This window comes from Rhizobium sp. BK456, from assembly GCF_014194045.1.
Classification (GTDB): Bacteria; Pseudomonadota; Alphaproteobacteria; order Rhizobiales; family Rhizobiaceae; genus Rhizobium; species Rhizobium redzepovicii.
Window position 1 is genome coordinate 1 of sequence record NZ_JACIAO010000003.1, and the last position, 54,704, is coordinate 54,704.

At 62.8% G+C, this 54,704-nt stretch carries 54 protein-coding genes, 1 tRNA gene and 3 pseudogenes (1 of these 58 running past the window's edge); 27 read left to right on the top strand and 31 right to left on the bottom strand.

The genetic code is table 11. The annotated features are described in order from the left end of the window. The 5 genes and pseudogenes from FHX03_RS34200 to FHX03_RS09630 all read right to left on the bottom strand — a co-directional run. Positions 1-95 (bottom strand): annotated as a pseudogene (locus tag FHX03_RS34200) (GNAT family N-acetyltransferase); the annotation flags it as partial. 92 nt (positions 96-187) lie between these two features. Beyond that, on the bottom strand, positions 188-2,197 hold the full coding sequence (locus tag FHX03_RS09615) for an acetyl/propionyl/methylcrotonyl-CoA carboxylase subunit alpha (protein ID WP_183853451.1): 2,010 nt from the start codon (positions 2,195-2,197) through the stop codon (positions 188-190). Positions 2,198-2,288: 91 nt separating this feature from the next. Beyond that, positions 2,289-2,993 carry a hypothetical protein gene (locus FHX03_RS09620; protein ID WP_097628806.1) on the bottom strand — a complete coding sequence of 235 codons (705 nt, stop codon included), beginning with the start codon at positions 2,991-2,993 and terminating at the stop codon, positions 2,289-2,291. A gap of 97 nt (positions 2,994-3,090) precedes the next feature. Then, positions 3,091-4,017: a DMT family transporter gene (locus FHX03_RS09625; protein WP_097628807.1), complete on the bottom strand. Its 927-nt coding sequence runs from the start codon at positions 4,015-4,017 to the stop codon at positions 3,091-3,093. A gap of 126 nt (positions 4,018-4,143) precedes the next feature. Continuing rightward, positions 4,144-4,228, bottom strand: a tRNA-Leu gene (locus tag FHX03_RS09630). Positions 4,229-4,409: 181 nt separating this feature from the next. Here FHX03_RS09630 and lipB point away from each other — a divergent pair. Beyond that, positions 4,410-5,129, top strand: a complete 720-nt coding sequence (lipB, locus tag FHX03_RS09635; protein ID WP_097628808.1) for a lipoyl(octanoyl) transferase LipB — start codon at positions 4,410-4,412, stop codon at positions 5,127-5,129. Positions 5,130-5,299: 170 nt separating this feature from the next. Further along, on the top strand, positions 5,300-5,944 hold the full coding sequence (locus tag FHX03_RS09640; RefSeq protein ID WP_097628809.1) for a methyltransferase family protein: 645 nt from the start codon (positions 5,300-5,302) through the stop codon (positions 5,942-5,944). Between the two features lie 60 nt (positions 5,945-6,004). Here the strand turns inward: FHX03_RS09640 and FHX03_RS09645 are convergent, their stop codons facing one another. The 3 genes from FHX03_RS09645 to FHX03_RS09655 form a co-directional block, all read right to left on the bottom strand. Then, a complete protein-coding gene (locus tag FHX03_RS09645; protein WP_097628810.1) occupies positions 6,005-6,370 on the bottom strand; it encodes a hypothetical protein in 366 nt (121 codons plus the stop codon). Between the two features lie 327 nt (positions 6,371-6,697). Beyond that, positions 6,698-7,228, bottom strand: coding sequence for a BON domain-containing protein (locus FHX03_RS09650; RefSeq protein WP_097628811.1), 531 nt, complete (start codon positions 7,226-7,228; stop codon positions 6,698-6,700). A 121-nt stretch (positions 7,229-7,349) separates the two neighbouring features. Beyond that, the gene (locus tag FHX03_RS09655) at positions 7,350-7,844 is read right to left on the bottom strand and encodes a peptide deformylase (protein ID WP_097628812.1); all 495 of its coding nucleotides are present in this window, start codon (positions 7,842-7,844) and stop codon (positions 7,350-7,352) included. 242 nt (positions 7,845-8,086) lie between these two features. On the opposite strand from FHX03_RS09655, the gene mgtE reads away from it, so the two are divergent. After that, positions 8,087-9,502, top strand: a complete 1,416-nt coding sequence (mgtE, locus tag FHX03_RS09660) for a magnesium transporter (RefSeq protein ID WP_097628813.1) — start codon at positions 8,087-8,089, stop codon at positions 9,500-9,502. Positions 9,503-9,567: 65 nt separating this feature from the next. Beyond that, entirely contained in the window at positions 9,568-9,960 is a 393-nt protein-coding gene (locus FHX03_RS09665) for a MerR family transcriptional regulator (RefSeq protein WP_037073057.1), read from the top strand. Positions 9,961-9,972: 12 nt separating this feature from the next. On the opposite strand, the gene FHX03_RS09670 is transcribed toward FHX03_RS09665, so the two are convergent. Continuing rightward, the gene (locus FHX03_RS09670) at positions 9,973-10,962 is read right to left on the bottom strand and encodes a heparan-alpha-glucosaminide N-acetyltransferase (protein ID WP_183777664.1); all 990 of its coding nucleotides are present in this window, start codon (positions 10,960-10,962) and stop codon (positions 9,973-9,975) included. Beyond that, positions 10,962-11,726 carry a DUF599 domain-containing protein gene (locus FHX03_RS09675; protein ID WP_097628815.1) on the bottom strand — a complete coding sequence of 255 codons (765 nt, stop codon included), beginning with the start codon at positions 11,724-11,726 and terminating at the stop codon, positions 10,962-10,964. Before FHX03_RS09675 ends, FHX03_RS09670 begins: the two co-directional genes overlap by 1 nt. A 194-nt stretch (positions 11,727-11,920) precedes the next feature. Between FHX03_RS09675 and FHX03_RS09680 the strand changes: the two genes are divergently transcribed. Both FHX03_RS09680 and FHX03_RS09685 read left to right on the top strand, forming a co-directional pair. Next, the gene (locus tag FHX03_RS09680; protein WP_097628816.1) at positions 11,921-13,324 is read left to right on the top strand and encodes an L-serine ammonia-lyase; all 1,404 of its coding nucleotides are present in this window, start codon (positions 11,921-11,923) and stop codon (positions 13,322-13,324) included. A 61-nt stretch (positions 13,325-13,385) separates the two neighbouring features. Beyond that, positions 13,386-13,823, top strand: coding sequence for a DUF1489 family protein (locus FHX03_RS09685; protein ID WP_183853453.1), 438 nt, complete (start codon positions 13,386-13,388; stop codon positions 13,821-13,823). 48 nt (positions 13,824-13,871) lie between these two features. Here the strand turns inward: FHX03_RS09685 and FHX03_RS09690 are convergent, their stop codons facing one another. The 7 genes from FHX03_RS09690 to FHX03_RS09720 form a co-directional block, all read right to left on the bottom strand. After that, positions 13,872-14,147: a hypothetical protein gene (locus tag FHX03_RS09690; RefSeq protein WP_003586322.1), complete on the bottom strand. Its 276-nt coding sequence runs from the start codon at positions 14,145-14,147 to the stop codon at positions 13,872-13,874. A gap of 113 nt (positions 14,148-14,260) precedes the next feature. After that, positions 14,261-15,835, bottom strand: a complete 1,575-nt coding sequence (locus FHX03_RS09695) for a D-alanyl-D-alanine carboxypeptidase (RefSeq protein ID WP_183853455.1) — start codon at positions 15,833-15,835, stop codon at positions 14,261-14,263. A 135-nt stretch (positions 15,836-15,970) separates the two neighbouring features. Continuing rightward, on the bottom strand, positions 15,971-16,756 hold the full coding sequence (locus FHX03_RS09700) for a hypothetical protein (protein ID WP_183853457.1): 786 nt from the start codon (positions 16,754-16,756) through the stop codon (positions 15,971-15,973). 201 nt (positions 16,757-16,957) lie between these two features. Further along, on the bottom strand, positions 16,958-17,563 hold the full coding sequence (locus FHX03_RS09705; RefSeq protein ID WP_183777666.1) for a transglutaminase-like cysteine peptidase: 606 nt from the start codon (positions 17,561-17,563) through the stop codon (positions 16,958-16,960). Positions 17,564-17,928: 365 nt separating this feature from the next. Beyond that, positions 17,929-18,903 carry a prolyl aminopeptidase gene (pip, locus tag FHX03_RS09710; RefSeq protein ID WP_097628821.1) on the bottom strand — a complete coding sequence of 325 codons (975 nt, stop codon included), beginning with the start codon at positions 18,901-18,903 and terminating at the stop codon, positions 17,929-17,931. Positions 18,904-19,113: 210 nt separating this feature from the next. Then, positions 19,114-19,725: a PilZ domain-containing protein gene (locus FHX03_RS09715; RefSeq protein ID WP_097628822.1), complete on the bottom strand. Its 612-nt coding sequence runs from the start codon at positions 19,723-19,725 to the stop codon at positions 19,114-19,116. 123 nt (positions 19,726-19,848) lie between these two features. Continuing rightward, positions 19,849-20,466: a PAS domain-containing protein gene (locus tag FHX03_RS09720; protein WP_097628823.1), complete on the bottom strand. Its 618-nt coding sequence runs from the start codon at positions 20,464-20,466 to the stop codon at positions 19,849-19,851. A gap of 292 nt (positions 20,467-20,758) precedes the next feature. Here FHX03_RS09720 and FHX03_RS09725 point away from each other — a divergent pair, with 292 nt between their 5' ends. Beyond that, complete coding sequence (locus FHX03_RS09725) at positions 20,759-21,550, top strand: rhomboid family intramembrane serine protease (protein WP_097628824.1); 792 nt, start codon at positions 20,759-20,761, stop codon at positions 21,548-21,550. 91 nt (positions 21,551-21,641) lie between these two features. After that, the gene (locus FHX03_RS09730; RefSeq protein WP_007629157.1) at positions 21,642-22,070 is read left to right on the top strand and encodes a CBS domain-containing protein; all 429 of its coding nucleotides are present in this window, start codon (positions 21,642-21,644) and stop codon (positions 22,068-22,070) included. A gap of 66 nt (positions 22,071-22,136) precedes the next feature. Here the strand turns inward: FHX03_RS09730 and FHX03_RS09735 are convergent, their stop codons facing one another. The 3 genes from FHX03_RS09735 to folE form a co-directional block, all read right to left on the bottom strand. Then, positions 22,137-23,099, bottom strand: a complete 963-nt coding sequence (locus tag FHX03_RS09735) for a patatin-like phospholipase family protein (RefSeq protein ID WP_012557750.1) — start codon at positions 23,097-23,099, stop codon at positions 22,137-22,139. 131 nt (positions 23,100-23,230) lie between these two features. Then, positions 23,231-23,683 (bottom strand): phosphoribosyl-AMP cyclohydrolase, encoded by a 453-nt coding sequence (gene hisI, locus FHX03_RS09740; RefSeq protein WP_003586336.1) that lies wholly within the window; start codon positions 23,681-23,683, stop codon positions 23,231-23,233. Between the two features lie 25 nt (positions 23,684-23,708). Beyond that, on the bottom strand, positions 23,709-24,323 hold the full coding sequence (folE, locus tag FHX03_RS09745; protein WP_003572990.1) for a GTP cyclohydrolase I FolE: 615 nt from the start codon (positions 24,321-24,323) through the stop codon (positions 23,709-23,711). A gap of 310 nt (positions 24,324-24,633) precedes the next feature. Between folE and FHX03_RS09750 the strand changes: the two genes are divergently transcribed. The 5 genes and pseudogenes from FHX03_RS09750 to FHX03_RS34385 form a co-directional block, all read left to right on the top strand. Then, on the top strand, positions 24,634-25,080 hold the full coding sequence (locus tag FHX03_RS09750; protein ID WP_097628825.1) for an iron-sulfur cluster assembly scaffold protein: 447 nt from the start codon (positions 24,634-24,636) through the stop codon (positions 25,078-25,080). Positions 25,081-25,084: 4 nt separating this feature from the next. Next, positions 25,085-25,489 (top strand): membrane protein insertion efficiency factor YidD, encoded by a 405-nt coding sequence (yidD, locus tag FHX03_RS09755; RefSeq protein ID WP_183853459.1) that lies wholly within the window; start codon positions 25,085-25,087, stop codon positions 25,487-25,489. 2 nt (positions 25,490-25,491) lie between these two features. After that, positions 25,492-26,019 (top strand): DUF1697 domain-containing protein, encoded by a 528-nt coding sequence (locus FHX03_RS09760; RefSeq protein WP_183853461.1) that lies wholly within the window; start codon positions 25,492-25,494, stop codon positions 26,017-26,019. A gap of 121 nt (positions 26,020-26,140) precedes the next feature. Beyond that, positions 26,141-28,147 carry a threonine--tRNA ligase gene (gene thrS / locus FHX03_RS09765; RefSeq protein ID WP_183853463.1) on the top strand — a complete coding sequence of 669 codons (2,007 nt, stop codon included), beginning with the start codon at positions 26,141-26,143 and terminating at the stop codon, positions 28,145-28,147. A 40-nt stretch (positions 28,148-28,187) separates the two neighbouring features. Beyond that, positions 28,188-28,319, top strand: a pseudogene (locus tag FHX03_RS34385) (glycerol acyltransferase); the annotation flags it as partial. A 1-nt stretch (position 28,320) separates the two neighbouring features. On the opposite strand, the gene FHX03_RS09770 reads toward FHX03_RS34385, so the two are convergent. Further along, positions 28,321-29,421: a hypothetical protein gene (locus FHX03_RS09770; RefSeq protein WP_183853465.1), complete on the bottom strand. Its 1,101-nt coding sequence runs from the start codon at positions 29,419-29,421 to the stop codon at positions 28,321-28,323. Positions 29,422-29,534: 113 nt separating this feature from the next. Between FHX03_RS09770 and FHX03_RS09775 the strand changes: the two genes are divergently transcribed. The 3 genes from FHX03_RS09775 to FHX03_RS09785 all read left to right on the top strand — a co-directional run bounded on the left by FHX03_RS09775 (position 29,535) and on the right by FHX03_RS09785 (position 31,982). Further along, complete coding sequence (locus FHX03_RS09775; RefSeq protein ID WP_097628829.1) at positions 29,535-30,119, top strand: nitroreductase; 585 nt, start codon at positions 29,535-29,537, stop codon at positions 30,117-30,119. Then, the gene (locus FHX03_RS09780) at positions 30,119-30,730 is read left to right on the top strand and encodes a flavin reductase family protein (RefSeq protein WP_097628830.1); all 612 of its coding nucleotides are present in this window, start codon (positions 30,119-30,121) and stop codon (positions 30,728-30,730) included. Before FHX03_RS09775 ends, FHX03_RS09780 begins: the two co-directional genes overlap by 1 nt. 106 nt (positions 30,731-30,836) lie before the next feature. After that, positions 30,837-31,982, top strand: coding sequence for a DUF2336 domain-containing protein (locus FHX03_RS09785; protein ID WP_183853467.1), 1,146 nt, complete (start codon positions 30,837-30,839; stop codon positions 31,980-31,982). Here the strand turns inward: FHX03_RS09785 and FHX03_RS09790 are convergent. Beyond that, complete coding sequence (locus FHX03_RS09790; RefSeq protein ID WP_183853469.1) at positions 31,979-32,389, bottom strand: hypothetical protein; 411 nt, start codon at positions 32,387-32,389, stop codon at positions 31,979-31,981. The two genes, FHX03_RS09785 and FHX03_RS09790, sit on opposite strands and share 4 nt — an antisense overlap. A gap of 129 nt (positions 32,390-32,518) precedes the next feature. Here FHX03_RS09790 and FHX03_RS09795 point away from each other — a divergent pair, with 129 nt between their 5' ends. After that, positions 32,519-32,977 carry a GNAT family N-acetyltransferase gene (locus FHX03_RS09795; RefSeq protein WP_097628833.1) on the top strand — a complete coding sequence of 153 codons (459 nt, stop codon included), beginning with the start codon at positions 32,519-32,521 and terminating at the stop codon, positions 32,975-32,977. A gap of 18 nt (positions 32,978-32,995) precedes the next feature. Here FHX03_RS09795 and FHX03_RS09800 read toward each other — a convergent pair whose 3' ends face one another. The 3 genes and pseudogenes from FHX03_RS09800 to parE all read right to left on the bottom strand — a co-directional run bounded on the left by FHX03_RS09800 (position 32,996) and on the right by parE (position 36,773). After that, entirely contained in the window at positions 32,996-34,213 is a 1,218-nt protein-coding gene (locus FHX03_RS09800; RefSeq protein ID WP_097628834.1) for an AI-2E family transporter, read from the bottom strand. A 115-nt stretch (positions 34,214-34,328) separates the two neighbouring features. After that, a pseudogene (locus FHX03_RS09805) lies at positions 34,329-34,490 on the bottom strand (esterase-like activity of phytase family protein); the annotation flags it as partial. A gap of 168 nt (positions 34,491-34,658) precedes the next feature. Next, complete coding sequence (parE, locus tag FHX03_RS09810) at positions 34,659-36,773, bottom strand: DNA topoisomerase IV subunit B (RefSeq protein ID WP_183853471.1); 2,115 nt, start codon at positions 36,771-36,773, stop codon at positions 34,659-34,661. Positions 36,774-36,993: 220 nt separating this feature from the next. On the opposite strand from parE, the gene FHX03_RS09815 reads away from it, so the two are divergent. The 5 genes from FHX03_RS09815 (at position 36,994) to FHX03_RS09835 (ending at position 41,793) form a co-directional block, all read left to right on the top strand. After that, positions 36,994-37,893, top strand: a complete 900-nt coding sequence (locus tag FHX03_RS09815; RefSeq protein WP_183853473.1) for an alpha/beta hydrolase — start codon at positions 36,994-36,996, stop codon at positions 37,891-37,893. A 125-nt stretch (positions 37,894-38,018) separates the two neighbouring features. Continuing rightward, positions 38,019-38,789 (top strand): triose-phosphate isomerase, encoded by a 771-nt coding sequence (tpiA, locus tag FHX03_RS09820; RefSeq protein WP_097628838.1) that lies wholly within the window; start codon positions 38,019-38,021, stop codon positions 38,787-38,789. 140 nt (positions 38,790-38,929) lie between these two features. Next, entirely contained in the window at positions 38,930-39,475 is a 546-nt protein-coding gene (secG, locus tag FHX03_RS09825) for a preprotein translocase subunit SecG (protein WP_183853475.1), read from the top strand. Between the two features lie 144 nt (positions 39,476-39,619). Next, the gene (locus tag FHX03_RS09830) at positions 39,620-41,248 is read left to right on the top strand and encodes a CTP synthase (protein ID WP_012557733.1); all 1,629 of its coding nucleotides are present in this window, start codon (positions 39,620-39,622) and stop codon (positions 41,246-41,248) included. Between the two features lie 74 nt (positions 41,249-41,322). Continuing rightward, complete coding sequence (locus tag FHX03_RS09835) at positions 41,323-41,793, top strand: SRPBCC family protein (RefSeq protein WP_097628940.1); 471 nt, start codon at positions 41,323-41,325, stop codon at positions 41,791-41,793. 40 nt (positions 41,794-41,833) lie between these two features. Here FHX03_RS09835 and FHX03_RS09840 read toward each other — a convergent pair whose 3' ends face one another. After that, complete coding sequence (locus tag FHX03_RS09840; RefSeq protein WP_183853476.1) at positions 41,834-42,922, bottom strand: citrate synthase/methylcitrate synthase; 1,089 nt, start codon at positions 42,920-42,922, stop codon at positions 41,834-41,836. An 83-nt stretch (positions 42,923-43,005) separates the two neighbouring features. Here FHX03_RS09840 and FHX03_RS09845 point away from each other — a divergent pair, with 83 nt between their 5' ends. The 5 genes from FHX03_RS09845 (at position 43,006) to FHX03_RS09865 (ending at position 49,526) form a co-directional block, all read left to right on the top strand. Continuing rightward, a complete protein-coding gene (locus FHX03_RS09845) occupies positions 43,006-44,151 on the top strand; it encodes a citrate synthase (RefSeq protein ID WP_097628841.1) in 1,146 nt (381 codons plus the stop codon). A 105-nt stretch (positions 44,152-44,256) separates the two neighbouring features. Beyond that, a complete protein-coding gene (locus FHX03_RS09850; RefSeq protein WP_097628842.1) occupies positions 44,257-44,775 on the top strand; it encodes a FecR domain-containing protein in 519 nt (172 codons plus the stop codon). Positions 44,776-44,778: 3 nt separating this feature from the next. Then, the gene (locus FHX03_RS09855; protein WP_097628843.1) at positions 44,779-46,635 is read left to right on the top strand and encodes a CHASE2 domain-containing protein; all 1,857 of its coding nucleotides are present in this window, start codon (positions 44,779-44,781) and stop codon (positions 46,633-46,635) included. A 98-nt stretch (positions 46,636-46,733) separates the two neighbouring features. Continuing rightward, positions 46,734-48,719, top strand: coding sequence for a DEAD/DEAH box helicase (locus tag FHX03_RS09860; protein ID WP_131710999.1), 1,986 nt, complete (start codon positions 46,734-46,736; stop codon positions 48,717-48,719). Positions 48,720-48,866: 147 nt separating this feature from the next. Next, positions 48,867-49,526 carry a class I SAM-dependent methyltransferase gene (locus FHX03_RS09865; protein ID WP_097628845.1) on the top strand — a complete coding sequence of 220 codons (660 nt, stop codon included), beginning with the start codon at positions 48,867-48,869 and terminating at the stop codon, positions 49,524-49,526. An 18-nt stretch (positions 49,527-49,544) separates the two neighbouring features. Here FHX03_RS09865 and glp read toward each other — a convergent pair whose 3' ends face one another. The 5 genes in view from glp to FHX03_RS09890 are tightly spaced (at most 9 nt apart) and all read right to left on the bottom strand, a layout consistent with a single transcriptional unit that may run on beyond the window. Continuing rightward, positions 49,545-50,768 carry a gephyrin-like molybdotransferase Glp gene (gene glp / locus FHX03_RS09870; protein ID WP_097628846.1) on the bottom strand — a complete coding sequence of 408 codons (1,224 nt, stop codon included), beginning with the start codon at positions 50,766-50,768 and terminating at the stop codon, positions 49,545-49,547. Beyond that, a complete protein-coding gene (gene moaC / locus FHX03_RS09875) occupies positions 50,765-51,262 on the bottom strand; it encodes a cyclic pyranopterin monophosphate synthase MoaC (protein ID WP_097628847.1) in 498 nt (165 codons plus the stop codon). Before moaC ends, glp begins: the two co-directional genes overlap by 4 nt. A 1-nt stretch (position 51,263) precedes the next feature. Further along, positions 51,264-52,076, bottom strand: a complete 813-nt coding sequence (gene trpC / locus FHX03_RS09880) for an indole-3-glycerol phosphate synthase TrpC (RefSeq protein WP_183853478.1) — start codon at positions 52,074-52,076, stop codon at positions 51,264-51,266. Between the two features lie 9 nt (positions 52,077-52,085). After that, complete coding sequence (gene trpD / locus FHX03_RS09885; RefSeq protein WP_097628849.1) at positions 52,086-53,102, bottom strand: anthranilate phosphoribosyltransferase; 1,017 nt, start codon at positions 53,100-53,102, stop codon at positions 52,086-52,088. 8 nt (positions 53,103-53,110) lie between these two features. Beyond that, positions 53,111-54,704, bottom strand: partial view of a peptidylprolyl isomerase gene (locus FHX03_RS09890; RefSeq protein ID WP_131710998.1) — the 3' portion only. It continues 299 nt past the right edge of the window; 1,594 of the gene's 1,893 nt are visible here — the last part of the coding sequence; the start codon falls outside the window, past its right edge — the gene reads right to left on this strand; its stop codon occupies positions 53,111-53,113.

The following is a 54,704-nucleotide window of genomic DNA, read 5'->3' on the forward strand; positions in this document are numbered from 1 at the left end:
ACCAGCACTTCGCCGGCCCGCGGACCTTCCAGCTGCACGGTCATCACTTCGAGCGGTTTTCCGGCCTGAACGGCAACAGCGGCGCGAACGTCCATCTTCACAATCTCCCTGACAATTTTATTGGGGTTGACCTTGGCATGGCCGGTAAGCCGGGCTCAAGCGAAAACGGCCCGGCGGCCTTTTGCCCTCAGGCGAATTCCATGATCACGGCATCGACGGCCAAGCTTTCGCCGGCTGCGGCATTGATCTTCGAGACGACGAGGTCGCGGTCGGCGCGCAGCACGTTTTCCATCTTCATCGCCTCGACGATCGCAAGCGTTTCCCCCGCCTTGACCTCCTGGCCCTCGGCGACCGCGATGGAAACGACGAGGCCGGGCATCGGGCAGAGCAGCAGCTTTGCGGTATCGGGCGGCAGCTTCACCGGCATCAGCCTGTCGAGTTCGGCATGACGCGGCGACAAGACCTTGGCCGTCACCGAAAGCCCCTGCCAGCCGATGCGCAGCCCGTTGAGGACGGGGCGGATCTGCGCGGTGATATTCCGGCCGCCGACCGTGCCGCTCCAGACCGGATCGCCGGGTCTCCAATCGGTGACAACGCTGCTGTTCTCGCCCTCTATCGCCATCTCCATATCGAAGGGGATGGTGACGAGGCCGTCGATCAATCTGACAGCGACATGGCTGTCGCCTGTCTTGACCACCCAGTGCTCGCGCAGCGTGCCCGATGCGGCGCGCAGGCGATCGGCGAAACGCTCGCGCCGGTTCGTTTCGATCAGCGAGGCGGACAGCGCAATGGCGGCAAGCGTGGCCTCTTCCGTGCGGTCCGGTTTCATCGGCGCGAAGCCATCGGGATATTCCTCGGCGATGAAGCCGGTGGATAGCCGCCCCTCGCGCCAGCGCGGATGTTTCATCAACGCCGATAGGAACGGGACATTGTGCTCGATGCCGTCGACGACGAAGCCGTCGAGCGCCCGCCCCATGGCCTCGATCGCCTCCAGCCGTGTCGGCGCCCAGGTGCAGAGCTTGGCGATCATCGGATCATAATACATCGAGATCTCGGCGCCTTCGAAAACGCCGGTATCGTTGCGGACCACCAGATTGCCGGTCCGGCCTTCGGCCGGCGGGCGGTAGCGCGTCAGGCGGCCGATCGAGGGCAGGAAGTTGCGATAGGGGTCTTCGGCATAGAGCCGGCTTTCGATCGCCCAGCCGTCGAGCCTGATCTCCTCTTGAGCGAGGGCAAGCGGCTCGCCCGCGGCGACCCGGATCATCTGCTCGACGAGATCGATGCCGGTGACGAGTTCGGTCACGGGATGCTCGACCTGCAGGCGGGTGTTCATTTCGAGGAAATAGAAATTACGGTCGCGGTCGACGATGAATTCGACCGTGCCGGCGCTCTGATAATCGACGGCTTTGGCCAGCGCCACCGATTGGTCGCCCATCGCCTTGCGGGTTTTTTCGTCGAGGAAGGGCGAGGGCGCCTCTTCCGCCACCTTCTGGTTCCGCCGCTGGATCGAGCATTCGCGCTCGCCGAGATAGACGACGTTGCCATGCGCATCGGCCAGCACCTGGATTTCGATGTGGCGCGGCTCGACGATGAACTTCTCGATGAAGACGCGGTCGTCGCCAAAGGAACTCTTCGCCTCCGAGGTGGCGCGCTCGAAGCCGTCGCGTACCTCGGCCTCATTCCAGGCGATGCGCATGCCCTTGCCGCCGCCGCCGGCCGATGCCTTGATCATGACGGGATAACCGATCCCGCCCGCGATCACTTCCGCATGGGCGGCATCCTCGATGACGCCGAGATGGCCGGGCACGGTGGATACGCCAGCGGCATTCGCGAATTTCTTCGATTCGATCTTATCGCCCATCGCCATGATGGCTTTCGGCTTCGGGCCGATGAAGACGATGCCCTGCTTTTCCAGTTCCGCGCAGAAGGAGGCGCGCTCGGACAGGAAGCCGTAGCCCGGATGCACAGCCTCGGCGCCGGTCGCCTTGCAGGCGGCAATGATCTTTTCGGCAACCAGGTAGCTCTCGGAGGCCGCGGCCGGGCCGATATGCACGGCCTCATCGGCCATCTCGACATGCAGCGCGTCCCGGTCCGCGTCCGAATAGACCGCCACGGTCAAAATGCCCATGCGGCGCGCAGTCTTGATCACGCGGCAGGCGATTTCGCCGCGATTCGCGATCAGAATTTTCTTGAACATCGAGACTCCACCCAGAAATGCGTTCCGGAGTTTTACGCACAAAACACCGGAACGCACAATCAGGCTTGAGGACTGGCAGGCTTGAGGAGCTTCAGGCGACGGCCGCTTCCGCGACGGGTTCCTCGTCGACGATGCGCAGCCAACGGCTGCGCCGCGGCTCGGCATAGTCGCGCAGCTCGGCGGCAGCCATGATGCCGGCCCAGTGCGGATGATTGGCGCCGGGCAGCGTCGCCTGATCGATCTGCTGGAGAACGCCGTATTCGACCGACGAGACGGGAATGACGCCGCCTTCGGCGACGCTTCTGAAAATGCGCATCGTGAAATCGACGTCCTGGCGGGTAATGCCCCGGCGGTCGACAGCGCGCGACAGCTTGTAGCCACCGATATTGTCGGTGATCGCCACGCGGAGCTGATCAAGGGCAAGCGCTCTCAATTCACCGGGGACATCGGCTGAAATCTCCATGACATGTAGAATGAGCTCGAGTTCCAGCGCCGAGTTGACGACACCATCGGTCGTGAACATGCGCATGATCCACGCGACGTTGATCTCATCAAGCGAGCCCTGCGGATAGGTGTAATGGACGATGAAGCCGGCGAGCTGCTCGACGAAGAACGCGTTCCACGCGGCACATTTCTCGGGGCAGGAATTGTTGAGCGCCAACATCGCCACGACATCGTCGGATGTCCGGATTCCTTCCGGAAAAGCATGTTTGCGCAACAGGACTATATCTTCGGCCGTCAGCCGATGCTTGCCGGCCACCACACAGGCCGGGAAAGCGAGACGAAATTCGCTCATGTTTTAGCTCCAGGCTTCATCATGAAGCCGGAAACTGTTTTACCGTCTGCGAATTGACGATCCCTCAAGAAGCGGAGTTAATCCGATATTCCCGGGATCAGGAGGATTTTAGCGATCGCGCCTGCAGCCGCTCTCGCCAGATGATGAAGAGACCGGATGCGACGATGATGAAGATGCCGATCCACTTGGAAAAATTCGGGAAATCGTTGAATAGCGCATAGCCGAGAACGGTCGCCGAGATGATCTCGAAGTATTGGAACGGCGCAAGCAGCGACAGCGGTGCGAGCCGGAAAGCCCGGACGATCAGCAGATGCGCATAGCCGGAGATCGAACCAAGGGCGAGCAGCAGGACAAGACCGAGACCGGAGGAGGGCAGAGACATGGCGAAATCGGCATTGCCGGAACCGCTACCCACGAAAAGGGCGGCGGCCATGAAGAGCGTTCCGCCGATTCCCGCCATCGTCTGCATGGTCAGCGGCGAATCGGCCTCGCCGATGGCGCGGTTGAGGAACAGATAGAGTGAGAACAGAAAGGCACAGGCGACCGGCAGCAGCGCCTTCAGGCCGAATATTTCGTAGCTCGGCTGAATGACGATCATCGCGCCGCCGAAACCGACGACGATCGCCATCCAGCGCCGCCAGCCGACCTTCTCGCCGAGGAACAGCGCCGACATGGCCGTCAGCATGAATGGCTCGACGAAATAGATGGCGAAGACGTCGGCAAGCGGCATGTACTTGACGGCGACGAAGAAAAGCAGGCTCGCAGCGCCATGCAGCACGCCGCGCAGCAGGTTCATCCATGGCCGCTTGGCCGAAAGCGCCTTCAGCCCGAAAACGGCGACGAGAATCGGCAGTGTGCAGGCGATCTGGAAGAAGAATCGGTAGAAAGTCACCTGGCCGGGCGACATCGCCTCGAAGGTCGCCATATATTTTGCGATGGCGTCCATTGTCGGCAGGATCAGCATGGCGCCGGACATGATGGCCATGCCCTGCAGGGAGTTTTGATGGGCTGGATGCTCTGACATGGCGGCCGATTCATGACTGGGATGACGCCATCAACCATGCGAAGGCCGGCCGATCAAGCCGAGCAACCGCAAATAGCGTCGAGGAAATCGAAATCGTCGCTTGGAAAGCGTTTCCCTGAAGGGAGATGGTGCGGTCGAGAAGACTCGAACTTCCACGGGTTGCCCCACAGCGACCTCAACGCTGCGCGTCTACCAATTCCGCCACGACCGCATCGTGGTAGGTGCCGATTTGCGTCGGCGGGGCAGCATGTAGCAAAAGCATTTGGGGTACACAAGGGCGATATGACAGTTTTTTTCAAATCCGGTCACAGCATTTGAATTGCCCCCGAAACGGGTCCATATAGGTCTCCCGCCGCCCCCTTTTTCAGGCATTTCGGGGAGTGCGGCAAGGAATGGCCATGCTTCGCACCGATCTCGAATTCTCCATGCTCCCGAATCTCGGCAACCGCCCGGTGCGCTGGCGCATCGCCGATGGCCTCGTTGCCTATGAAGAGGCGGTGGAGACGATGGAGCGCGAGGTGGCGGTGATATCGGACGGCGGTGACGAACTCGTCTGGCTCGTCGAGCATCCGCCGCTCTATACCGCGGGCACCAGCGCCAATGCCCAGGATCTCGTCCAGCCGGACCGGTTTCCGGTCTTTGCGACCGGGCGCGGCGGTGAATATACTTATCACGGACCCGGCCAGCGGGTCGCCTATGTGATGCTTGACCTGAAGCGCAGGCGCCAGGACGTGCGCGCCTTCGTTGCCGCCCTGGAGGACGTCGTCATCCGCACGCTTGATATGATGAATGTGCGCGGCGAGCGGCGTGAAGACCGCGTCGGCGTCTGGGTGCGGCGGCCGGAAAAGCCGTTGCTTGCCGATGGAACGATGGCCGAGGACAAGATCGCCGCCCTGGGGATCAGGCTGCGGAAATGGGTGACCTTCCACGGACTGTCGCTCAACGTCGATCCCGACCTCGATCATTTCGGCGGCATCGTGCCCTGCGGAATCTCGGCCTATGGCGTGACAAGCCTGGTCGATCTTGGCTTGCCGGTGATGATGGCCGATGTCGATATGCGGCTGCGCACCGCCTTCGAGGCGGTTTTTGGCGAAACAATTAGCGAAAGCTGATCGTTCGGAACGGCGCCCCGCCCCCGTCAATTTGCATTTGAAGACATGGCCGGTTTCGGCCCTGGTCTAGGACGCCGTTCTGTCAGATATGGTCGAATGCCTTAACCCATAATTAGCGGTCTCGCATATATAGCTTGCCTCAACTTTGTGATGTGGAAGTCTTGCGAACTATGAAAAAACAGGCAGCGACAAGCTGGTCATTCCTCGATGTCTATTTCGTTCTCGATATCGTCGAAAAGGTCCTGGTCGGCTACTTATTCGTTGCGATCGTCATGCGTATCGTGCCTCAGATGCAGGACAACAGGGCGATCATCGACGGCCTGCTGCTCTTTTCGGAGGGGGCCGCCGCCTTTCTCATTCTGACGCGCCGGCCGACGCGAAATGCGTCGCTGCGGCTCTATGACTGGACGGTCACCGCCGTTGGCACGCTCTTCCCGCTGCTCGTCTCACCCAACACATCGGAACCACTAGCGCCGCTCGCAGTCTGCGGAACGGTGATGGTCCTCGGTTTCTTCCTGCAGATAGCGGCAAAGCTGTCATTGCGGCGAAGCTTTGGCCTGGTGCCGGCCAATCGCGGCATCAAGATCGGCGGCCCTTACAAATTTGTCCGCCATCCGATGTATGCGGGTTATCTGATGATGCATATCGGCTTCTTCCTGACACATCCGAGCGTTTGGAATTTTGCCATCTATGCGACGGCGCTGACCGCGCAATGTTTCCGCCTCCTCGCGGAGGAGCGGTTGCTGAAGCAGGATCCTGCTTACACGGCCTTCATGGCCACGACCCGCTACCGGCTTGTTCCATTCGTGTTCTAATACGATAGGGAAGCAGATTGAAAAGAGAAGGGCCGGTTAACCGGCCCTTTCTTTATTGGATCAATGCGTGGCGCGGCACGCTTCGGTGCGGGAGGCGCCGCTGTCGGCACCCTTGGTGTGGGAGCCCTTCGGGCCAATCATGCTATGGCATGGGGGCAGGGCGTTGATGCTCGCCGTAGCGGTCTTGTCGACGGCAGGGGCGGCCATGGCGCTCGGGGCGAAGCCGTCGCTGTCATTGGTGTAGTCGCTGGAATAGGCCGGGGCCTTATGGTTGGTGTAGTGAACAGGGGCCGGCTTGGACATCTGGCTCGGGGCGAAGCCGTCGCTATCGTTGGTGTAGTCGTCGGAATAAGTCGGCTGGGCGAAGGCGGCGCCTGCAAGGCTGACGGCGAACACGGACGCGGCAAGGGCAAATTTGATGCGCATGGGTCTATCTCCTCAATCTGCTGTTGAATTTCACAACATAAAACCAACCCTCGGCGCATCCGAGTTCGCGCCCCAATTTAGGCAATTTTGTGATGGAACGGCGCCGCAGCCGCGACCTTTTGTCCGAATAAAATCACAGTCTTGTCACTGAAATTGACGTTCGCGTTATGGAAGCCCGCCTAAGCAAAATGACAGGAAATGGCTAGTTCGAAATCATGTTGCGATGCAATCTGGAATTGTTAACTTTTTGTAATGTTGGAAGGGCGACACACCGAGGCGGCGGGACGCGTTGCCGCCCCCGCCGACTATCCATGTCTTGCGCGTGAATCAGTCTTCGTTCGGGATATGGGCATCGACACCGGTCAGCTGCAATTTGTTGCGGACATGGTGGACGCCGTCGACCGAAAGCGCGCCGAGTTCGACCTTGCGGGCGATGCCGATCGTCTCTACCGAACCTTCCAGTGTGACGACGTGCCCGTCGGCATGAACCTCAATGCTGTTGATGTCGACCTCGGGAATGTTTTCGAGATTGTCGTTCACCCGCGCTTCGAGTTCGTCGCTTTCATCGCGGTCGATGGTATCGGCTCGCAGCGAATCCTTCAGACGATTCTCGTTGCCCTCTGCATCCGTGCCGTCGATCCGGAAGCCTTGGTTGGGATCGCTGTCGAAATTTGCCGCCGTCTCGCCATAGGGGCGGTTGGCCGGATCGGCGCCGGTACCGTCGGCATAGGGCCAGCCGTCGTCGAGATTGCGTTCCTCGAGGTCGCGATAATCTTCCTCGCGGGAAAGCCCTGCCTTTTGGTCAAAAAGCTTTGCGCCTTCGCGGGAAATGGGGGGCTTGTCACCTGTCCTTGCCATTGCAGTCGCTCCTAGTTTCTTTTTTGGGGGAAACGCTGGGTTTCTTTGCTGGAAACGCCGGCAGCGGCGAATGGTTCGGCGCGGGAGCCGATTTGTCGGGCCTGATCGTCAGGCTTTATCCTCAATTTGGCGCCTTCTCCCATTTCTTCACGAGGCGGTTGCGCTTCAGCCGCGAAAGGCGCTGCAGCCAGAAAATGCCGTCAAGCTGGTCGACTTCGTGCTGGATGCAGATGGCGAGGAAGTTGTCGGCGACGTCCTCATGCATGCCGCCCTCGGCGTCCCGATAGCGGAAGCGGATCGACCGCGGGCGCGTGACCTCGTCGGTCGCTCCCGGCATCGAGACGCTGCCTTCAGCATGGGTCATCGTCTCCTTCGAGAACCAGGTGATCTCCGGGTTGACGTAGAGGCGCACGCCGTCGGTCTTGTCGAGTTCCAGCACCGTCACGCGGGTGAAGACGCCGATATGGGCGGCGGTGATGCCGACGCCGGGCGCGGCGCGCATCGTCGCGAGCAGGTCGTCGGCAAGTGCGGCAAGCGATGAATCGAAGACGGTCACCGGCGTGCAGACGGTCTTCAGACCAGGATGCGGGTAACGCAGGATCGGGCGAATGGGCATGGGGCGGCGTTCCTCGGCTCGGATGCGGGGCGAAACTATCGCCGGCCGCGGGCATTGTCATCAAGCGGCAGGTTTGCTGCTTTACGGCAGGGATGCTTTCAGCTAGCAGGAGCTATGGATTCCGGCCGCGTAAACCTCGCGCGGGGATTCGCTTATCTGCTTGTTGACAATATGTTTTCCGCCGACATTCGCGAATGCGGCGCTGTAGTCGTTGAAATTCGAACCAGATGCGAGGGCGGCAGATGACGACGACCGATGGCGAAGACCGCATCCGCAGGCGTCCCGAGGACGAGGAAGCCGATATCTACGACGAGGACGGTAATGTCCGCAGCGATTTCCTGGCGCTGGTCGGCGCGGCGATCGCCGACCGCGACACGCTGTTCCTGCGCCAGAATGTTGCCCGCCTGCACGAATCCGAAATAGGCGATCTGCTGGAAGCGATCCAGCCGGATCAGCGCCTGGCGCTGGTGCGCCTGCTCGGCGACGATTTCGACATGACGGCACTGACCGAGGTCGACGAGGCGATCCGCCGCGAGATCGTCGACCAGATGCCGAACGAGCAGATCGCCGCCGCGATCGGCGATCTCGATTCGGACGACGCCGTCTACATTCTCGAAGATCTCGACAAGGAAGATCGGGAAGAGATCCTGGCGCAGCTGCCGTTTACCGAGCGGGTCCGGCTGCGCAGGGCGCTCGATTATCCCGAAAGCTCGGCCGGCCGCCGCATGCAGACGGAATTCGTCGCCGTGCCGCCGTTCTGGACCGTGGGACAGACGATCGACTACATGCGTGACGAGGAGGATCTTCCCTATTCCTTCTCGCAGATCTTCGTCATCGATCCGACCTTCAAGCTGCTCGGCGCCGTCGATCTCGACCAGATCCTGCGCACCAAGCGGCAGACGAAGATCGAGCAGATCATGCGCGAGACCAACCATCCGGTCCCGGCCGAGATGGACCAGGAGGAGGCCGCCCAGCTCTTCGAGCAGTACGACCTTCTCTCGGCCGCCGTCGTCGACGAGAACGGCCGGCTGGTCGGCGTGCTGACCATCGACGATGTCGTCGACGTCATCCATGAGGAGGCGGACGAGGATATCAAGCGCCTCGGCGGCGTCGGCGACGAAGAGCTGTCCGACAATGTGTTGTCGACGGCGCGATCGCGTTTCCTCTGGCTGCTGATCAATCTCGGCACGGCAATGCTGTCGGCGAGCGTCATCGGCCTGTTCGACGCCTCGATCGAGAAGATGATCGCGCTGGCGGTGCTGATGCCGATCGTCGCCTCGATGGGCGGCAATGCCGGCACGCAGACGATGACGGTGACGGTGCGCGCGCTCGCCACCCGCGATCTCGACATCTACAATGCCGGCCGCATCATCCGCAGGGAGGCGGGTGTCGGCATCCTCAACGGCATCGTCTTCGCGACGATCATGGGCTTGATCGCCGGCACCTGGTTCCACGACTATCAGCTCGGCGGGGTGATCGCCGCGGCGATGATCATCAACCTGATGGCGGCGGCCCTTGCGGGCATCCTGTTGCCGCTGCTGCTCGACAAGGTGGGCGCCGACCCGGCGATCGCCTCGTCGGTCTTCGTGACGACGGTGACCGACTGTACCGGCTTTTTCGCCTTCCTCGGCATTGCCACATGGTGGTTCGGCATTTGAAAGGTTGTCAAAAATTGACTATTACGTAAAAGTCAATATTATTGCCGGTTCATGACGGGGAACACATGCTGGTGAACAAATATTATAGCATAACGGAGCTGACGCGCGAATTCGGTGTCTCGACGCGCACGCTCCGCTTCTATGAGGACGAGGGGCTGATCCATCCGGAACGGCGCGGGCGTACCCGTCTCTTCCGGCAGGCCGACCGACGGCTTATTGGGGAGATCCTGCGCGGCCGGCGCATCGGTTTCACTATTGCGGAGATTCGCGAGATCATTCAGGTTTACAAGGAGCCGCCGGGCGAACTCGGTCAGTTGAAGCTCCTGATGAAGCGCGTCGACGAGAAGCGCGACGACCTGCGTCAGAAGCGCAAGGATATCGACGACACGCTGGTGGAACTCGACAATATCGAAGAGGCCTGCCTTGGCCGTCTCGCCGAAATCGGCGTCACCACCTGAGCCGAGCTGACGTTATTCCACCTCGGCGCTGCATTCGCCGGCGATCGTCTGGACCCGCTCATCGTTTTGTACGTCGATCTCGTTTGCCTGCAGCTGAGTCAACAGGCTTTGGGCCTGCAATTTGTCGAGCGTGCACTGGCAGAAGCTCTGGCAGAGCGCTTCGCCCTGTTGCATGACGCAACTGGAGTTGCATTGCTTTAGGTAAGTTTCGGCCGGATCCGGCTGCGGCGGCGGGACGAGAAGCGAAAGCCCGTAGGCGATGGCGATCAGCACCGGCTGATGGATGAGGTAGAAGGCAAGGCTGTGGCGGCCAAGCCGCGCCAGCCACCAGGAGCCGGTGCCAAGGGCGGCAAGCCGATGCGGCAGCCTGGTTCTGATGGCGATCGAGGCGATGCTCAACCCAGCGAAGAACGGCGTTGCCCAGGGAAACAATGGCACGTAGTCGTTCGACCGATCCGGCATGACGGCAAGGCCGATCCAGGCGAGATATTTCGGATCGAAAAAGGACGAGCGCAGCAGGCCGGGCGTGCCGAAATTGTCGATGAGCCAGGCGGCCAGGAGCGCTGTTGTAACGATCAGCGTGACGGCGAGCGGAAGCCTGATGAAAACGATACCGATCAGCGTCAGCACCGCGATACAATGCAGGATGCCGAAATAGATCCACGTGTCCGGCATGGCGATTCGCGTGGCGATCGAGATGCCGGCAGCGGCCGCGGCAATCATGCCGAAACGCTTCCAGAAGGAAGGCCAGCGGACCTCCGGCTTGCTGGAGAGCACGAGGCTGATGCCGACGATGAAGAGAAACGTCGTGGCGATCGCCCGGGCATAGATCTTCAGCCAGCCTGTCTCGGCCGTGCCCGGCGCGAGATAACTCATGAACTCCATGTCCCAGCTGAAATGGTAGCTCGCCATGGCGATCAGCGCGGCGCCGCGCGCCGTGTCCAACAGGCCGATGCGAGGCGGTCTTGCCGCCGCATCGGCTTCGATTGCCGGCAATGTCATCACAGTCCCTCGGGCAAATCACGTCCGTCGCTCGACGGCATGTCGCGGCGAATGGCGGAAAGGTTGAGATTCGATGGCGGGCCGGCATCCATGATCGCCAGCCGCGCCTGCGAGAAGAATTGCCGCCGCGCCAGGACGAAGATGACGATCGCCGTCGTCGCCATGAAGACATAGGGGTTGATGAACCAGCCGAGATAGCCGATCGACAGAAAGATCGCCCGGAGGCCCTCGTTGAAATTGCTGCCGGCGATGACATTCATGCGGATGACGCGTTCGGCGGCCCGCTCGGCAGCGATGATGTCGCTCTCGGCGTCGCGCAGCATCGGGATCGAGCCGAACAGGATGGTGCAATAGTTGAACAGCCGGTAGGACCAGCCGAACTTGAAGAAGGCATAACCGAAAAGCGCTGCCAGCCCGCCGACCTTCATCTCGAAGACCGCATGGCCGCCGTGCAAGACGAAGGGCAGGTCGGCGAAGACGGCGTCGACCTTCTCGGTCGCCCCGAGCAGCGCGAAGCAACTGCCCAAGGCGAAGATCGAGGTCGACGCGAAGAAGGCGGTGCCGTTCTGCAGGCCCGCCATGATCTGCGTGTCGATCATCTTCAGGTCGCGGCGCAGCGAATTATAGATCCACTCGCGGCGCCGTTCGATCATCGCATGAGTGAGGCTGGTGCGTCCGAAGAAGGTGCGGCCATGCAGCAGCCAGGAATAGCCCATCCAGACACAGGCAAAGAAGGCCAGAGCGATATAGTCCGCCGTCGTCATCAGTGATTCAGTCTCCGCATGAAGTGCGGCCACCTTACATATGCATCGAAATGCTGCAATGACTGGTAAGGCGGGCGTCATCGTTTTAGTGTGCAGCTCCAATGTCGCACCGGCTGCATGCGATGTCGGTGGCCCGCGCGGATTGAAAACCGGCGTCGCTTAAGCTTACATCCTCGTAATCAGAAGGCACATTCATGTTTCTCTCGGTATTCGATGTCTTCAAGATCGGTGTCGGGCCGTCGAGCTCGCACACGATGGGTCCGATGTCGGCCGCCAACCGGTTTCTCGCGCTGATCCTGTCGAACGAATGGCCGCGCCCGTCCTCGGGCGCGCAGGTCGTGGCGATCACGGTCAGCCTGCACGGGTCGCTCGCCCATACCGGCATCGGCCACGGCACGGGCAGGGCCGTCATTCTCGGGTTGATGGGCGAGGCGCCCGACAGCGTTAATCCCGACAAGATGGACGGTATCGTCGATACGGTGGAGCGCACCGGCCGCATCACGCCGGAGGGGCATCCCGGCTATCAGTTCCAGCCAAAGACCGACCTGATCTTCGACAAGAAACAGCCGCTGCCCGGCCATGCGAACGGCATGATCTTTTCCGCTTTTGACCGGGACGGCCGGCTGCTCGTCAAGCGCATCTATTATTCGGTCGGCGGCGGTTTCGTCGTTACCGACACCGAGCTGGAACAGATGCGGGCGAAGAAGAATGCAGCAGGTGGCACACGCGTGCCCTATCCCTTCGCCACCGCCAGGCAGATGCTCGAGATGGCCGAGCGCTCCGGGCTGTCGATCGCCCAGATGAAGCGGGCGAACGAGGAGAGCCAGCGCAGCCCGGAGGAGCTTGATCAGGGTCTCGACCGCATCTGGGAGGCTATGCGCTCCTGTATCGAGCGCGGGCTCAAGGTCGAGGGCATCATGCCGGGCGGCCTCAACGTCAAGCGCCGCGCCCGCCGGATCCACGACAAGCTGGAGGAGGAGTGGCGGAGCAACCGCGTCAACCCGCTGCTCGCCAACGACTGGCTGAGCGTCTATGCGATGGCCGTCAATGAGGAGAATGCCGCCGGCGGGCGCGTCGTCACGGCGCCGACCAACGGAGCGGCCGGGGTCATTCCGGCGACGATCCGCTATTACGAGCATTTCCACGAGGACTGGGATCAGAACGGCATCCGCGATTATCTGCTGACGGCCGCGGCCATCGGCGGCATCATCAAGCACAATGCCTCGATCTCCGGCGCCGAGGTTGGCTGTCAGGGCGAGGTCGGCTCGGCTGCGGCGATGGCGGCCGCCGGCCTTGCCGCCGTCATGGGCGGCACGCCGGAGCAGATCGAGAACGCCGCCGAAATCGCGCTCGAACATCATCTCGGCATGACCTGCGATCCGGTCGCGGGCCTGGTGCAGGTTCCCTGTATCGAGCGCAACGCGCTCGGCGCCGTCAAGGCGGTCACCGCGGCATCGCTGGCGGTCAAGGGCGACGGCCAGCATTTCGTGCCGCTCGACGCCTGTATCGAGACGATGCGCCAGACCGGCAATGACATGAGCGAGAAATACAAGGAAACGTCGACGGGCGGCCTGGCCGTCAATGTCGTCGAATGCTGAGTTTGTGGACTCGTGATGGTTCTCGCTTGACGCCTGCCGCCAAAAGGATTTCAACGGCGGCATGGCATTGCATCTCATCAAACTCTGTGTCGGCGCCGACTCGATAGACGATCTGCGCGAATGGGTGGCGGAGCGGTCGCTGCGCGCCATCGCCGCCGGGCTCGAGCCGCATTCGGTGCACACGACGCGCATGGTACCGAAACGCATGGAGGAGCTGCTCGATGGCGGCTCGCTTTACTGGGTGATCAAGGGGCAGGTGCAGGCGCGGCAGAAGCTGCTCGGCATCGAGACCTTTACCGACGGCGAGGGCATCTCGCGCTGCCGGCTGATGCTCGGCCCGGAGGTCATCGAGACGGCTGCGCAGCCGAAGCGTCCCTTCCAGGGCTGGCGTTATTACACTGAAGACGATGTGCCGCGCGATCTGACGAGCCTCGGTGCCGGTATCGTCGAAATGCCCGCGGACCTTCGCCGCGAGCTGACAGAACTTGGCCTGCTCTAATGCCTGCCGCCCGAAAACGCCTGTCGGGTCCAGGCGGCGGCACCAGCTTCAGCGCAGGCGCAGTTGCACCGGCGCGCTGCCATCAGGCGAGGTCACATGCAGATGGATGCGGGCTTCGGGCTGGGAATAACGCCAGGCGCGGGCGCCGTGGCAAAGCAGCAGATTGATGAGATCGCGGGTCTTCGGAGACTTCGCCTTGGGTCGCTGCAGGCCGATCTCGGCCAGCCGCATCGCCGCCTCGTGCAACGGATGCAGCGATGAACGCCCCTTGGCCGCCATGCGGCGGTCTGAAGGCATTCCCGGAACATTCTCATTGATCGCCATTGTCTTCCCCGTACGCCATACTGATCGAGTTCAAGAACGATGGCCGGAAACGCAAACACCGATTCCGGCCGTTAGCGATACCGCCGGCCATCTCGCAGGCAGCATCGAATAGCTCATTGGGCAGCCGCCCAGCACTTGATACCGGCCTTCTTCAGGGCCTTGCAGGCATTGACCGCATCGCGCTGGTCGTCGAAACCGCCGAAGCGGGCGCGGTAAAGCTGGTCACCGCCGGCGGCATAGGCGACGGCGAAAGGCTTTGCCGAGGCCAGTGCCTTGCCGCCCTTGCTCTTGGCGCTCTCCAGAAGATCCATGGCCATCTGCCGGCTCGGCGAGACGCCGACCTGCACGACCCAGCCGGTCGGACCATTATCGGTTGAAGCGGCGCTGGCCGAGGCAGGGGTGGTCGAAGCGGTGGTGACGTTGTCGACCGCCGTATCGGCCTGTTCCGGCCGCGCGGAGGCGGGTGCCGGCTTCGGCGCGGCGAGCGATGCCTGCTGCTTGAAGGTCATGGTCTTGACCTTGGTCGGCGCCGGCATCGGCTGGGCTACCAGCGGATTGTCGGACTTCGGCTGAGCGGTTTCGGTATAGGCCACTTCGGTCTCGGCGACCTGATAGCGGGCATCCGGCAGCGGGCCTTTATGCGGCAGACTGAGATCGGCGGCGGCTGCCGAAATCGGCGGTTGTGCTGCGGTAATCGTCTTTGCCACTTGCGGCTGGACCTTCTGCGGCATGACCGGAGCGGGCGTCACGATCATCGCCGGGGCAGGGGCCGCCTCAGCGATCAGTGCCGACGATCCGCCGCGGCTCGATGCCTTCGGCAGATAGGTGGCGATCAGATTGCGCATCTGGGCATCGCGGGCAGGCGTCGAGGCGCCGCCGAGCACGACGCCGACGATCGACTTGCCGTCCACCTGCACGGAACTCACCAGATTGAAGCCGGCAGCGCGGGTATATCCGGTCTTGATGCCGTCAACGCCGCGCACCGAACCGACGAGGCGATTGTGGCTGCGGATCGTGCGGGTACCGAACTTGAAGGCGCGGGTGGAGAAATAGCCGTAATATTGCGGAAAATGCTGGCGAAGGGCGATGCCGAGACGGGCCTGATCGCGCGCCGTCGTCATCTGCGCCGTATTCGGCAGGCCGTTGGCGTTGCGATAGGTGGTGCGGGTCATACCGAGCGCATGCGCCTTGGCGGTCATCAACTGGGCGAAACGATCCTCGCTGCCGCCGCCGAGCATTTCGCCGAGCGCGGTTGCGGCATCATTAGCCGACAGGGTGACGAGGCCGAGAATGCCCTGCTCGACGGTGATCGTGCCGCCAGCGCGAACGCCGAGCTTGGTCGGCGCCTGAGCTGCCGCGTGGGCGGAAAAGGGAACCGGCGTATCAAGACGGATGCGGCCTTGCTCCAGTGCCTCGAAGGTCATGTAGATGGTCATCATCTTGGTCAGGGAAGCGGGATATTGCAGCCGGTCGGCATTCTCACTGTAGAGAACGTTGCCGGTCTTGGCGTCGACGACGATGCCCGCATATTTCGAATTCGCCGCTTCCGCTTCGGCACTGACCGAATCGACCAGGACGACCGTGAGGGCCACCGAAAGGATCGCCATGAGCTTTGCAAAAAAGCTGCCGGATCGGGACGATGATACGGAGGAGACTGACCTTGACACTATTCCACTCTTCGCTTGCATTTCAGATATTTGGCATTCGGATTTCGGCGTCGGGACGGCACGCCTCCCGTAGTACAGCCCGTCTTTAGAATTTACCGATTGGGCGTTACCAATCCGTTTATGATGAATCGTTTATCTCGCTGTCCGGGGAGCATTTTAGGGACTTGTCGCGGAACGGTTCATAAGGCGCGCTTCCACAAAGGTGCGGATAGCGGCATCAATATGTTCCCAGTCATTCAAATGGCTGCTTGAGAAGCGGTAGAGAACGCTGAGATCCCTGCCGACTTTGATATCGCGCTGACAATCACCGCTCGCCGCCTTATCCGGGGATGAAGGCAGTATGCAGCGCACGACGTAATCCAGCCCGTTCTTGGCGGGCGCCGTCAGCAGCACCTCGTCGCCGTAACCCGCGTCGGCGCGAAGACGGTGCAGCGTCAGGCCGTCGCGGAAGGGCTCGGCCAGTCCTTCGAGCAGGTGCGAGTAGATCGGCTCCAGCCGCCCGGACATGTCTCGCGACATGGTGCTCTGGGTCAGTTGCAGAAAGATCAGGCCGGAGGATTGGCCGATATCGTCGAATCGAATGCGGTTTTCCTTGCCGTAGCCCTGCATCTCAGGCCAGGCGAGGTAGAGATCGACACGCTCGGCCGCACCGTCATGCCTTTGACTCGGGAAGCGGATCGCATTCTCGGGGAATTTCACGGTGTCGCGGCCGATGGCCAGCGTGATATCGGCCGTGCTGTCGGTGTTGCCGGCAAGCGAGATATGCCGGCCGAACCAACGGCCGCCGACGCTGATGGCGACGGTCAGAACCGCAAGAATGGCGATCACCGCCATCGTGCGGAGGAGAAAACCCATGGAAAAAAGCGGCTGCTCGTCGGGTGCGCTGTGCGCGGCGTGGCTCATGGCGGTGCTTCGTGTTTCGGTCCGCCGCAGGAGGAACATGAGCCGCCGGTGCCGATGATGAATCTGATCGGCATGATCAGACCGGCACGGTTAATAATTCGCTAAGATGTCAGGGGTGTGGGTCGCACTGGAACGAAAGCCTGTCCCGAAAAAGAGCGAGCCGTTCCCGGGACAGCGGGAACGGCTCTTGGGCGCCGGTCGGGGACGGGATGCGGGGACTGACCGGGCCGCAGGCTGTTCTTACTTGACGCTACCAACCGCGACAGCGCGGCCGTCCTGGAGCTTCGACCAGCGGGCCGGGTTGTCGGCGGACTGGCGCTTCAGATAGGTATATTCGGTATCCGACCACAGCAGCACCTTGTTGCGCATGTTGTCGAGGATAAAATCGCCGTGATCGGTGCGGACCGTCAGCACGGCATGGCCTTCGCCGTTGGGCTGCAGCACGACGGTGATCAGCGTGTCGGATGGCGAGAAGCCGTCTTCGATCAGCATCTTGCGCTTCAGCAGGGCATAATCCTCACAGTCGCCGACCGTTGTCGGGTAAGCCCAGCGTTCTTCGACGCCGTAAATCTGTTCATCCGTCTCCGGCTGGATCGTCGAATTGACGGTGTAATTGACCTTGAGGATTTCCTTCCAGCGATCCTCGGTGAGGATGGCCGGCCCGGCATCGCCGCCGGCAAAGGAACATTCCGTCGGATTCGCCTTGCAGAATTCATAGTGCCCGATCGGCGGGCTGGCGTTGCCCGCCAGGGCCATGCTGGCGGGCATCGCTTGTCCCGAACCCGCCATCGCCAGCATGAGGGCACCGGCCAGAAGGCCGCCTTTCCAGATGTTTGCAGTTGTCATTACCGTCTCCCCGTAAGTTGAGGCGACAATGACACGGACGTTTTTATCTCACGGAAAATTGCGTAATAGAATTAGAGGCTTAGTTGATTCAAATGCCGATAAAATCTGGCTAAAAACAATCTCGAATGCGCGTAAAATTCGACGCGCATTTGTCTCGAAATCGATTAAAATTGTAATTCCCGCAACAAGGCTTTCGCGTGGGAAAAGCTTGAATTACCGTCTGGCCGTTAAGGATTTTCATTGAGCCGGATAACGGCCGGCGGCGGTTGGGCGTTGCGCAGTAGGTTGGCAATGCAGCCGGGATCGGGCGATTCGGCCCGCCCGAAAGCGAATGATCGATCGGATTTCAGTTTTCGGCGGCAAAATTATTTTTGCTGGAAATCGCGAAATCGATCGGTAGCGGCGACGATCGCGGCGCTCATATCGGGATTTGCGATGGAATGGGCAGCATGCGGAAGGAGTTGCAGCTCGCTTTGCGGCCAGGCGCGGGCCAGTTCCCAGGCGGTCACCAGCGGCGCCTCGATATCGAGCCGTCCCTGTAGCAAGATCGCTGGAATGCCTGTCAGCCGCCCGGCGTTGTTCAAAAGCTGGCCGTCCTCCAGCCAGGCGCCGTTGACGAAATAGTGAGTGATGATGCGGGCGCGCGTCAGCAGATAGGCCGGATCGGCCCAGCGGCGTGGCAGTCCTTGAGGATCGGCGAGCAGGATGGAGGCCGCCTCCCAGTCATGCCAGTCGCGGGCCGCTTTCAGGCGCGTCTCGGAGTCGGAATGGTTGAGAAGGCGATGATAGGCGGCAACTATGTCCTCATCTCGCTCCTGGCTGTCCGCAGAAGCCGCCTGGCGGAAACGGTGCCATTCCTCCGGAAAGAGCGGCGCCATGCCGCGACAGAGCCAGTCGATTTCCGAGCGCCTTGTGGTGGTTACGCCTGATATGACGATCGCTACGACGCGCTGCGGATGGGTCTCGGCATAGGCGAGCGACAGTGTCGAGCCCCAGGAATTGCCGAAAACGAGCCAGGCGTCGATGCCGAAGAACAGCCGCAGCCGCTCGATATCGCCGACAAGATGCCAGGTGGTATTGAGGGAGAGGTCGGTTTTGCGATCGGCAGCGCTCGGCAGGCTGCGGCCGCAATTGCGCTGATCGAACAGAATGATTCGATAGGCGTCGGGATCGAAATGGCGCCGCGCCGTCGTCGAGCAGCCGGAGCCCGGCCCGCCGTGCAGCACCAGCGCCGGCCGGCCAGCCGGATTGCCGCAGGCCTCCCAATAGATCAGGTTGCCGTCGCCCGTGTCGAGCAGGCCATGATCATAGGGTTCGATTTCCGGATAGAGAGCCGACATCGTTGTGCCTGTCGAAGGTTGTTCCACTCATAATATCTATGGCTGAATGGTAGGAACGACTTGCGACAGGATTTCGCTCCTGCTTTCCGAAGCCCGATTTTATTGCCGCTGGCAGATCTCTTGCCGTGAAACCCAGGCTTGTCAACAGGACCTGACCGGGTGCGCGCCCGGCAAGCGCATCGGCGGCACCGTCACGTAATCAACGGTGTCTCAGAGGAATTCGCGCAGCGTCTCGCGGGACTGGATCGACAGGAATTCGATCGCCACACCTTCGACGAAATGGCGGACGACGCGGCCGCGCATGTTGCCGAGCCGCACCGCAGTTCCGATCGAGGGGCGCATCTCAACGTCAACGGCAGCGCCCGACAGCGAAAGGTCCATGATACGGCAGGTATAACGGGTGCCGTCCTCGAGGGTTAGTTCGGTATTCGTATCGCGTGGCGTCAGACGGTCATGGCGACGATCTTCCGGCAGACCGAGCTCATGTTTGTTGGCAAGCCAGGTAAGCTGGGCGGCGAGCTTCTCCCGCTTCCGCTCGGTGGCGTTGATCGACATGGTGAAGCCGCGGCCGTCGAGCGTCTGGACATAACCTTCGACGCGGCCGAGATGGTCGATATAGGCGACGACACGTTCGTTGGCGCGTGGCCGGCCAAGGCAGGTGACATACATGTCGCCAGGCGACATGTCGATCACCATGCATTCGAACTCCTCGTAACTGGCAAGCATCAGCCGGCCCTGCATATTGATGGGCACACGCTGAAAAACGCCCTGTTCAGGGCGCGGCGCAGGTCTTTGCGTCTGAGCTGGCTGGAACGAGTGCATCAAAAGGCTTCTTTATGAAATCTGAGAGACCGATCATTACCCGCAATCCATTAACAGAAGGTTGTTTTGCCTCATTCTCATATAGCCGAAAACGAGTATGACCGATGTCCCGAAACGGGACTGTCAGCGCGCCTCCGCACTCGTCAGCAGCTGCGACACCATGCGGCGCATGACCTGCCCGAAACCGGCGCTTTTGGCGGCGACGATTTCGTTGATGGGGCGCAGCTCGGCGGCTTCAGCGTTGCCGAATTTGCCGGGCAGAAGACGGCTGCGGTCGAGAGCCAGGAATTCGAGCGGCACGATCTCCAGCCAGCTCGCAGCCGCCGTGGGTGCGATTGCGCCGAGCAGCCGGTCGCAGGCGCCGCCCGGCGAGCGCAGCGGCATCATGATGATCTCGAAGGAGGCCTGATGGCCGACGGTGCTGTAGCCGGTGGCGTTGAACAGGGCCGGCAGGACATGGTCCATGACGCCCATCGCGGTGCGTTCGATGTCGGCGTGCTGGCCGTTTGCCCAGAGTGAGGAGAAGCGTGCGCCGCGCAGATCCCGCCCGAACAGATCGCAGATGCGGGTGCCGGCGAGCCGGAAGCCGATGTCGCCTTCCTCGCGGGTCTCGAGAATGAACAGGCTCTGGAGCAGATGCGGGACAGCGGAGGGTTCGATCTGCGCTTTCAGCGGCGCATCGGCTGCGCCGCGGATACGGTTCCAGTAGTCAAAAATTTCGATGGTCGTTTGCACACGCATTTTTCACCAACCTGTCCCATTCCGGGTCATTTTCGGGCACTCATTGCCCCTACAGGCTCAACCTTGCGGATTTCATGCCAACTCGCGGCGGTTAAGGTTAAGAAAGGGTTTCGGTTGAGGTGCGGTGCCTGCCGTGGCACTGTCCGGCCATCGCTTCGACTTTCGAAGTTCAGCACAACCTGCCCGGGCCGAGGTCTTTCCTTGGACACCGGTATGCCGTCCGGCACTTCGGACGGCTTTTTTTTTGACAGGTGCTCCTGTATGGCTGAGGCCTCAACGAGGCGATACTGAAATGAATGAGCAGACGGCCGAGCCCCATAAGGCGCCCGAACCTCCCGAGGTCCAGCCGCCGGCAAAGCGGCCGCGCGTGCCGGTCTTCAACCTTCCACCGGCGCTGTTCTTCAGCCTTTGCCTGATTGTCGTCATCTATGCGGCGCAAGAGCTCGTGCTCTCCGATGATGCGCTGAGCTGGCTGTTCTTCACCTTCGGCTTCGTGCCCGCCCGCTATGTGATTCCGCTGTCGCAGCAGGGGCCGGAGCTGTTCTGGACGCCGGTTACCTATTCACTGCTGCATGGCAGCGTCCAGCATATCGTCTTCAACGGCTTCTGGTTGATGGCCTTCGGCGCGCCGGTCGCGCGCCGCATCGGGACGCTGCGATTCGTGCTTTTCTGGCTCTTTTCAGCCGCCGCCTCCGCCGCCCTGCACGCAGTGTTGAACTGGGGGGATGTGACGCTTTTGATCGGCGCGTCGGGCGTCATCTCCGGGCTGATGGGGGCTGCCTGCCGATTCGCCTTTCCCGCCGAACGGCGGCCGATGCTGCCTGCGCATCTCAATGCCCGGCTGTCCATCGCCGAGGCGCTGCAGAGCCGCACCGTCGTCATCTTCATGCTGCTCTGGCTGGTCGGCAACGCCCTGATCGCCGTCGGCATCCCGCTTGTCGGCGACAGCGACCAGCCCATTGCCTGGGACGCGCATATCGGCGGTTTCGTCTTCGGTTTCCTGCTGTTTTCGTTGTTCGATCGGATATCACGCCCGCCTATTGCAGAACCTGCCGGAACGGAGAAGGATCTGTTGCAATCCTGAGCCGGGCGGTGCACGATTGTCCTATCCGCGCTGGGGGGAGAAACCGCCGCGGGTGCCTGTGACAAGTGTTTCACGGACATAGGAGGTTCGAATGTCAGTCAAAGCAATCCTCGACCTGAAGGGCAGGGACGTCGTCACCGCCGGGCCGAACACGACCGTCGCAGAGGCGGCCGTCATCCTCAGCAAGAAGAAGATCGGCGCCATCGTCGTCGTCGGTATGGAGAACCGGATTTCCGGCATGTTCACCGAGCGCGACCTCGTGCATGCGATCGCTAAACACGGCAAGGACGGCCTCGACCAGCCGCTGGGTCAGGTGATGACCGCGAAGGTCTACCGCTGCCACGAGGAGACGACCGTCAACGAACTGATGGAACTGATGACCAGCCGCCGTTTCCGCCACGTGCCGGTGGAAAGCAACGGTAAGCTTGCCGGCATCATCTCGATCGGCGACGTGGTGAAATCGCGCATCGCCGAAGTCGAGCGCGAGGCCGAGGAGATCAAGGCCTATATCGCCGGCTGAGGTTTTCGTCCTCGTTCGAGGGATGCCGTCGCCGCGAAACGGCTACGGGCTTGCGGATGATGCCGATCAGGGGGAGCTGGCGTAGACTTCCTGCATGCGCTTGATTTCGGGGAGCCTGGCTCTGGCTTCCTCGTAGCCGCGTTCGATCGCTTCGCCGGCGCGGTGGAATTCGGAAAGGCCGATATAGCTTAGGCGCGGCTGCAGCGAAATATCCGGCGGGTCGCCGGCCAGGCGGGCGCGGGCGATCCTGTCCTGGATGATATTGAAAGCCTGCACCATGACGCCGGTCATGCCGAGACGGGCATAAGGCGCCTCTTCCTGCTTCTGCACCTCCTGCGGCGAGAGGCTGGCATTGTGCCGGACGACGGCCGAGCGGCCATAGAGATCGTAATTGAGATTGACGGCGACGACCAACGGCTGCTCGTAGGCGCGACAGACGGAGACGGGGACGGGGTTGACCAATGCGCCGTCGACCAGCGTGCGGTGATTGCTGCGCACCGGCTCGAAAATCCCGGGCAGGGCATAGGAGGCGCGCAGCGCCGTGATCAGCGAACCATTGGCGATCCAGACTTCATGGCCGGTATTGACCTCGGCGGCGACGGCGACGAAGGGCCGGTCGAGATCCTCGACGTTCAGGCCTTCGAGATGTTCCTGCATGCGCTTTGTCAGCCGCATGCCGCCGAACAGGCCGCTGCCGCCGATGGTGAGATCGAGGAGACTGGCGATCCGGCGCATCGTCAGCGAGCGGGCGAAACTTTCGAGTTCATCGAGTTTGCCGGCGAGATAGCAGCCGCCGACCAGCGCACCGATCGAGGTGCCGGCAATCATGCCGATTTCGATTTTTGCCTCGTCGAGGGCGCGCAGCACGCCGATATGGGCCCAGCCGCGGGCCGCTCCACCGCCGAGCGCCAGCGCGATCTTGATTCTCTTGACGGGTGCGGGAGGCGGGATCGTCTCGAGTGTGGTCGACATGCCAGAACCGGAACCCTCGCCTTCAGAGCTTTGACGATGCAAATTCCAGCTCAGCATGGCGCTCTCCCCTCCCAGCAGAACACATGGTTTCCGATAGTGTGCCCGATCAGTTTCCAAATGGTATATAGCGGCGACTTCTGGCGCAATAAGGAGCAGATCCCGGGAAATTCCGGCTCCATCTTCCCGGCCTATTTTCCGTAAACGTCCTGCGGATCGAAATGACGCTCGTCGTCGACGATATCAAGCATCGGCTTTCCATCCCGAAGCGTGATCGTCCGATAGAAGCAGGAGCGGCGGCCGGTGTGACAGGTGGCGTCATGGCCGGCGACCTCGACCTTCAGCCATATGGCGTCCTGATCGCAATCGGTGCGAATTTCCTTCACCGTCTGGAGATTGCCCGAGGTCTCGCCCTTCTTCCAGATCTTGCCGCGCGAACGGCTGAAATAATGGGCTGTGCCGGTCTGGATGGTCAGCGCCAGCGCATGGGCGTTCATGTGCGCCACCATCAGCAGCTCGCCGTCGCCTGCGTCGGTGACGATCGCGGTGATCAAGCCACGGTCGTCGAAACGCGGCGTGAAATCGCCGGCGTCTTCCAGCGCCGACTTGTCCTCGGATGGTTGACTGAAGATCAATTGGCTCATCGCGGCCCTCCTGAGGGAGCCGGTCTCAGCGGCTCCGCACCATGGTCATGAAACGGGCCTGATCGGCCGGCTCGGTCTTGAACGTTCCGGTAAAGGTGGTCGTCAACGTGGTCGAGCCCTGCTTCTGAACGCCGCGCATCGCCATGCACATATGTTCGGCCTCGATCATCACCGCGACACCGCGCGGGTTAAGCGTATCGTCGATCGCCCGGGCAATCTGCGCCGTCATTGTTTCCTGGGTCTGCAGACGGCGGCCATAGATCTCGACGACACGGGCAATCTTCGACAGGCCGAGCACACGACCGTCCGGCATGTAAGCGACGTGAGCCTTGCCGATGATCGGCACCATGTGGTGTTCGCAATGCGAGAAGAAAGGAATGTCCTTGACGAGGACCATATCGTCGTAGCCGGCGACTTCTTCGAAGGTGCGGCCGAGCACGTCTTCCGGCGCCATGTCGTAGCCGGAAAAAAGCTCGCGGTAGGATTTGACGACACGCGCCGGCGTTTCGATCAGGCCTTCGCGCGTCGGGTTCTCACCGGCCCAGCGCAGCAGGACACGAACGGCTTCCTCCGCCTCCTGCTGGGAGGGGCGATCAGAGTCGCGGTTCGTCTGCGGAAAGTTCTTTACGATGGCGTCCATGAACAATGGTCTCCTGGTCCGCACCGCGGACCGATCTGTCGGAATCGCCACTGGTCAATCCCATGCGGGAATTCATGCACCTTTGGCAGGCTCCGGGGCTTTCGAGGCGAATTCAACACCCCTCCGGCACGGTTTCCCAATCAAACTTACACGAGGCCATTGCATTTTAATGGCCTTCGAACGACATACATATAGGAAGACGGCCATCGTATGTAAGTATCCTCAGATGACACGGTGTGTTTTTTGTTTCGACAACAATAACCGCCCTTATTGAGGCCGATCCGCAGCGATTTTGGAGCGGAAATCCAACATGGACGATATCTACAACAGCAAGATCCTCGAATTCGCCGGCAATATTCCGTTGACCGGCACCTTGGCGGATGCCGATGCGAGCGCCCAGGCCTATTCGAAGCTTTGCGGCTCGAAGGTGCGGATCTGGCTGAAGATGGATGGCGACACCGTCACGGGTTTTGCCCATGACGTGAAGGCCTGCGCGCTTGGCCAGGCCTCGTCCTCGATCATGGCGCGGCATGTCGTCGGCGCCACATCGGGTGAATTGCGCCAGGCTCGGCAGGATATGCTCGCCATGTTGAAGGCCGATGGAGCAGGGCCCGATGGACGGTTCGAAGACATGCGCTATCTGCTGCCGGTGCGGGACTACAAGGCCCGCCATGCCTCGACGATGCTGACCTTCGATGCCGTCGTCGATGCGATCGGCCAGATCGAGGCGAAACGGGCTGAGGTTGTCGAGGCGTAACTGGATGTGCGAGTTCTGCGCCCTGCAGGCCAGCGATGAGGAGGACCGTGGTGCCGCCGGACCCGAGAAGCCGCGTGAAAAGATCGCACGCGCTTCGCGCAATTATACCGGTCCGTTCCGCAAGACTCCCGACCGCCTGCTCGGCATGGGGTTCATCCGCCTTTACCAGTTGACGCTTTCCGGCTTTGTCGGCAATTCCTGCCGCCATATCCCGACCTGCTCCGAATATGGCTACGAGTCGATCGCCCGCCACGGATTGTGGGCCGGCGGCTGGATGACGCTGTTTCGCGTCGGCCGCTGCGGCCCAGGCGGCACCAGCGGCCTCGACCAGGTGCCGGAGATACTCGGCGACGACTTCCGCTGGTGGACGCCGTGGCGCTATTTCTCCCTCGGGCGCAAGAGAGGATGAGCATGAGCACCTTCATTGCCCTCCTGCACAGCATTGTCCTGACGCCCGACCGGCGCGTCATCATGGAAGATCTGCGCGCGCTCGCCAAAGATCTTGGCTATCGCGAACCGCGCACGCTGGTTTCCACGGGTAATCTCGTCTTCGAGGCCGACGATGTCAGGCCGCACGAACTCGAGGTCGCGCTGGAAGAGGGGTTCGAAGAGAAATTCGGCAAACATGTCGATATCATCGTGCGCAGCGACTGCACCTGGATGGCGCTTTGCGGCACCAATCCCTTCAGGGACGGCAACGGCGACCAGGTCATCGTCCGGGTGATGCGCCTGCCGGTCGATCCGGAGAAGGTGGAGGCGCTGAAAGCGCTGATGACGGAGGGACAGCGCATTGCCGTCGTCGGCGGCGATCTCTGGATCGATTTCGCCGGCAAGCCGAGCCAGTCCAAGCTGCTTTCGGCGCTGACGACCAAGCGGATAGGCATCGGCACGATGCGCAACTGGAACACGGTTTGCGGCCTCGCCCAAATGATCATGTAGGCCTGCTGCTTCTTTACTCCCAAGGCAAATCTGAGTATCAGGCGGCAGCGCTTCCAAAGAGCGGAGGCGCTCCGTTTCAACCACCCGCATTCGTTGGCGGGACTGGACAAGGAGAATTTCGATGTCTGAAAACATTTCCCTGACATTTCCCGATGGTTCCGTGCGCAGCTTCCCGGCTGGCGCGACCGGCAGGGATGTCGCCGAATCCATTTCCAAGTCGCTCGCCAAGAGCGCGGTCGCCATTGCGCTCGACGGCACCGTGCAAGACCTTTCCGATACCGTCACCGACGGCAAGATCGAGATCATCACCCGCAAGGACGGCCGTGCGCTGGAGCTTATCCGGCATGATGCCGCGCACGTCATGGCCGAAGCGGTGCAGGAGCTCTGGCCCGGCACGCAGGTGACGATCGGCCCGGTCATCGAAAACGGCTTCTATTACGACTTCGCCAAGAACGAACCCTTCACGCCCGACGATCTGCTGAAGATCGAAAAGAAGATGAAGGAGATCATTGCCCGCAACGCGCCCTTCACCAAGCAGATCTGGTCGCGCGAAAAGGCCAAGGACGTCTTTGCGGCCAAGGGCGAAAACTACAAGGTAGAGCTCGTCGACGCGATCCCTGAAGGGCAGGATCTGAAGATCTACAATCAGGGCGATTGGTTCGATCTTTGCCGCGGTCCGCACATGGCCTCCACCGGCCAGGTCGGCACGGCCTTCAAGCTGATGAAGGTTGCCGGCGCCTATTGGCGCGGCGACAGCAACAACGCCATGTTGTCACGCATCTACGGGACGGCATGGGCCGACCAGGCCGATCTCGACAACTATCTGCACATGCTGGCGGAAGCCGAAAAGCGTGACCACCGCAAGCTCGGCCGCGAGATGGACCTGTTTCACTTCCAGGAAGAAGGCCCGGGCGTCGTCTTCTGGCATGGCAAGGGTTGGCGAATCTTCCAGTCGCTCGTCTCCTACATGCGTCGCCGGCTCGCGGTCGATTACGAAGAAGTCAACGCGCCGCAGGTGCTCGATACCGCGCTTTGGGAAACTTCGGGTCACTGGGGCTGGTATCAGGAAAACATGTTCGCCGTGAAATCGGCGCATGCGATGACGCATCCGGAAGACAAGGAAGCGGATAATCGCGTCTTTGCACTGAAGCCGATGAATTGCCCCGGCCACGTGCAGATCTTCAAACATGGGCTGAAGTCCTATCGCGAACTGCCGATCCGCCTCGCCGAATTCGGGCTGGTGCATCGCTACGAGCCTTCGGGCGCGTTGCACGGGCTGATGCGCGTGCGCGGCTTCACGCAGGACGACGCGCACATTTTCTGCACGGACGAGCAGATGGCTGCCGAATGCCTGAAGATCAACGATCTCATCCTGTCTGTCTATGAGGACTTCGGCTTCAAGGAAATCGTCGTCAAGCTTTCCACCCGGCCGGAAAAGCGCGTCGGTTCCGACGCCCTCTGGGATCGGGCGGAAGCCGTCATGACCGACGTGCTGAATACGATCGAGGCTCAGTCCGAGGGCCGCATCAAGACTGGCATCCTGCCGGGCGAGGGTGCCTTCTACGGGCCGAAGTTCGAATATACACTGAAGGATGCGATCGGCCGCGAATGGCAGTGCGGAACGACGCAGGTCGATTTCAATCTGCCGGAACGTTTCGGCGCCTTCTATATCGACAGCAACTCCGAAAAGACGCAGCCGGTGATGATCCATCGCGCCATCTGCGGCTCGATGGAACGCTTCCTCGGTATCCTGATCGAAAACTTCGCCGGCCATCTGCCGCTCTGGGTGTCGCCACTGCAGGTGGTGGTCGCGACAATCACTTCGGAAGCCGACGCTTACGGACTTGAAGTGGCCGAGGCGTTGCGCGAGGCCGGTCTCAACGTCGAGACCGATTTCCGCAACGAGAAGATCAACTACAAGGTCCGCGAACACTCGGTCACCAAGGTGCCCGTCATCATCGTCTGCGGCAGGAAGGAAGCCGAGGAGCGCACGGTCAATATCCGCCGTCTCGGCAGCCAGGACCAGGTTTCGATGGGGCTCGGCGCCGCCGTCGAAAGCCTTGCCTTGGAAGCAACGCCGCCAGACGTCCGTCGCAAGGCCGAAGCAAAAAAAGCCAGGGCGGCCTGAAAACGCCTCCATCCGACAGCGCCACCAGCGCTGTCGGAGGACCTGGGAAGCGCTGAACAGCGGCGGCGACCGCAAGGGTCTGCTGGCCCGCCTCTATGAGGCCGTCTTCTCGATGGCACCGCCGAAGCGCGCGCCCCAAAGCTCCCGGCTAAGGCGAAACCGCTCGCGGTAAATCAATCGAGACTGGTGTCGTCGCCGCCCTGCGGCGCGAGCTGTTCATAGGAAGGGAGCGGCGCCACCGGAGCCGGCTGGACGCCTGGCGGCGGCGGTGTTCCCACAGGCACTTGCTGTACCGTGCGGGCCGCGTCGTTCACCGGCGGCTGCGGCTGCTGGTCCTTCATCAGAACCTCGACATCGGTGTTCCTGCCGGCGACGACGGTGAAATCGCGCTGGTAGATCTTGTCCTTGTTGCGGGCGACGGCGGAATATCCGCCTTCGGCGAGGACCATGGTCGGGAAGGCGCTGACGCTTTCGCCGACGCTGTCGCCGGCCGCCGTCAGGATCGACCATGCAGTATCGGCGATCGCCTCGCCGCCGGCATCGGAGACCAGTTTGAAGGTGACCTGCGCGGCCCGATGCTGGATCGTTGCTTCGGTCAGCTTGCCGGCCTCGACCTGGATGTCGGCGCGGATGACGGCGTTGACGCTGCCATATTCGGAAACGATATGATAGGTGCCGGCATTGAGGCGGACGACGGTGTTCGGCGAGACATCGGCGACGACGAGGCCACGCTCGCCGTCCTCGCGCACTTCCGAGGAATAGATCGAAAAACTCAGCTGATCGGGGCGGATGCGAGCGTCGGTACCGGAAACGGCATTGAGCAGCAGGCCGCCGGCATCGAGCACCATTACCTGCTTGTCGACCTCGCCGTCGGCGGGCACTGTCAGTTTCTTGGTGACGCCGGCGCGGCCGAAGGAGACGTTGACGAAATAATCGCCGGGCGCGAGCTGGAAGGCGGCGGGTCCACCCTTGGCGCTGGCGATCAGCGGCAGTTTGCCGTCGGTTCCGGCGATCGGGCTGAAGACATACCAGGAGAGGCCTTCTTCGACCGGTGTGCCGTCCACCGTCAGCTTGGCTTCCATCGGCACATCGCGCAGTTTGACCCCTTCAGGCGCCGTGCCGGGCGCGATAAAGGCATCGAGCTTCGGCATCTTCGGCGTCGATTCAAGCTGTTTGAATTCCTTGAAGGCATCCTGAGCGCCGGCGCCTGGAGGCGTCAGGATCGTCAGGGCAATGGCAAGGCCGATGCGTGCAAAAGGCGAAATGCCAAACATCTGTTTCGTGAACCGATTGACTTCTGAAATCGCAAAGGCCACTTCAAGACCAACGCGATGGCAAATTCAAGACCCAGCCTTTGCAGCAGCATAAAAATGAGAGTTTCTCCCGCATGAAATCCGATATCAAGCTGATTGATTACCTCGCCGTACGCCGCTCCATCCCCGCTTTCCAGATGTGCGAACCAGGCCCCGAAAAGGCCGAAATTGAGGAAATTCTGCGTCTTGCCTCGCGTGTTCCCGATCACGGCAAGATCGCGCCCTGGCGCTTCATCGTTTATCGCGGAGGCGAGCGCGCTCGCCTCGGTGAGGAACTTCTGGCCTTGGCGCTCGAGACGAAACCTGAGCTTTCCGAAGAGATGATCCAGGTGGAACGCGCGCGTTTCACCCGCGCGCCGGTGGTGGTCGCCGTCGTCAGCAAGGCGGGGCCGCATATCAAGATTCCCGAATGGGAGCAGCTGATGTCGGCCGGCGCGCTGTGCCTCAACGTCATCCTCGCCGCCAATGCCAGCGGTTATGTCGCCAACTGGCTGACGGAGTGGTTCGCCTATGACGAGCGCGCCTATCCGCTGCTCGGTGTCGGGCCTGATGAAAAGGTGGCGGGGTTCATCCATATCGGCTCGACGACATTTCCGGCGATCGAGCGGCCGCGGCCGGAGCTTGCCGATACCGTGACCTGGGTCGGCGGTGAGGAATGATGTTTTACACCACCGACGACAACCGGCACGGACTGGCGCATGATCCATTCAAGGCGATCGTGTCGCCGCGCCCGATCGGCTGGATCGGCAGCAAGGGCAGGGACGGTTCGATCAACCTTGCCCCCTATTCCTTCTTCAATGCCGTCGCCGATCGGCCGAAGCTGGTGATGTTTTCATCCGCCGGACGCAAGGACAGCCAGCGCAACGCGGCCGAGACCGGCGTCTTCACCTGCAATTTCGTCGGTCGCGATCTCGCCGAGAAGATGAACCTCTCCTCGGCGGCGCTGCCCTATGGCGAGAGCGAATTCGACTTTGCCGGCCTGACGGCGAAGCAGGCCGAACTCATCGACGCGCCCTATGTCGGCGAGGCTTTCGCGGTGCTCGAATGCAGGGTCACCGAGATCATGGAGCCGAAGACGCTGTCCGGCGCGCCGTCGGAAAACGTCCTTGTCTTCGGCGAGGTGGTCGGTATCCGCATCGACGAGACGATCGTCAGAAATGGCCGCCTCGACATGTCGATCGCCCGGCCTGTGGCCCGCATGGGTTACATGGATTACAGCGAAGGCAGCGATGTTTTCGAGATGTTCCGGCCGCATCTGCCGAAGGTTTAGATCGGTCGCAAGGCATACAAAGGCTTAAGAAATATGGTGAACCAATCTTAAACCTTTTGCCGCTACGGTCGCAGCATTGAATGAAACGCGAGGGAATCGCGTTCAAGTGCTGGGGCGTCGCGTGATCATAGAAGCTTTCCTTCGGTGGATCGAAACGGCCAAAACCGGTGACCGGGCCCGGGCCGCAAACGCGCTCGGGCGGGCCTATCTGCAGTCGGAGATGACGGGAGACGAGCGGTCGGCAGCCGAGATGGCGATGACCTTTCTGCTCGACGATCCATCGCCGCGCGTCCGGCTGGCACTAGCCGAGGCGATAGCCTGGTCGCCCGATGCGCCGCGCAGCCTGATTCTTTCGCTTGCCGAAGACCAGCCCGAAGTCGCCTGCCATGCGGTGACCTGTTCGCCGCTTTTGAGCGATGCCGATCTCGTCGATCTTGCCGCGCGCGGCAACGGCGCCACCCGCATGCTGATCGCGGCGAGGGCGCATGTGACGCGCCCGGTTTCCGCAGCGCTTGCGGAAGTCGGTGACGAGGAAGAGCTGCTCTGCCTGCTCGAAAACGACGGCGCGGTGATCTCCGGCCAATCCCTGAAACGTATCGCCGAGCGACTCGGCGACGGCTGCGACATCCGCAACCTGCTTCTCGACCGCAGCGATCTTCCCGCCGATGCCCGCCAGTTGCTCACTCAGCATGTCAGCAATGCACTGGTCGGCCTGCCGCTCGCCCAGGCGGCGATCGGTCTGCAGCGGCTGCAGCGCATCAGCCGCGAGGCGACCGAGGCTGCCATTGTTTCGATCGCCGGCGACATTGCGCCGCGCGAAATCCCCGACCTCGTCGAACATCTGCGCCTCAACGGCCAGCTGACGCCGTCCTTCCTCATGCATACGCTCTGCGCCGGCAAGGTCGATTTTTTCGCGGGCGCGATCGTCGATCTGACGGGTTGCGGCGAGCGCCGGGTGCGCTCGATCCTGGCAACCGGGCGCATGCATGCGGTGCGTGCGCTCTACGAATCCGCCGGCCTGCCCAGGGATATTAGCGTAATCTTCGTCGAGGCGACGCTCCTGTGGCGTGAGGCCGCCAGAAGAGCGCCGGGCAGCGTGCTCGGCACTGTCTGCGGCCGACTTCTGGAAAAATTCCGCCATCATGACGGCGCACATGGCGCGGTCGGCGAGCTGCTCGACATGGTGGAAAAGCTTGGGGTCGCCGAACAGCGGCAATCGGCTCGTGTCTATGCGGCGCTTGCGGCGGCTTAGTCGGCCAGCCGTGTCACGACCCAGGAGTAGCTGGCAGAGACGAAATGCACCGGTTTGGCGAGCGTGTCCTTGACGCTCCGGCCGGTGGGCAGATGGTCGCGGACCTTTCCTGCAATGTCGTCGGCAAAGCCACGCAGCCCCTGTGGGTGCTGTTCGGCCGTTTCGGGAACGGCCGGCGGCACGGGCGCCGGCTTTGGCGGTTCGGCGGCAGCAATGGCTTTCGGCGCCTCGCAGACTGCAATAACCGAGGGATAGCTGACATTGGCATAGGTTTTCAGGCGACGTTCGGCTTCGGCATCGCAGGCGGCAACCGTCTCCCAGCGTTTGTCGACCGTCGCGACATAGCTGCACTGGCTGATGGAATCGTCGCAACCGAGAATGGTCATCGCGATCAGTACCGCTTGCATATTTTGCCTCCTTGGCTATTGAGCATGTCATCGTCTTAGAGGGCGCAATTCCAACCGAATGAAGGCAGGGGCATTAACTCTTGGTCATGTCGGGAAAAATTGTGCGCTGCGCCAGCAGAAAGAGGGAGCATGTCCGTCACCATCGCCCTGGAGCCGCCGCGTCAGGACGGCGTCGTCCGGCTTCTCGATCTTTCCGATGCCTATGCAGGGTCGCTCTATCCCGCCGAGAGCAACCATCTGGTCGACCTCTCCTTGCTCGAGAAGCCTTCGGTAAGCTTCCTGGTCGCGCGCAACGGCGATGCGATCGTCGGCTGCTGCGCGCTGGTCGAGGCCGGCGACGGCACGGCGGAGATCAAGCGGATGTTCGTCGATCCCGAGGCGAGGGGGCTCAAGATCGCCAGCGGCCTGATGAATGCGCTTGAAACGATCGCCAGCGAAAAGCGGCTGACGGCGATCCGGCTCGAAACCGGCATCTACCAGCCCGAGGCGATCGCGCTCTACCGCAAATACGGTTACCAGGACATCGAAGCCTTCGGCGCTTATCTGTCGGATCCGCTCAGCCTGTTTATGGAAAAGCGGCTGGGATGACGGTTTACGAAGGTCGGTTCAGCCTTCAGCGATACGGGGAAGCGTTTTCGGCGTTCCGGGCGACGGCGGCGGCGCCTGTTCGTCGATAAGGATCTGCGGTCCCGTTTCGCCCTTATCGGCATTGCGGGCCTCGTGGATCCATTCGCGCCAGATGGCGACGATCAGCGCCATCAGTACCGGGCCGATGAAGAGGCCGAGGAAGCCCATCGTCTTGACGCCGCCGACGAGGCCGAAGAAGGTCGGCAGGAAGGGCAGCTTGATCGGACCGCCGACGAGCTTCGGCCGCAACGTCTTGTCGACGATGAAGAGCTCGACCGTTCCCCAGACGAAAAGACCGATGCCGGCGACATGCGAGCCGCTTGCCAGGAGATAGATTGAGACCAGCGTGAAGGAAAGCGGCGCACCGCCCGGTATCAGCGCCATCACGCCCGTCAACACGCCGAGCGTGACGGGCGACGGCACGCCGGCGATCCAGTAAGCCACGCCAAGCACGATGCCTTCGCCGATCGCAATCAGCGTCATGCCCATGACGGTGGAACTGATCGTCGCCGGCACGACGCGGGAAATGCGCTCCCAGCGGTTCGGCAGGATGCGCTCGCCGAGCATGTCGATCTGCTTGGAGAAGGAAAAACCGTCGCGATAGACGAAGAACAGCGCGATCAGCATGAAGAGAAGTGTCAGCAGGAGGTGGAATGCACCGCCGCCGGCCGCAAGCACGGCACGGTAGATATTGCCGATATTGGCGCCGCTGACGGCCTGTATCACTTCGCCTAAGGCGCCGGGGCTGCCGATATATTTGGTCCAGACTTCATCGAGATAGGCGCCGGCCCAAGGCAGGGCGACGATCCAGGCCGGTGTCGGGGCGCCGGAGCGGTTGGCATGGATTGCCCAGGCAACCCAGGTACGCACTTCACCCGTCGTATAGGTGACCGCAAGCCCGATCGGGATGACCAGGAAAGTGACGATCATGATGATGGCGATCGTCGCGGCGACCGTCGTATTGCCGCCGACGCGGGCAAGAAGCTTGCGGTAGAGCGGCCAGCTGGCGAAACCGATGACCAGGGCTGCCAGCACCGGCACGAGGAAACCGTAGAAGAAGTAAACGCCGGCCGCGACGATCAGAACCAACAGCCAGCGCGCCGCCGAAATGGAAGGAATCAGCGGTGTGCGTGTCGGCGCCGATGATCCGAGCCATCGTGGTTCATGATTGCTTTTCTGACGGTCGAACACACCCACGCGCGCCTCTTCTTATTCTTGTCTTCTGGTTATGGGCTATGAACCCGGCGGTTTCAAGGTCCGCACCATGAAAGCGTATACAAAGCGTCGCTATTCGGCCGTCAGAGCCGATATCTTACTGTTGCGGACGGCGCAAAATCTTGAAAGCGTAGAACTGCGTCTTCTGGGCGGCCGAGAAATTATTGTCGGAGCCGAGAATGAAGACGTCGGTTCCATCCTTGGCCTTGCCGAGCGACGTGGCCTCGATATTGTCGGGGACGAGGCCGATTGCTCGAACCGGCGCTGCCGCTCTTCCCAAGGGGAGGCCGCACGCCGACCGCTTCATGCGCCGGTTGTTTTACGGAGTTGTTACGGTTCTTCGTCAGTTCCGTGAAATCGCAGATGCTAAAATGGCGGCCGCGCCGAACGGTATCTCTACTCCAGTTCGGCGCGGGCCGCAGATGCTTTAAATATCGAGGTTCTCGGCGAAGGCCGCGCGTTCCTGGATGAAGCGGAAGCGGGCTTCCGGCTTGGTGCCCATCAGATCGTCGACAGCGCTGCGAGTGCCCTCGAAATCCACCTCGTCGATCAGCACCTTGAGCAGGGTGCGTTTGGACGGATCCATTGTGGTTTCCTTGAGCTGGGCGGGCATCATTTCGCCGAGACCTTTGAAGCGACTGATCTCGACCTTGGCCTTGCCCTTGAACTCCGTCTGCATCAGCTCGGCGCGATGATTGTCGTCGCGGGCATAGGCGGATTTCGACCCTTGGGTGATCTTGTAAAGTGGCGGCACGGCGAGGAAGAGGTGGCCGCCGCGCACCAGTTCCGGCATCTCCTGATAGAAGAAGGTGATGAGCAGCGAGGCGATGTGGGCGCCGTCGACGTCGGCATCGGTCATGACGATGATGCGCTCGTAGCGCAGATCTTCGTCGCGGTATTTCGACCGGGTGCCGCAGCCGAGCGCCTGGATGAGATCGGCAAGCTGCTGGTTGGCTCCGAGTTTTTCGCGGCCGGCGCTGGCAACGTTGAGAATCTTGCCGCGCAGCGGCAGAATTGCCTGGTTGGCGCGGTTGCGCGCCTGCTTGGCCGAACCGCCTGCCGAATCACCCTCGACGATGAAGAGTTCGGCGCCTTCGGCGGTGTTCTGCGAGCAGTCGGCGAGCTTGCCGGGCAGGCGCAGCTTGCGCACCGCCGTCTTGCGGTTGACTTCCTTTTCCTTGCGGCGGCGCAGCCGCTCCTCGGCGCGCTCGATCACCCAGTCGAGCAGCTTGGCCGACTCGTTCGGGTTGTCGGCAAGATAATGGTCGAAGGGATCGCGCAACGCATTCTCGACGATGCGCTGGGCCTCGACGGTCGCGAGCTTGTCCTTGGTCTGGCCGACGAATTCCGGTTCGCGGATGAAGACCGACAGCATGCCGACGGCCGAGATCATTACGTCATCGGTGGTGATCTGCGCGGCGCGCTTGTTCTGCGTCAGCTCGGCATAGGCCTTCAGGCCCTTGGTCAGCGCGATGCGCAGGCCGGCCTCATGCGTGCCGCCTTCGGGGGTCGGGATGGTGTTGCAATAGGAATGCACCTGCGGATCGCCGCCATACCAGGTGATCGCCCATTCCATCGAGCCATGACCGCTGGTTTTCTCGGTCTTGCCGGCGAAGATCTCGCGGGTGACGGTGAATTCCTTACCCATCGTCGCCTGGAGATAGTCCTTCAGGCCGCCGGGGAAGTGGAAGACCGCCTTGTCAGGGACCTCGGAGCCTTCGGGCAAGACGCCCTGCTCGCAGCTCCAGCGGATTTCGACGCCGCCGAACAGATAGGCCTTCGAGCGCGCCATCCGGAACACTCGGGCGGCATCGAACTTCATGTGATCCCCGAAGATCTGGGGGTCGGGATGGAAGCGCACGCGGGTGCCACGGCGATTGTGGACGTCGCCCAATTCTTGAAGCCCGCCCTGTGGCAGGCCGCGGGAGAAGCGCTGGCGGTAGAGCTTGCGGTTGCGTGCCACTTCCACTTCGAGGTCGTCGGACAGCGCGTTGACGACCGAAACACCGACGCCGTGCAGACCGCCCGAGGTCTCGTAGGCCTTGCCGTCGAATTTGCCGCCGGCATGCAGCTTGGTCATGATGACTTCGAGCGTCGACTTGCCCGGCACCTGGGGATGGTTCTCGACCGGGATGCCGCGGCCGTTGTCGGAGACGGTGAGATAACCTTCGAGGTCAAGATAGACCTCGATGAAATTGGCGTGTCCGGCAACTGCCTCGTCCATCGCGTTGTCGATGACTTCGGCAAAGAGGTGATGCAACGCCTTTTCGTCGGTGCCGCCGATATACATGCCCGGGCGCATGCGCACCGGCTCGAGGCCTTCGAGGACGCGGATCGACGAGGCGCCGTACTCGTCCGAGTTCGACGCAGTGGGTGCCGGGCGCGCAGAGGCTCCCGCAGCAGAGGGGACTCCAGCAGCAGGTGGGGCAGCAGCCGGCGCAGCCGCCACCGGCCGCCGTTCGGCCGCAGCCGCAGGCTTCTGCGCCTCCTCGCGTTTTTCAGAGAGGGGCATTCCGGAAAAGAGGTCGTTGCTATCGTCCATGGAGCCGTTCAGATCTTCATCCTGTCTTGGGTCTGGCTTGGGGCTTGCATCCTCCGCCGACCCAAAATCACCGCATTTCATGTCACGTTTGCGAATCAGGCAGATTTTGCCAGAAAGCACCTCTATACGCGACACCGCCAGTTTTGGCGGGCTTTTCACACATGATTTGCGTTGCTGGGCGCCGAATGGCAAGCGGCGGCAGGCTTCAGGAACCATCCGAATGCGAATGTCCACAAGTCATTACACCATCATCACTGCAATTGCGGCGTTTTTTCTATCCGCGGCTGTCCTTTCCGCTGTCGGCCCGGCGCGGGCGGGCGATGTGCTGCCGCCGTTCAAGGACGATCTGTTTTCGAAGCAGGCCATCTTGCAGACGGGCGATGACGGCGCCTTCGAGGTCATCGACTATGACGAGATGCGCGATATCAACGACCGCGACCAGATCCCGCAAAAACGGGTGCAGCAAAAATATGTGGCGCTCGGCATCCGCAAGGCCCAGGTCGACGAGACGCTGTCTCTGGACGGCGTCAGGCTCGATGTCACCAGGGTGGGACAGGCACAGAATGCCGCCTTCACGGTGATTTTCATCCATGGCCGCGACGGCGATCGCCGGCTCGGCGCCAACGACTACAGCTTCGGCGGCAATTTCAACCGGCTGAAGAACCTCGTCGCCGGCAATGGCGGCGTTTATTATTCACCGACCGTCCGGAGTTTCGACAGCAACGGCGTTGCGGCGATCGCCGGCCTCATCCGCTATGCCAGCGCCCAATCGCCGGGCCGGCCGATCATCCTGTCCTGCGCCTCGATGGGCAGCCAGGTGTGCTGGGGCATTGCGCGCGACGAGGGCAGCGTCCAGCGGCTGAAGGGCATGCTTGTCATGAGCGGCGTCACCGATCCCGATTTCACCAGGAGCGGCTTCTACAAGGCGAAGCTGCCGCTCTGGTTCGCCCATGGCAGCCGCGACCCGGTCTATGCCGCCAGCACCCAGCAGGCGCTGTTCGAAAGCCTGCACAAGGCCAAATATCCGACGCACTTCACGCTGTTTCAGACCGGCAATCACGGGACGCCGATCCGGATGATCGACTGGCGCCGGGTCTTGAACTGGTTTCTTGCTGGTTAGCGGTTGAATTTCGCAGAAATATAGGCGGGATCGCCGAGATTCCCCTTACGTCAAGGGCATGATGCTTTTCTTTGCCGCGCGCTTTTGATATGGCCCAAGGCATACGCAGAATTTGGAAGGCTGGCATGACACCTGACGTGCGCCCGCTCGTGGCGGGAAACTGGAAAATGAATGGCATGCGTGCCTCCCTGGATCAGATCAAGGCGATCGCCGAGGGCGTTTCCGCGCCGCTTGCCGACAAGGTCGAAGCGCTGATCTGCCCGCCGGCGACGCTGCTTTATGTGGCGACGGCGCTCTGCACCGACAGCCCGCTTGCGATCGGCGCTCAGGACTGCCATCAGAACCCGTCGGGCGCGCATACCGGCGACATCTCGGCCGAGATGATTGCCGATTGTTTCGGCACTTATGTCATTGTCGGCCACTCCGAGCGGCGCACCGACCATGCCGAGACGGATCATCTGGTCCGCGCCAAGGCGGAGGCTGCCTTTGCCGCCGGGCTGACGGCGATCATCTGCATCGGCGAGACGGCCGATGAGCGCCGCACAGGCCAGGCGCTCGACGTCATCAAACGTCAGCTTTCCGCCTCGGTTCCGGACGGCGCCACCGCTGAGAACACCGTCATTGCCTATGAGCCGATCTGGGCTATCGGTACCGGTGTGACGCCGACGGCGGGCGATGTCGAAAAGGCACACGCCTTCATGCGGGCCGAACTCGCGGCCCGCTTCGGCGGGGAAGGCCGTAAGATGCGTCTTCTCTATGGCGGCTCGGTCAAGCCGGCCAATGCCGGGGAACTGATGGGCATCGCCAATGTCGACGGCGCGCTGATCGGCGGGGCGAGCTTGAAAGCGGCCGACTTCCTCGCCATCTACCGGGCCTATGAGGCGCTGCTCGCCTGAGGCATTCTTTTTATTCCCGGGTTATTCGTTTGTCCCGAGGCTTATTCCGGGCCCAAGGGCTTGGAATAGATGAAAGCCTCATGTAAAGAGCCGCCAGAATTCTTAACTTTGTCCGTCTCCAGGCGGGCAGGACTGGACCCATGCAGACCGTATTGATTGTCATTCATCTCATGATCGTGCTCGCCCTCGTCGGCGTCGTGCTCATCCAGCGCTCGGAAGGCGGCGGCCTCGGCATCGGCGGCGGTTCCGGCTTCATGTCGGCACGCGGCACGGCCAATGCGCTGACGCGCACCACCGCGATCCTTGCGACCCTGTTCTTCATCACCTCGCTCGGCCTCGGCATTCTGACGCGTTACCAAGGCCGCCCGAGCGATATTCTCGACCGCATTCCGGCAACGGGCGGCGGCCAGGGCAACGGCATTCTCGATTCGCTCGGCGGCGGCGCGCAGCCTCCGGCAAGCCAGCCGGCCGGCAACGGCGTTCCGAGCAGCGGCGCGGCAGCGCCTGCACCGCAGGCTCCCGCCGCTCAACCTCCGGCAACTGGCGCTCCGGCAACGACCGCTCCGGCGGCTCCGGCTGCCAGCGAACCTTCAGCGACGGCTCCGGCAACGGCTGCCCCGGCAGCGCCCGCTACTCCGGCCGCGCCGGCACCGGCTCAGCCCGCCGGCGTCCCGACGGGACAGTAAACCGGTCTTCGACATAAACCGCCGGCAGGCCCTTGGGTCTGCCGGTTTTCTTTTGTTCAGATTCCTTCGCCACGCTCCGAAAATTCCGGAAAAGAGTTTTTGGGGCTGGTGGAATCGTTTTTGAAAAGGTATCCGGTGAATCCCATGGCGCGATACGTATTCATCACTGGCGGCGTGGTTTCCTCTCTCGGAAAAGGAATTGCGGCCGCGGCTCTCGGAGCGTTGCTGCAGGCCCGTGGATATCGGGTGCGGCTTCGCAAGCTCGACCCCTATCTGAACGTGGACCCGGGCACGATGAGCCCGACCCAGCACGGCGAGGTCTTCGTCACCGACGACGGCGCGGAAACCGATCTCGATCTCGGCCATTACGAACGCTTCACGGGGCGTTCGGCGACCAAGACCGACAACATCACCACCGGCCGCATCTACAAGAACATCATCGACAAGGAACGGCGCGGCGACTATCTCGGCGCGACGGTGCAGGTCATTCCGCACGTCACCAACGAAATCAAGGATTTCGTCATCGAGGGCAATGACGACTACGACTTCGTCATCTGCGAGATCGGCGGCACGGTCGGCGATATCGAGGCGATGCCGTTCATGGAGGCGATCCGCCAGCTCGGCAACGACCTGCCGCGCGGCACCGCCGTCTACGTCCACCTGACGCTCATGCCCTATATTCCGGCCGCCGGCGAACTCAAGACCAAGCCGACCCAGCATTCGGTCAAGGAATTGCAGGCGCTCGGCATTCATCCCGATATCCTGCTGGTGCGCGCCGACCGCGAAATTCCGGAAGCCGAGCGGCGCAAGCTTTCGCTATTCTGCAACGTGCGCCCGTCGGCCGTCATCCAGGCGCTCGACGTCGCCAATATCTACGACGTGCCGATTGCCTACCACAAGGAAGGCCTTGATGACGAAGTGCTGGCAGCCTTCGGCATCGAGCCGGCGCCGAAGCCGCGTCTCGACCCCTGGGAAGAAGTCTGCAACCGCATCCGCACGCCGGAGGGAGAGGTGACGATCGCGATCGTCGGCAAATATACCGGCCTCAAGGACGCTTATAAATCGCTGATCGAGGCGCTGCATCACGGCGGCATCGCCAATCGTGTCAAGGTCAAGCTCGAATGGATCGAGTCCGAGGTCTTCGAAAAGGAAGATCCGGCGCCCTATCTCGAAAAGGTCCACGGCATCCTCGTGCCCGGCGGCTTCGGCGAACGCGGTTCGGAAGGCAAGATCCACGCAGCCCGCTTCGCCCGCGAGCGCAAGGTGCCGTATTTCGGCATCTGCTTCGGCATGCAGATGGCGGTCATCGAGGCGGCGCGCAATCTCGCCGACGTGTCCGGCGCCTCCTCGACCGAATTCGGCCCGACCAAGGAGCCGGTGGTCGGCCTGATGACCGAATGGGTCAAGGGCAACGAACTGCAGAAGCGCACGGCAGCCGGCGATCTCGGCGGCACGATGCGCCTCGGCGCCTACAAGGCGGCGCTGAAGAAGGGCACGAAGATCTCGGATATCTACGGCTCGACCGACATTTCCGAGCGTCATCGCCACCGCTACGAGGTCAATGTCGACTATAAGGACCGGCTCGAGAGCTGCGGCCTCGTCTTCTCCGGCATGTCGCCGGATGGCGTGCTGCCGGAGACGATCGAATATCCCGATCACCCGTGGTTCATCGGCGTGCAGTACCACCCGGAACTGAAGAGCCGGCCGCTCGACCCGCATCCGCTGTTTGCCAGCTTCATCGAAGCGGCGACGGAACAGAGCCGCCTCGTCTAGCCATGATGGGTATCCAGATCGCGCGATTTCAAGCGCGATCTGGGCAAGTGCTTATGGTGCTCTATATCGCCGGCATGGCCACCCGACGCAGCACGACCGTTTCACGCTTCATCGCCGCGCCGCCTGAGCGTATCTACCGTGCCTTTCTGGATGCCGAGGCGGTTGCCACCTGGCTTCCGCCCGGCTCGATGCGGGGGATCGTCCATGCCTTCGAGGGCAGGGAGGGCGGCGCCTTTAGCATGTCACTCGTCTATCCCGATAACGAGACGTCGCAGCCAGGCAAGACATCCGACAAGACCGACAGGTTCGAGGGCCGTTTCGCACGGCTCGTGCCCGACGAACGGATCGTCTGGGCGACGGCCTTCGAGTCCGACGACGACAGCTTTGCCGGCGAGATGACGGTCAGCACAACATTGTCGCCTGTGAATGGCGGCACCGATGTGACGATGGTCTGCGACGACATACCGGCGGGCATTCGCCTTGAAGACAATGAGGAAGGCTGCCGTTTGACGCTCGGCAACCTCTCCGCTTTCGTTGGCGGTTGATGCGTGGCGGCCGGGCATGCCCCGCCGCCGAGTTTGATCGTCAGGCTGCGGCCGGCAGCGGCCCGATATAGACCGAGCGCGGGCGAATCAGCCGGCCGTCGAGCGCCTGTTCGCGGGCATGCGCCAACCACCCGACCGTGCGGCCGATCGCAAAGACGCCAGTGAAGGCGTCACGCGGGAAGCCGAGCGCTTCGAGCAGCAGCGCAGTGTAGAACTCGACATTGACGTCGAGCGGTCGGTTCGGCTTACGCGCCTTCAGGATTGCCAAGGCGGCGGCTTCCACCGCTTCCGCCAGCGCGCCGCGGGCGGGGTCGACCTGCCCGGTTGATATCAGCGGCTTCAGTGCGCCCTTCAGCGCATCGGCGCGCGGATCGCGGACGCGGTAGATGCGGTGGCCGAAACCCATAAGTCTTTCACCGCGATCGAGCGCTTCGCCGAGCCATTGGCCGGCATTCTCTGCAATTGACACGGAATCCAGCATGTCGAGCACCGGGCCGGGCGCACCGCCATGCAACGGCCCTTTCAGGGCGCTCAGCGCGGCTAGGACTGAAGAGGTGAGGCCGGCCTGCGTCGAGGCAATGACGCGCGATGCGAAGGTCGAGGCGTTGAGGCCGTGATCCGAAATGGTCACGAGGTAGGCGTCGAGTGCGGCCGTCTGCTCCTTGCGCGGCAATTGTCCGGTCAGCATGCGCAGGATATCGGTCGCTTGCGGCAGTGAGGCGTCGGGCGCGATCGGTCTTTCACCGCGCTGGAGGCGCAGAACCGCCGGCAGGAAGACCGCCGGCGCCGCCAAGAGGCTCAGCGCGGTATCGAGATCCTCGCCGTCGGGCAGCCGGGCGATCAGCGCCCGCATCGCATCAACCGGCGGCAGCGTCAGCAGGGTGGCATCGGCGGCCTCGACGTGGTCGAAAACCCGTGTTCGCGCATTCGCCAACCACTCGCGCAATTGCGCTTGATCGAAGCTTCGCTCCATCAGCCCGTCGAGCAGCAATGCGGCGACACCCTCATAGCTGCAGTCTGCAACGAGATGGTCCAGCGAGACGCCGCGGATGATCAGCCGTCCCGCTTCGCCATCGACATCCGAGAGCTGCGTTTCGGCGGCAATGACGTCTTCCAAGCCATTTTTCATGTTGTTTCTCCTTTACCGCCAGGATGATCCGGCCTAGTTTCATTGACGTCAATCTTGACGCTATTGATCAACATGAGGCTCCAATGCCGTGGCTGACCGCCGAGGAGGCGCTGCAGGCGCTGAAGACCAAGCCGCAGACGCTCTACGCCAATGTCAGCCGCGGGCGCATCCGCGCCAAGCCCGATCCCGCCGACCCACGACGCAGCCTCTACCAGGCTGCCGACGTGCAGCGGCTCGCCGAACGCCATGCCGGCCGGCGTAAAGCCGAAACGGTTGCCGCCGAGACGATCCGCTGGGGCGACCCGGTGCTCTCCTCGGCGATCTCCACCATCATCGGCGGACGGCTTTTCTATCGCGGGCGGGATGCCGCCGATTTCGCCGAGACGGCGACGCTCGAACAGACGGCGGCACTGCTCTGGAACGGTGCGGAAGCACTTGCTTCCCGCACTGCGGCTGGACATGCGGCTCCGTCGCTTCAGGCTGCATTCCTAGCGCTGGCAGGGCGAGTGACATCGGATCTGCCGTCGCTCGGCCGCTCGCAGGCAGCCCTGCGACGAGAAGCAAGCGGAGTGCTCTGCACGGTCGCCGATGCGCTGGCGCCAGGGTCTTCGGATAGGCCGCTGCATCTTCGGCTTGCGGAAAGCTGGCAGCGGCCGAATGCCGCCGATTGCCTGCGCCGGGCGCTGGTGCTGCTTGCCGATCACGAACTCAACGCCTCGACCTTCGCGGCACGGGTAACGGCATCTGCGGGCGCTGCCCTCTCGGCCGCCGTGCTTTCCGGCCTTGCGACGCTGACCGGACCTCTGCATGGCGCCGCCTGGCAGGGCGTCAACGCCCTGATCGAGGCGGCTTCAGCTGTTGGAGCGGAGCAGGCGGTTCGCCGCACGCTTGCCCAGGGCTATCGCCTGTCGGCCTTTGGCCATCCGCTCTATCCGGATGGCGATATCAGGGCTCAGGCGCTGCTTTCGCACTTTCTCCTGCCGCAGCCGTTTGCCGAAATCCGGGAAACTGGCGAGGACATGGTCGGTGAGAAGGTCAACGTCGATTTCGTGCTTGCCGCGATGGCCGCTGCCTTCGATCTGCCGCGGGAGGCGCCGATCATCATGTTCTCGCTTGCCCGTTCCACCGGCTGGCTGGCGCATGCGATGGAGCAGATCGACAGCGGCGAATTGATCCGGCCGCGGGCCCGTTATGCCGGGCCGTCGCCCGAAACCACCATCAACCCTTAAGAATTGGTTAGAGAAATATCCGAATTCGGCTATCATGCCGACATGGAAGAAGACGGTTGGCGGGCGCTTTCGAAAATATTGTCCGCACGGTCATGGGGGCTTTCCATGCATACGACCTTTCGCAGCCTGCTTGCCGCCGCACTTGCCGTCGGCCTTTTTCCGCATGGAACGGCCTTGGCGCAGTCTGCCGGCTGCACGATCGCGCGCGACGCCAGCGCCCGCCAGGTGTTCACTTGTCCCGGCGGGGTAAAGATCACGGCGGAGGCGGGTGCTTCCTTCCGCCTTGCCGACCGCAACCGTGATGGCAGCCCCGATTCGGCATCGCTGCGGCGCAAGGCGATCCTCGTCGATGTCGACAGCAGTCAGCATGTCGGCGGTTTCCAGGTAGTGACGCCGCAGGCGATCGCTGCCGTGCGCGGTACCCAATGGGCTGTCGACGTCGCCAGTGGCAAGACTTCGGTGCTTGTCGTCAGAGGCAGCGTCGCCGTCCGCCGGCCGGCCGGCGATCCGGTGGTGCTGTCGCCGGGCGAGGGCGTCGACGTCAGCAGCGGAACGGCCCCCCTCATCGTGCGTCGCTGGCCGGCGCCACGCGCCGCCGCCCTTCTTGCCCGCCTCGGCCAATAATCCATGAACCATCGCCTGCAAACGGTGATCGCGCTGTTGCTCGCCGGTTTTTGGGGGGCCGCGCTCGGCTATGCCAATCTGAACGGCGGAAGCGGCCTGCTCGATCGGATGGAGGCATCGCTTGCCGATATCCGCAGCGTCGTCATCGGGGCGACGCCACCGCCTCCCGTCGTCTCGATCGTTGCGATCGACGACCGCACCGCCGCCGCCTATGGTTATCCGCTTGACCGGGCAACGCTTGCGCGCCTCGTCAGCGCGATCACCGCCTTGAAGCCGAAGGCGCTGGCGCTCGACATTCTGCTCGTCGATCCGGGGCCAGAGGAGGGCGATGCGGCGCTGACGGCGGCCCTTGCAGAGGTCCCAAGCGTGATTGCGGCCGCGGCCACCTTTGCCAGGAGCAGCCAAGAGGTTACCGATGGTGCTAACGATCCGCTTGCCGCTATCCCCGAGGCAAACCAGCTGCTGCTGCCGCTTGCCCGCTTCGCCGAAGCAGCCGCCGTTGGCATCGTCAATGTGGCAACCGACCAAACCGGCACGCCGCGCTTCATTCCGCTGATTTCGCGCGGCGCAGACCGATTGGATCCGGCCTTTCCGCTGCGCGCCGCGTCGGTGGCGCTCGGCGTCGATCCGACCATCGAACGTGATGCCATCATGCTCGGCGCGTTGCGCATTCCCACCGATATCGGCCAGCGCCTGCCGGTGACCTTCTATGGTGGGCGCGGCAGCATCGCCACCTTCAGCGCCGCCGATGCGCTTGACGGCAAGCTTTCGGCGGATGCGGTCGCAGGACGGATCGTCGTCATCGGCTCGACGGTCGCTGGCGGCGGTGACGTCTTCCCGACGCCGTTCGATCCGGTCATGCCCGGCGTCGAGGTGATGTCGACGGCGATCACCCATCTCGTCACCGGCGACGGCATGGTGCGCGATCACAGGATGAGGCTGATCGATGCCGCCACGGCCGTCGGATTGCCGCTGGTGTTCGTCTCGTTGATCGCCTGGCGGCGGAGTGCGGCTGGCTATATCATCATCGTGCTGACGCTGATCGTCTGGGCGCTGCTCAATCTGTCGGCTTTTGCGCATGGCTACTGGCTGAGTGCGGCGCTGCCGATGGCCGCGGCGCTGCCGCCGGCGCTGATTTTCGGTGCCGCCGAGCTCTGGCTCGACCGCGGCCGCGCCCGCCATTTCGCCGAGCAGAGCGCGCGGCTGCAGCGCATCGAAGCGCCGGGCCTTGGCGAGTGGCTGGCGCGGGATCCGAATTTCCTTGCCCAGCCGGTGCGCCAGAACGCGGCCGTCATCTTCATCGATCTCTCGGGTTTCACCGGCCTCAGCGAAAAGCTTGGGCCGGTCAAGGTCAGCGAGGTGCTCAGCGGCTTCTTCGAACTGATCGACGAGGAGGCACGCGCTCACGGCGGCGCCATCACCAGCTTCATGGGCGACGGGGCGATGATCCTGTTCGGCCTGCCGGAGCCTGCCGATGACGATGCCGCCCGCGCCGCTGCCTGCGCCGTCAGCCTGTGCGAGCGCACCCGGGCCTGGCTTCAAGCGCATGCGGGCTTTGCCGAGAAGAAGATCGGCTTCAAGGTCGGCGCCCATTGCGGGCCGATCGTCGCTTCGCGGCTCGGCACCGGCGATCGGCAGCAGATCACGGCAGCGGGCGACACCATCAATGTCGGCAGCCGGCTGATGGAGGTGGCAGCCCTCCATGGCGTCGAGCTGGCGCTGAGCGCCGAAATCGTCCGTGCGGCAGGCCACGACAGCGCGCTGCTGCAGGTCGGCCGGATGGAGGGTCCGTTGGAAACGGCGCTGCGCGGCCGGGCAAGCCATATCGACACCTGGCTGTGGCGCAGCCGCACGCTTTGACAATCGCCGCCGGAGCGGCTAGGAACGGCGCAAATACCCCGCCGGCTGGCTCCGGCCATGGCGCAGTTCGCGCCTGACAGCTCCGAAAGATCGAACTCATGACAGAATTCAACGGCGTCGTTCCGGCGATCGCCAAGGCGTTGCAGAAGCGCGGTTACGCCGAACTCACCCCGGTGCAGAAGGCGATGCTCGATCCCAACCTCGCCGCCTCCGACGCGCTGGTCTCGGCCCAGACCGGTTCGGGCAAGACCGTCGCCTTCGGCCTGGCGCTGGCGCCGACGCTGCTTGAGGGCGGGGAACGCTTCGGCAATGCCGGCGCGCCGCTTGCGCTTGTCATCGCCCCGACGCGCGAACTCGCCCTGCAGGTGAAGCGGGAGCTCGAATGGCTCTATGAGATGACCGGCGCGGTGATCGCCAGCTGTGTCGGCGGCATGGACATCCGCAGCGAGCGCCGCTCGCTCGAACGCGGCGCCCATATCGTCGTCGGCACGCCCGGCCGTCTTTGCGACCATATCCGCCGCAGGGCGCTCGACATGTCGGAACTGAAGGCCGCCGTGCTCGACGAGGCCGACGAGATGCTCGATCTCGGCTTCCGCGAAGATCTGGAATTCATTCTCGATTCGGCGCCGGACGAGCGCCGGACGCTGATGTTTTCGGCAACAGTGCCGGCGGCGATCGCCAAGCTTGCCAAAAGCTATCAGCGCAACGCCGTGCGGATCAGCACCGCGGCTGAGGCAAAACAGCATGTCGATATCGAATATCGCGCGCTGATGGTGGCGCCGAGCGACCGCGAGAATGCGATCATCAACGTGCTGCGTTATTACGAGGCGACCAACGCCATCGTCTTCTGCTCGACGCGCGCTGCCGTCAATCATCTGACCGCGCGCTTCAACAACCGCAATTTCTCCGTCGTAGCGCTTTCCGGCGAGCTGACGCAGAATGAACGCACCCATGCGCTGCAGGCGATGCGTGACGGGCGCGCCCGCGTCTGCATCGCGACCGACGTCGCTGCTCGCGGTATCGATCTGCCGGGTCTCGATCTCGTCATCCATGCCGACCTGCCGACCAATCCGGACACGCTGCTGCACCGCAGCGGCCGCACCGGCCGGGCCGGCCGCAAGGGCATCAGCGCCATGATCGTGCCGCTGAATGCACGGCGCAAGGCTGAGCGCCTGCTTGAGAATGCCGGCATTTCGGCCGCCTGGGCGCGGCCGCCGTCGGCCGAAGAGGTAAATGAGCGCGACGACGAACGGCTGCTTGCCGATCCGATCTTCAGCGAAGCGCCGCAGGAGGAAGAACAGGGGCTGGTGCAGCAGCTGCTTTCCAGCCACGGCGCCGAAAAGCTCGCCGCCGCCTTCCTGCGTCTCTACCGCACTAACCATTCGGCGCCGGAGGACCTGATCGAGGTCACCGTGCAGGACGGGGGCAGCCGCAAGCGTCGCGACAATGCGGAGCCTTACGAGCCGGCGCAGAAGGGACCGCGCGAGGATTTCGGCGCCAGCGTCTGGTTCTCCGTTTCGGTCGGCCGCAAGCAGAATGCCGAGCCGCGCTGGCTGATCCCGATGCTCTGCCGCAACGGCAATGTCACGAAGCGCGAAATCGGCGCGATCAAGATGCAGCCCGAGGAAACCTTCGTGGAGATCGCGGCAGCGAGCGCCGAAAGCTTCCTGGCGGCGATCGGCCCGAACAAGGCGCTCGAACGCGGCATCCGCGTGACCAAGCTCTCCGGCACGCCGGATTTCAGCCGCGCCCCGTCGCCGAAGCCCTACGCCGGCAAGTCGTCGCGTGACGAGCGGCCGGGCGACACGGTCCGCGACGAACGCCCGAAGAACAAGTTCGGCAAGGGTCCGGGTGGCGGGTATGCCGCAGCCGACAATAGCGGCCAGCAAAGACAGGATAGCAAACCCTGGAGCAAGAAGCCCGGCAAGCCCGGCTTCGATGGCCCGAAATTCGACAAGCCGAAATACGACAAGCCGAAATTTGAAGGCGGCAAATCCGAAGGCGCCAAATCCGAACGCCCGAAATACGAGGGCAAGGGTGGCGCCGGGCCGAAGAACAAGTTCTCGAAGAAGAAGCCCGGCTGATTGCGCCGCAGCCCTTCGCCGGTTCAGGCGGAGGGCTTTGTCTGACGGTTGGCCGACAAGCGGATTTTCTCGACAGCGGCATGCCGCATCTCGCGATGAAGAACTATTGAATCGTTGGATTTATAGCCGGACAGGAGCATGACGACGATGAAACGCTCCGACACACCGCGTCCCGATCCGGCCGCCTTCATCCAGGCCAATCTGCCGATCTCACCCGTTCCGGCCATTCCCGAAATCTTGCTGCATACGGCTGGGCCTGTGAGCGGGCTCTGGCGGCTTGCCGGCCGCGAAGAAGGCGATCCAGCGCCCTATTGGGCCTACCCCTGGGCCGGCGGCGCCGTGCTTGCCCGCCATCTGCTCGACCGTCCTGAAGTGGTCGCTGGCCGTCGCGTCCTTGATCTCGGCTCCGGCTCCGGGCTCGTCGCCATCGCGGCGGCCAAGGCCGGAGCTGCCGCGGTCACGGCGGTCGATGTCGATGCCAACGCCATTGCAGCAATCGGTCTCAACGCTGCGGTGAACGGCGTGAACATCCTGGCCGTCGCCGCCGATATCATCGAGGCACCGCCGCCGCAGGAGACAGATATCCTCGCTGTGGGCGATCTGTTCTACGATTCCGCGCTTGCATTGCGGGTGATGGCTTTCCTGCGGCGTTGCCAGGCCTCCGGCATCGAGGTGCTGATCGGCGATCCCAATCGCGCTTACCTGCCGCAGGGCGCACTTCAGCGTATCGCGACGCATGCCGTTGCGGATTTCGGCGCAGGCTCCAGCGGCGGGGCGGTGCAGGCGGGCGTTTTTTCGCTTTCCTGAAGCAGCTGAAAGTCTGAACTATCCCAGAAGGTCCGGCCGCAGCAGCATGACCGGGCAGGGCGCTCCGGGAGGTAGCTCCGGCGCATGCGGCGGGCGGATGATGAGGCAGTCGGCTTGGGCAAATGCCTTCATCATCGAGGAGTCCTGTTTGCCGAAGGGGTCGGCGAGCCAGTTTCCGGCGGCGGATTTTGACAGTTTTGCCCGGATATAGTCCTGACGGTGGTCGTTGGCGCGCAGCGGGGTGGCCGCCTCGACGGTTGTCTCGCGCTGCACCGGCGGCAGGGAGGCGAGTTTGCGGATCAGCGGTTCCAGGAAAAGCAGCGAGCAGACGAGGCTCGAGACCGGATTGCCGGGCAGGCCGAGCACATGGGTCTCGCCGAAGCTGCCGACCATCAGCGGTTTGCCGGGACGCATGGCGATGCGCCAGAAATCCAGTTGCATGCCGGCCTCGATCAGCGTTGCCTGCACCAGATCATGGTCGCCGACCGATGCGCCGCCGAGCGTGACGACGACATCGGCCTTGGCGGCCCGCGCCGTATCGATCGCCGCAGTGATCCTGGCCTTATCGTCCGGCACGATGCCGAGATCAAGCACATCGGCGCCGGCTTTACGGGCAAGGGCTGCAATGCCGAACGTGTTGGAGGCGATGATCTGCGAAGGACCGGGCGTGCTTCCTGGCGGCAGCAGTTCGTCGCCGGTTGCGAGGATGACGATCAGCGGGCGTTTGAGGACCTCGACATCGGGGCGGTTCATGCCGGCAGCGACTGTCAGCCGCGAGAAATCGAGCACGGTGCCAGCCGGCAGCACCGCTTCGCCCTCGGCAAAATCCTGGCCGCGGGGACGCACGTGCTGGCCCTTCCGCACCGGGAAATTGGTTCGGATGCCGCCCTCGATCTTCTCGGCATCCTCTTGCAGCAGGACGCTGTCGGCGCCCGACGGAACCGGAGCGCCGGTGAAGATGCGGACGGTCTCGCCCTTGCCGACGCTTCCTTCAAAGGCATGGCCGGCTGAAGATGTGCCGATGACCTTCAGCACGGCGCCCGGCTCCGGCGCATCGTCACGGCGCAGCGCATAACCATCCATGGCCGAGGCGTTGAAGGGCGGTTGGGTTATCCCGGCCTTGAGATCGACGGCCAGGACGCGGCCTTCGGCCTCGGCGAGCGGCAACCTCTCCGATACCGCGACTGGCCTTGCGCGCGAGAGCAAGCGGCTTAGGGCCTCGGTGACCGGGAGAAGGTTCATCTCGCCTCCGGATGGCGGAAATCGCCCGATTTGCCGCCGGATTTTTCCAGCAACCGGATGCCGCCGATCTCCATCGCCTTGTCGGCCGCCTTGGCCATGTCGTAGATGGTCAGACACGCGACCGAGACGGCTGTCAGCGCCTCCATCTCGACACCGGTCTTGCCGGTCAGTTTGGCGATTGCCGTGACGCGCAGGCCGGGCAGGGCGGCATCTTCCTCGATCTCGACGGTGACCTTGGTCAGCATCAGCGGATGGCAGAGCGGGATGAGATCGGCGGTGCGTTTTGCCGCCATGATGCCGGCAACGCGCGCCGTGCCGATGACATCGCCCTTCTTGGCATTGCCCTCGCGGATCAGTGCCAGCGTTTCCGCCGCCATCTTCACATGGCCCTCGGCCGTGGCGATGCGCACCGTCTCGGCCTTGTCGGAGACATCGACCATATGCGCCTCGCCTGAGGCATCGATATGCGTGAGGCCGGGTTTTCCGCCGCTCATGTCATTCGGCCGCGATGGCGGCTTCACCAAAGAGCAGCGCGCGGGTGGCGGCCGTCACGTTGTCTTTTCGCATCAGGCTTTCGCCGACAAGGAAGGTGCTGATATCGACGGCCTGCAGCCGCTTGCAATCGGCATGGGTGTGGATGCCGCTTTCGCCGATGAGGAGCCGGTCGGCGGGAACCATGGAGGCAAGCGTCTCGCTGACCGTCAGGCTGACCTCGAAAGTCCGCAGATTGCGGTTGTTGATGCCGATAAGCGGCGAGGACAGCTTCAGCGCCCGCTCCATCTCCTCGGCATCGTGCACCTCGACCAGCACATCCATGCCGAGCGAGAAAGCCTCGTCCTGCAGCCGCTCGGCCTCGTCATTAGTCAGCGACGCCATGATCAGCAGAATGCAGTCAGCGCCCCAGGCGCGCGCCTCATGGACCTGATAGGTCTCGAACATGAAATCCTTGCGCAAAGCGGGCAGGGCGCAGGCGTCCCGTGCCGTCGTCAGGAATTCCGGGGCACCCTGAAAGCTCGGCGTGTCGGTCAGCACGGAAAGGCAGGCCGCGCCACCGGCTTCGTAGGCCTTTGCCAGCGACGGCGGATCGAAATCCGGGCGAATGAGGCCCTTGGACGGGCTCGCCTTCTTGATCTCGGCGATCAGACCAAAATTGCCCGCGTCACGCTGGGCAACGAGCGCCTTATAAAAACCACGCGGAGCGGACTGGCCAGCCTGCATCGCCTTCAGGTCGGCAAGCGACATCGCAGCCTTGGCAGCGGCGATTTCCTCGCGCTTGTAAAGTTCGATCTTCTTCAGAATATCGGTCATCGGGCAATCCTAGTCGATATCGTTGGAAACGGCGATGAGTTTGTCGAGGGCAAGCGCGGTGGCGCCGCTATCCAGCGACTGCGCGGCAAGCATCATACCGTCGCGAATCGTTTCGACCTTGCCGGCGATGACCAGCGATGCCGCGGCATTGGCGAGCGAAATATCACGATAGGCGTTCTTGGCGCCGCTGAGCACCTCGCGAAGCGCTGCGGCATTGGCGACGCCATCGCCGCCCCTGATGTCGGCGAGAACGCAAGGGCTGACGCCGAAATCGGCGGGCGACAGCTCGAAGGTGCGGATCTTGCCGGCTTCGAGCGCGGCCACCTTGGTGATGCCTGTCGTGGTGATCTCGTCGAGGCCGTCGCCATGGACCACCCAGACGCATTCGGAGCCGAGATCGCGCATGACTTCGGCAAGCGGCACCAGCCATTGCGGCGAGAAGACGCCGAGCAACTGGCGGCGGACACCAGCCGGACTCGAAAGCGGACCCAGCAGGTTGAAGATGGTGCGGGTGCCGAGTTCGACGCGGGAGGGGCCGACATGGCGCATGGCGGAATGATGAAGCTGCGCGAACATGAAGCCGACGCCGGCCTCGGCGATGCAGCGAGAGATGATCTCAGGGCCGACATCGAGCTTGACGCCGAGTGCGGCGAGATTGTCCGCCGCGCCCGATTTCGAGCTCAGCGCCCGGTTGCCGTGTTTTGCGACGGGGACTCCGGCGCCGGCGACGATGAGCGCCGCCAGCGTCGAGATATTGTAGGTGCCGCTGGCATCGCCGCCGGTGCCGACAATGTCGATCGCATCGGCCGGCGCTTCGACGGTCAGCATCTTCGAGCGCATCGCGGTGACGGCGCCGACGATCTCGTCGACGGTTTCACCGCGCACACGCAGCGCCATCAGGAAGCCGCCGATCTGCGAGGGCGTCGCCTGGCCGGACATCAGGATGTCGAAGGCGGCGCGGGCCTCGTCACGCGTCAGCGGCTCGCGGCTTGCGGCCTTGGCCAGGAACGGCTTCAGATCGGTCATAGGGCCTCCTAACGAAGCGTCGCCTGCTCGGCGAGCGTCTGGTTGATCTGCGCGCCGTACTGCGTCTGCAGCACGTTGACCATCTGATCGAGAATATCGTCGCCGGCGGCGTTGGCCATGGCGGTGATCTGGGCATCGCGGTTGTTCAGCGCGTCGCTAGTCGGCTCGCTGTTGACCTCGGTGACCTTCATCAGGATCTGCGTCGACGGATCGGCGCCGACGGCACTCGCGACCGCATCGACGGGGCCGGAGAAGGCGGCGGTGACGCCGGCGCGGCCAAGCACCGGATCATCGGTGGCGCGGGTGAGGCCGCTCTTGCTTTCGACGGCGATGCCGAGCGGCGTTGCAATATCGGCAAGCGCGGTGCCCTTGGCGGCTTCGGCCTTCAACGCCTCGGCCTTCTTGGCAAGTTCGGCCTTCTGCTGTTCCGCCGTCCAGTCTTCGACCGCCTTTTCGCGCACTTCGGCGACCGGGCGCTCGCGGGTCGGGGTAATTTCGCGGACGTTGAACCAGACATAGCCGTCATTGCCAATCGGCAGCGGCGGCGCATCGACGCCGACCTCGGTCTTGAAGGCTTCGCCGAGCAATTGCTGCTTGACGGGAATATCCTTGACCTCTTTGCCGTCCTTGTCGGCGCCGGTCATATCGACGGCGTCGACGGTCACGGCCTTGAGCTTCAGCTGGCCGGCAATATCCTCAAGCGTGGCGCCGCCGGCGCGCAAATCCTCGATGCGGTCATGAACGTTGATCACTTCCTGCGAAGCGTTGGAAAGCGCCAGCTGCTTGCGGATGTCTTCCTTCACCTCGTCGAAATTCTTGGTGGTTTCCGGCTTGATGTTGGTGATGCGAAGGATGACGGAGCCGAAGGAGCCCTCGACGACAGGTGTCGTGCCGCCGTCCTTCGAAACGGCGAAGGCCGCATCGGCAACGGCCTGGTCGGGAACCTTGTCCTTGGTGAATTCGCCGAGCAGCACGTCGCTTGCCGTCTTGCCCTGGTCGGAGACCAGCTGATCGAAGCTAGTGCCGCTCTTCAGTGCGGTTTCGGCGGCAGCGGCAAGATCCTTGCTGGTGAAGGTCAGCTGTTCGATTGTGCGGCTTTCCGGCGTGCGGTAGGTATCCTTGCTCTTGTCGAAGGCTTCGTGGATCTGGTCGTCGGTGACGGTCGCGGCGTCGGCGATATCGGCGGGCTGCAGCGAGAGATAGACGAGCTTGCGGTATTCAGGCGCCTGGTAGCGCTGCTTGACGCCATCGAACCACGTCGCCAGCACGTCGTCGGCAGGCGCCTTGATCGGCTCGATATTGGCGTTGGTGAGCAGCAGATAGTCGATGCTGCGGCTTTCATTGCCATAGAGCTTCAGAGCGTCGACCAGCGTCTTCGGCGCGGTGAAGCCGTTCGAGATGGCATCGACGACCTGGCTGCGGACAGCGACCTTGCTGCGCTCCTTGATGTAATCGTCCTGGCGGATATTGGCGTTGCGCAGGCGCGAGATGAAGAGTTCTCGGTCAAATTTGCCGTTGACAGCCTTGAAAGCCGGATCGTCGGCGATCAGCTGGGCGAGGCGATCTTCGGACAGGCCGAGGTTCATGTCTTCGGCGAGCTGG

What these genes read in the sequence shown, in the direction of transcription:
- FHX03_RS09615 (WP_183853451.1), bottom strand. Translation starts at nt 2,197, where the DNA reads ATGTTCAAGAAAATTCTGATCGCGAATCGCGGCGAAATCGCCTGCCGC.
- FHX03_RS09620 (WP_097628806.1), bottom strand. Translation starts at nt 2,993, where the DNA reads ATGAGCGAATTTCGTCTCGCTTTCCCGGCCTGTGTGGTGGCCGGCAAG.
- FHX03_RS09625 (WP_097628807.1), bottom strand. Translation starts at nt 4,017, where the DNA reads ATGTCAGAGCATCCAGCCCATCAAAACTCCCTGCAGGGCATGGCCATC.
- lipB (WP_097628808.1), top strand. Translation starts at nt 4,410, where the DNA reads ATGGCCATGCTTCGCACCGATCTCGAATTCTCCATGCTCCCGAATCTC.
- FHX03_RS09640 (WP_097628809.1), top strand. Translation starts at nt 5,300, where the DNA reads ATGAAAAAACAGGCAGCGACAAGCTGGTCATTCCTCGATGTCTATTTC.
- FHX03_RS09645 (WP_097628810.1), bottom strand. Translation starts at nt 6,370, where the DNA reads ATGCGCATCAAATTTGCCCTTGCCGCGTCCGTGTTCGCCGTCAGCCTT.
- FHX03_RS09650 (WP_097628811.1), bottom strand. Translation starts at nt 7,228, where the DNA reads ATGGCAAGGACAGGTGACAAGCCCCCCATTTCCCGCGAAGGCGCAAAG.
- FHX03_RS09655 (WP_097628812.1), bottom strand. Translation starts at nt 7,844, where the DNA reads ATGCCCATTCGCCCGATCCTGCGTTACCCGCATCCTGGTCTGAAGACC.
- mgtE (WP_097628813.1), top strand. Translation starts at nt 8,087, where the DNA reads ATGACGACGACCGATGGCGAAGACCGCATCCGCAGGCGTCCCGAGGAC.
- FHX03_RS09665 (WP_037073057.1), top strand. Translation starts at nt 9,568, where the DNA reads ATGCTGGTGAACAAATATTATAGCATAACGGAGCTGACGCGCGAATTC.
- FHX03_RS09670 (WP_183777664.1), bottom strand. Translation starts at nt 10,962, where the DNA reads ATGACATTGCCGGCAATCGAAGCCGATGCGGCGGCAAGACCGCCTCGC.
- FHX03_RS09675 (WP_097628815.1), bottom strand. Translation starts at nt 11,726, where the DNA reads ATGACGACGGCGGACTATATCGCTCTGGCCTTCTTTGCCTGTGTCTGG.
- FHX03_RS09680 (WP_097628816.1), top strand. Translation starts at nt 11,921, where the DNA reads ATGTTTCTCTCGGTATTCGATGTCTTCAAGATCGGTGTCGGGCCGTCG.
- FHX03_RS09685 (WP_183853453.1), top strand. Translation starts at nt 13,386, where the DNA reads ATGGCATTGCATCTCATCAAACTCTGTGTCGGCGCCGACTCGATAGAC.
- FHX03_RS09690 (WP_003586322.1), bottom strand. Translation starts at nt 14,147, where the DNA reads ATGGCGATCAATGAGAATGTTCCGGGAATGCCTTCAGACCGCCGCATG.
- FHX03_RS09695 (WP_183853455.1), bottom strand. Translation starts at nt 15,835, where the DNA reads ATGCAAGCGAAGAGTGGAATAGTGTCAAGGTCAGTCTCCTCCGTATCA.
- FHX03_RS09700 (WP_183853457.1), bottom strand. Translation starts at nt 16,756, where the DNA reads ATGTTCCTCCTGCGGCGGACCGAAACACGAAGCACCGCCATGAGCCAC.
- FHX03_RS09705 (WP_183777666.1), bottom strand. Translation starts at nt 17,563, where the DNA reads ATGACAACTGCAAACATCTGGAAAGGCGGCCTTCTGGCCGGTGCCCTC.
- pip (WP_097628821.1), bottom strand. Translation starts at nt 18,903, where the DNA reads ATGTCGGCTCTCTATCCGGAAATCGAACCCTATGATCATGGCCTGCTC.
- FHX03_RS09715 (WP_097628822.1), bottom strand. Translation starts at nt 19,725, where the DNA reads ATGCACTCGTTCCAGCCAGCTCAGACGCAAAGACCTGCGCCGCGCCCT.
- FHX03_RS09720 (WP_097628823.1), bottom strand. Translation starts at nt 20,466, where the DNA reads ATGCGTGTGCAAACGACCATCGAAATTTTTGACTACTGGAACCGTATC.
- FHX03_RS09725 (WP_097628824.1), top strand. Translation starts at nt 20,759, where the DNA reads ATGAATGAGCAGACGGCCGAGCCCCATAAGGCGCCCGAACCTCCCGAG.
- FHX03_RS09730 (WP_007629157.1), top strand. Translation starts at nt 21,642, where the DNA reads ATGTCAGTCAAAGCAATCCTCGACCTGAAGGGCAGGGACGTCGTCACC.
- FHX03_RS09735 (WP_012557750.1), bottom strand. Translation starts at nt 23,099, where the DNA reads ATGCTGAGCTGGAATTTGCATCGTCAAAGCTCTGAAGGCGAGGGTTCC.
- hisI (WP_003586336.1), bottom strand. Translation starts at nt 23,683, where the DNA reads ATGAGCCAATTGATCTTCAGTCAACCATCCGAGGACAAGTCGGCGCTG.
- folE (WP_003572990.1), bottom strand. Translation starts at nt 24,323, where the DNA reads ATGGACGCCATCGTAAAGAACTTTCCGCAGACGAACCGCGACTCTGAT.
- FHX03_RS09750 (WP_097628825.1), top strand. Translation starts at nt 24,634, where the DNA reads ATGGACGATATCTACAACAGCAAGATCCTCGAATTCGCCGGCAATATT.
- yidD (WP_183853459.1), top strand. Translation starts at nt 25,085, where the DNA reads ATGTGCGAGTTCTGCGCCCTGCAGGCCAGCGATGAGGAGGACCGTGGT.
- FHX03_RS09760 (WP_183853461.1), top strand. Translation starts at nt 25,492, where the DNA reads ATGAGCACCTTCATTGCCCTCCTGCACAGCATTGTCCTGACGCCCGAC.
- thrS (WP_183853463.1), top strand. Translation starts at nt 26,141, where the DNA reads ATGTCTGAAAACATTTCCCTGACATTTCCCGATGGTTCCGTGCGCAGC.
- FHX03_RS09770 (WP_183853465.1), bottom strand. Translation starts at nt 29,421, where the DNA reads ATGTTTGGCATTTCGCCTTTTGCACGCATCGGCCTTGCCATTGCCCTG.
- FHX03_RS09775 (WP_097628829.1), top strand. Translation starts at nt 29,535, where the DNA reads ATGAAATCCGATATCAAGCTGATTGATTACCTCGCCGTACGCCGCTCC.
- FHX03_RS09780 (WP_097628830.1), top strand. Translation starts at nt 30,119, where the DNA reads ATGTTTTACACCACCGACGACAACCGGCACGGACTGGCGCATGATCCA.
- FHX03_RS09790 (WP_183853469.1), bottom strand. Translation starts at nt 32,389, where the DNA reads ATGCAAGCGGTACTGATCGCGATGACCATTCTCGGTTGCGACGATTCC.
- FHX03_RS09795 (WP_097628833.1), top strand. Translation starts at nt 32,519, where the DNA reads ATGTCCGTCACCATCGCCCTGGAGCCGCCGCGTCAGGACGGCGTCGTC.
- parE (WP_183853471.1), bottom strand. Translation starts at nt 36,773, where the DNA reads ATGGACGATAGCAACGACCTCTTTTCCGGAATGCCCCTCTCTGAAAAA.
- FHX03_RS09815 (WP_183853473.1), top strand. Translation starts at nt 36,994, where the DNA reads ATGCGAATGTCCACAAGTCATTACACCATCATCACTGCAATTGCGGCG.
- tpiA (WP_097628838.1), top strand. Translation starts at nt 38,019, where the DNA reads ATGACACCTGACGTGCGCCCGCTCGTGGCGGGAAACTGGAAAATGAAT.
- secG (WP_183853475.1), top strand. Translation starts at nt 38,930, where the DNA reads ATGCAGACCGTATTGATTGTCATTCATCTCATGATCGTGCTCGCCCTC.
- FHX03_RS09830 (WP_012557733.1), top strand. Translation starts at nt 39,620, where the DNA reads ATGGCGCGATACGTATTCATCACTGGCGGCGTGGTTTCCTCTCTCGGA.
- FHX03_RS09835 (WP_097628940.1), top strand. Translation starts at nt 41,323, where the DNA reads ATGGCCACCCGACGCAGCACGACCGTTTCACGCTTCATCGCCGCGCCG.
- FHX03_RS09840 (WP_183853476.1), bottom strand. Translation starts at nt 42,922, where the DNA reads ATGAAAAATGGCTTGGAAGACGTCATTGCCGCCGAAACGCAGCTCTCG.
- FHX03_RS09845 (WP_097628841.1), top strand. Translation starts at nt 43,006, where the DNA reads ATGCCGTGGCTGACCGCCGAGGAGGCGCTGCAGGCGCTGAAGACCAAG.
- FHX03_RS09850 (WP_097628842.1), top strand. Translation starts at nt 44,257, where the DNA reads ATGCATACGACCTTTCGCAGCCTGCTTGCCGCCGCACTTGCCGTCGGC.
- FHX03_RS09855 (WP_097628843.1), top strand. Translation starts at nt 44,779, where the DNA reads ATGAACCATCGCCTGCAAACGGTGATCGCGCTGTTGCTCGCCGGTTTT.
- FHX03_RS09860 (WP_131710999.1), top strand. Translation starts at nt 46,734, where the DNA reads ATGACAGAATTCAACGGCGTCGTTCCGGCGATCGCCAAGGCGTTGCAG.
- FHX03_RS09865 (WP_097628845.1), top strand. Translation starts at nt 48,867, where the DNA reads ATGAAACGCTCCGACACACCGCGTCCCGATCCGGCCGCCTTCATCCAG.
- glp (WP_097628846.1), bottom strand. Translation starts at nt 50,768, where the DNA reads ATGAACCTTCTCCCGGTCACCGAGGCCCTAAGCCGCTTGCTCTCGCGC.
- moaC (WP_097628847.1), bottom strand. Translation starts at nt 51,262, where the DNA reads ATGAGCGGCGGAAAACCCGGCCTCACGCATATCGATGCCTCAGGCGAG.
- trpC (WP_183853478.1), bottom strand. Translation starts at nt 52,076, where the DNA reads ATGACCGATATTCTGAAGAAGATCGAACTTTACAAGCGCGAGGAAATC.
- trpD (WP_097628849.1), bottom strand. Translation starts at nt 53,102, where the DNA reads ATGACCGATCTGAAGCCGTTCCTGGCCAAGGCCGCAAGCCGCGAGCCG.